The sequence below is a fragment of the Aeromonas sp. QDB17 genome, assembly GCF_027705305.1.
In the GTDB taxonomy this organism is placed as follows: Bacteria; Pseudomonadota; Gammaproteobacteria; order Enterobacterales; family Aeromonadaceae; genus Aeromonas; species Aeromonas caviae.
The window spans coordinates 57,672-114,473 of record NZ_JAPDBP010000015.1 but is presented as its reverse complement, the minus strand read 5'-3'; the positions used below and the strand labels follow the sequence as shown (position 1 = coordinate 114,473).

At 60.5% G+C, this 56,802-nt stretch carries 51 protein-coding genes (2 of these 51 running past the window's edge); 17 read left to right on the top strand and 34 right to left on the bottom strand.

Annotation, left to right across the window (positions count from 1 at the left end; all coding sequences use genetic code 11):
- Positions 1-695 carry the 5' portion of a DeoR/GlpR family DNA-binding transcription regulator gene (locus OKC41_RS13885; RefSeq protein WP_010672253.1) on the bottom strand. Its footprint begins 79 nt before the window's first position, so 695 of the gene's 774 nt are visible here — the first part of the coding sequence; the start codon lies at positions 693-695; its stop codon lies beyond the left edge, outside the window.
- A gap of 123 nt (positions 696-818) precedes the next feature.
- Here OKC41_RS13885 and blrA point away from each other — a divergent pair, with 123 nt between their 5' ends.
- The 4 genes from blrA to creD all read left to right on the top strand — a co-directional run bounded on the left by blrA (position 819) and on the right by creD (position 5,356).
- On the top strand, positions 819-1,493 hold the full coding sequence (blrA, locus tag OKC41_RS13880) for a beta-lactam response regulator transcription factor BlrA (protein ID WP_201895149.1): 675 nt from the start codon (positions 819-821) through the stop codon (positions 1,491-1,493).
- A 34-nt stretch (positions 1,494-1,527) separates the two neighbouring features.
- The gene (blrB, locus tag OKC41_RS13875; protein ID WP_270672096.1) at positions 1,528-2,949 is read left to right on the top strand and encodes a beta-lactam sensor histidine kinase BlrB; all 1,422 of its coding nucleotides are present in this window, start codon (positions 1,528-1,530) and stop codon (positions 2,947-2,949) included.
- 99 nt (positions 2,950-3,048) lie between these two features.
- A complete protein-coding gene (gene blaOXA, locus OKC41_RS13870; RefSeq protein ID WP_270672095.1) occupies positions 3,049-3,843 on the top strand; it encodes a class D beta-lactamase in 795 nt (264 codons plus the stop codon).
- 121 nt (positions 3,844-3,964) lie between these two features.
- Positions 3,965-5,356, top strand: a complete 1,392-nt coding sequence (gene creD / locus OKC41_RS13865; protein ID WP_270672094.1) for a cell envelope integrity protein CreD — start codon at positions 3,965-3,967, stop codon at positions 5,354-5,356.
- Between the two features lie 51 nt (positions 5,357-5,407).
- On the opposite strand, the gene glmU is transcribed toward creD, so the two are convergent.
- The 15 genes from glmU to mioC form a co-directional block, all read right to left on the bottom strand.
- Positions 5,408-6,769 carry a bifunctional UDP-N-acetylglucosamine diphosphorylase/glucosamine-1-phosphate N-acetyltransferase GlmU gene (gene glmU / locus OKC41_RS13860; RefSeq protein ID WP_270672093.1) on the bottom strand — a complete coding sequence of 454 codons (1,362 nt, stop codon included), beginning with the start codon at positions 6,767-6,769 and terminating at the stop codon, positions 5,408-5,410.
- Positions 6,770-6,862: 93 nt separating this feature from the next.
- Positions 6,863-7,291 carry a F0F1 ATP synthase subunit epsilon gene (locus OKC41_RS13855; protein WP_010672259.1) on the bottom strand — a complete coding sequence of 143 codons (429 nt, stop codon included), beginning with the start codon at positions 7,289-7,291 and terminating at the stop codon, positions 6,863-6,865.
- 18 nt (positions 7,292-7,309) lie between these two features.
- Positions 7,310-8,698 carry a F0F1 ATP synthase subunit beta gene (atpD, locus tag OKC41_RS13850; protein ID WP_010672260.1) on the bottom strand — a complete coding sequence of 463 codons (1,389 nt, stop codon included), beginning with the start codon at positions 8,696-8,698 and terminating at the stop codon, positions 7,310-7,312.
- Positions 8,699-8,731: 33 nt separating this feature from the next.
- A complete protein-coding gene (gene atpG, locus OKC41_RS13845) occupies positions 8,732-9,598 on the bottom strand; it encodes a F0F1 ATP synthase subunit gamma (RefSeq protein WP_010672261.1) in 867 nt (288 codons plus the stop codon).
- A 42-nt stretch (positions 9,599-9,640) separates the two neighbouring features.
- Positions 9,641-11,182 carry a F0F1 ATP synthase subunit alpha gene (gene atpA, locus OKC41_RS13840; RefSeq protein WP_010672262.1) on the bottom strand — a complete coding sequence of 514 codons (1,542 nt, stop codon included), beginning with the start codon at positions 11,180-11,182 and terminating at the stop codon, positions 9,641-9,643.
- A 15-nt stretch (positions 11,183-11,197) separates the two neighbouring features.
- Positions 11,198-11,731, bottom strand: a complete 534-nt coding sequence (atpH, locus tag OKC41_RS13835) for a F0F1 ATP synthase subunit delta (protein ID WP_010672263.1) — start codon at positions 11,729-11,731, stop codon at positions 11,198-11,200.
- Between the two features lie 13 nt (positions 11,732-11,744).
- Positions 11,745-12,215, bottom strand: a complete 471-nt coding sequence (gene atpF, locus OKC41_RS13830; protein WP_010672264.1) for a F0F1 ATP synthase subunit B — start codon at positions 12,213-12,215, stop codon at positions 11,745-11,747.
- A gap of 51 nt (positions 12,216-12,266) precedes the next feature.
- Positions 12,267-12,506 (bottom strand): F0F1 ATP synthase subunit C, encoded by a 240-nt coding sequence (gene atpE, locus OKC41_RS13825; protein ID WP_010672265.1) that lies wholly within the window; start codon positions 12,504-12,506, stop codon positions 12,267-12,269.
- A 58-nt stretch (positions 12,507-12,564) separates the two neighbouring features.
- Positions 12,565-13,347 carry a F0F1 ATP synthase subunit A gene (atpB, locus tag OKC41_RS13820; protein WP_010672266.1) on the bottom strand — a complete coding sequence of 261 codons (783 nt, stop codon included), beginning with the start codon at positions 13,345-13,347 and terminating at the stop codon, positions 12,565-12,567.
- 8 nt (positions 13,348-13,355) lie between these two features.
- Positions 13,356-13,766, bottom strand: coding sequence for an ATP synthase subunit I (locus OKC41_RS13815; RefSeq protein ID WP_010672267.1), 411 nt, complete (start codon positions 13,764-13,766; stop codon positions 13,356-13,358).
- Between the two features lie 190 nt (positions 13,767-13,956).
- The gene (locus OKC41_RS13810; protein ID WP_010672268.1) at positions 13,957-14,865 is read right to left on the bottom strand and encodes a ParB/RepB/Spo0J family partition protein; all 909 of its coding nucleotides are present in this window, start codon (positions 14,863-14,865) and stop codon (positions 13,957-13,959) included.
- Positions 14,862-15,665 carry a ParA family protein gene (locus OKC41_RS13805; protein ID WP_029313362.1) on the bottom strand — a complete coding sequence of 268 codons (804 nt, stop codon included), beginning with the start codon at positions 15,663-15,665 and terminating at the stop codon, positions 14,862-14,864. Before OKC41_RS13805 ends, OKC41_RS13810 begins: the two co-directional genes overlap by 4 nt.
- A gap of 27 nt (positions 15,666-15,692) precedes the next feature.
- Positions 15,693-16,319 carry a 16S rRNA (guanine(527)-N(7))-methyltransferase RsmG gene (gene rsmG, locus OKC41_RS13800; RefSeq protein WP_010672270.1) on the bottom strand — a complete coding sequence of 209 codons (627 nt, stop codon included), beginning with the start codon at positions 16,317-16,319 and terminating at the stop codon, positions 15,693-15,695.
- A 20-nt stretch (positions 16,320-16,339) separates the two neighbouring features.
- Entirely contained in the window at positions 16,340-18,229 is a 1,890-nt protein-coding gene (gene mnmG, locus OKC41_RS13795; RefSeq protein WP_010672271.1) for a tRNA uridine-5-carboxymethylaminomethyl(34) synthesis enzyme MnmG, read from the bottom strand.
- 491 nt (positions 18,230-18,720) lie between these two features.
- Complete coding sequence (gene mioC, locus OKC41_RS13790) at positions 18,721-19,170, bottom strand: FMN-binding protein MioC (protein WP_160836696.1); 450 nt, start codon at positions 19,168-19,170, stop codon at positions 18,721-18,723.
- A 371-nt stretch (positions 19,171-19,541) separates the two neighbouring features.
- Between mioC and OKC41_RS13785 the strand changes: the two genes are divergently transcribed.
- From OKC41_RS13785 to fhuB, 5 genes are read left to right on the top strand one after another with little or no spacing between them, the layout of a single operon-like run.
- Complete coding sequence (locus OKC41_RS13785; protein WP_201895152.1) at positions 19,542-21,650, top strand: TonB-dependent siderophore receptor; 2,109 nt, start codon at positions 19,542-19,544, stop codon at positions 21,648-21,650.
- A gap of 60 nt (positions 21,651-21,710) precedes the next feature.
- Entirely contained in the window at positions 21,711-23,357 is a 1,647-nt protein-coding gene (locus OKC41_RS13780) for a multidrug ABC transporter permease/ATP-binding protein (protein ID WP_201895153.1), read from the top strand.
- Positions 23,358-23,403: 46 nt separating this feature from the next.
- Positions 23,404-24,168 (top strand): ATP-binding cassette domain-containing protein, encoded by a 765-nt coding sequence (locus tag OKC41_RS13775; protein ID WP_010672275.1) that lies wholly within the window; start codon positions 23,404-23,406, stop codon positions 24,166-24,168.
- Positions 24,169-24,199: 31 nt separating this feature from the next.
- Positions 24,200-25,102 carry an ABC transporter substrate-binding protein gene (locus OKC41_RS13770; protein WP_201895178.1) on the top strand — a complete coding sequence of 301 codons (903 nt, stop codon included), beginning with the start codon at positions 24,200-24,202 and terminating at the stop codon, positions 25,100-25,102.
- Entirely contained in the window at positions 25,099-27,081 is a 1,983-nt protein-coding gene (gene fhuB / locus OKC41_RS13765) for a Fe(3+)-hydroxamate ABC transporter permease FhuB (protein WP_201895154.1), read from the top strand. The genes OKC41_RS13770 and fhuB overlap by 4 nt, the downstream gene beginning before the upstream one ends.
- 70 nt (positions 27,082-27,151) lie before the next feature.
- Here the strand turns inward: fhuB and mnmE are convergent, their stop codons facing one another.
- From mnmE to OKC41_RS13725, 8 genes are all read right to left on the bottom strand, one after another.
- Positions 27,152-28,513 carry a tRNA uridine-5-carboxymethylaminomethyl(34) synthesis GTPase MnmE gene (gene mnmE / locus OKC41_RS13760; protein ID WP_010672278.1) on the bottom strand — a complete coding sequence of 454 codons (1,362 nt, stop codon included), beginning with the start codon at positions 28,511-28,513 and terminating at the stop codon, positions 27,152-27,154.
- Between the two features lie 109 nt (positions 28,514-28,622).
- Entirely contained in the window at positions 28,623-30,269 is a 1,647-nt protein-coding gene (gene yidC, locus OKC41_RS13755) for a membrane protein insertase YidC (RefSeq protein ID WP_010672279.1), read from the bottom strand.
- 5 nt (positions 30,270-30,274) lie between these two features.
- The gene (gene yidD / locus OKC41_RS13750; protein WP_010672280.1) at positions 30,275-30,523 is read right to left on the bottom strand and encodes a membrane protein insertion efficiency factor YidD; all 249 of its coding nucleotides are present in this window, start codon (positions 30,521-30,523) and stop codon (positions 30,275-30,277) included.
- The gene (rnpA, locus tag OKC41_RS13745; protein ID WP_010672281.1) at positions 30,490-30,849 is read right to left on the bottom strand and encodes a ribonuclease P protein component; all 360 of its coding nucleotides are present in this window, start codon (positions 30,847-30,849) and stop codon (positions 30,490-30,492) included. Before rnpA ends, yidD begins: the two co-directional genes overlap by 34 nt.
- The gene (gene rpmH / locus OKC41_RS13740; protein ID WP_005307156.1) at positions 30,849-30,983 is read right to left on the bottom strand and encodes a 50S ribosomal protein L34; all 135 of its coding nucleotides are present in this window, start codon (positions 30,981-30,983) and stop codon (positions 30,849-30,851) included. Before rpmH ends, rnpA begins: the two co-directional genes overlap by 1 nt.
- 269 nt (positions 30,984-31,252) lie before the next feature.
- Complete coding sequence (locus tag OKC41_RS13735) at positions 31,253-31,987, bottom strand: amino acid ABC transporter ATP-binding protein (RefSeq protein ID WP_010672282.1); 735 nt, start codon at positions 31,985-31,987, stop codon at positions 31,253-31,255.
- Between the two features lie 12 nt (positions 31,988-31,999).
- Positions 32,000-32,668, bottom strand: coding sequence for an amino acid ABC transporter permease (locus OKC41_RS13730; protein ID WP_010672283.1), 669 nt, complete (start codon positions 32,666-32,668; stop codon positions 32,000-32,002).
- On the bottom strand, positions 32,669-33,427 hold the full coding sequence (locus OKC41_RS13725; protein WP_010672284.1) for an amino acid ABC transporter substrate-binding protein: 759 nt from the start codon (positions 33,425-33,427) through the stop codon (positions 32,669-32,671). It abuts the gene before it with no gap.
- 310 nt (positions 33,428-33,737) lie between these two features.
- Between OKC41_RS13725 and dnaA the strand changes: the two genes are divergently transcribed.
- The 4 genes from dnaA to gyrB all read left to right on the top strand — a co-directional run bounded on the left by dnaA (position 33,738) and on the right by gyrB (position 39,809).
- Positions 33,738-35,108 carry a chromosomal replication initiator protein DnaA gene (dnaA, locus tag OKC41_RS13720; protein WP_039040645.1) on the top strand — a complete coding sequence of 457 codons (1,371 nt, stop codon included), beginning with the start codon at positions 33,738-33,740 and terminating at the stop codon, positions 35,106-35,108.
- 83 nt (positions 35,109-35,191) lie between these two features.
- Positions 35,192-36,295 carry a DNA polymerase III subunit beta gene (gene dnaN / locus OKC41_RS13715; protein WP_039040646.1) on the top strand — a complete coding sequence of 368 codons (1,104 nt, stop codon included), beginning with the start codon at positions 35,192-35,194 and terminating at the stop codon, positions 36,293-36,295.
- Positions 36,296-36,297: 2 nt separating this feature from the next.
- On the top strand, positions 36,298-37,401 hold the full coding sequence (recF, locus tag OKC41_RS13710) for a DNA replication/repair protein RecF (protein WP_010672287.1): 1,104 nt from the start codon (positions 36,298-36,300) through the stop codon (positions 37,399-37,401).
- Positions 37,398-39,809 (top strand): DNA topoisomerase (ATP-hydrolyzing) subunit B, encoded by a 2,412-nt coding sequence (gene gyrB, locus OKC41_RS13705; RefSeq protein ID WP_042879717.1) that lies wholly within the window; start codon positions 37,398-37,400, stop codon positions 39,807-39,809. Before recF ends, gyrB begins: the two co-directional genes overlap by 4 nt.
- 99 nt (positions 39,810-39,908) lie before the next feature.
- On the opposite strand, the gene OKC41_RS13700 is transcribed toward gyrB, so the two are convergent.
- Together OKC41_RS13700 and OKC41_RS13695 are read right to left on the bottom strand one after the other, a co-directional pair.
- Complete coding sequence (locus tag OKC41_RS13700; protein WP_201895155.1) at positions 39,909-40,874, bottom strand: GlxA family transcriptional regulator; 966 nt, start codon at positions 40,872-40,874, stop codon at positions 39,909-39,911.
- A gap of 85 nt (positions 40,875-40,959) precedes the next feature.
- The gene (locus OKC41_RS13695) at positions 40,960-41,730 is read right to left on the bottom strand and encodes an MBL fold metallo-hydrolase (RefSeq protein ID WP_270672092.1); all 771 of its coding nucleotides are present in this window, start codon (positions 41,728-41,730) and stop codon (positions 40,960-40,962) included.
- 256 nt (positions 41,731-41,986) lie between these two features.
- Between OKC41_RS13695 and OKC41_RS13690 the strand changes: the two genes are divergently transcribed.
- Together OKC41_RS13690 and OKC41_RS13685 are read left to right on the top strand one after the other, a co-directional pair.
- Positions 41,987-42,400 (top strand): Hsp20 family protein, encoded by a 414-nt coding sequence (locus OKC41_RS13690; RefSeq protein ID WP_010672291.1) that lies wholly within the window; start codon positions 41,987-41,989, stop codon positions 42,398-42,400.
- Between the two features lie 92 nt (positions 42,401-42,492).
- Positions 42,493-42,933, top strand: coding sequence for an Hsp20 family protein (locus tag OKC41_RS13685; protein WP_010672292.1), 441 nt, complete (start codon positions 42,493-42,495; stop codon positions 42,931-42,933).
- Between the two features lie 73 nt (positions 42,934-43,006).
- Here OKC41_RS13685 and OKC41_RS13680 read toward each other — a convergent pair whose 3' ends face one another.
- Positions 43,007-44,257: a valine--pyruvate transaminase gene (locus OKC41_RS13680; RefSeq protein WP_182935619.1), complete on the bottom strand. Its 1,251-nt coding sequence runs from the start codon at positions 44,255-44,257 to the stop codon at positions 43,007-43,009.
- 283 nt (positions 44,258-44,540) lie between these two features.
- Between OKC41_RS13680 and OKC41_RS13675 the strand changes: the two genes are divergently transcribed.
- Positions 44,541-44,774 carry a hypothetical protein gene (locus tag OKC41_RS13675; RefSeq protein WP_041214189.1) on the top strand — a complete coding sequence of 78 codons (234 nt, stop codon included), beginning with the start codon at positions 44,541-44,543 and terminating at the stop codon, positions 44,772-44,774.
- Here OKC41_RS13675 and OKC41_RS13670 read toward each other — a convergent pair.
- Positions 44,704-45,528: a helix-turn-helix transcriptional regulator gene (locus tag OKC41_RS13670; RefSeq protein WP_103261040.1), complete on the bottom strand. Its 825-nt coding sequence runs from the start codon at positions 45,526-45,528 to the stop codon at positions 44,704-44,706. The genes OKC41_RS13675 and OKC41_RS13670 overlap by 71 nt on opposite strands.
- Positions 45,529-45,620: 92 nt before the next feature.
- Between OKC41_RS13670 and OKC41_RS13665 the strand changes: the two genes are divergently transcribed.
- Complete coding sequence (locus OKC41_RS13665) at positions 45,621-46,748, top strand: multidrug effflux MFS transporter (protein WP_270672091.1); 1,128 nt, start codon at positions 45,621-45,623, stop codon at positions 46,746-46,748.
- Positions 46,749-46,752: 4 nt separating this feature from the next.
- Here the strand turns inward: OKC41_RS13665 and OKC41_RS13660 are convergent, their stop codons facing one another.
- From OKC41_RS13660 to OKC41_RS13635, 6 genes are all read right to left on the bottom strand, one after another.
- Positions 46,753-47,436, bottom strand: coding sequence for a response regulator (locus OKC41_RS13660; protein ID WP_270672090.1), 684 nt, complete (start codon positions 47,434-47,436; stop codon positions 46,753-46,755).
- A gap of 38 nt (positions 47,437-47,474) precedes the next feature.
- Entirely contained in the window at positions 47,475-50,063 is a 2,589-nt protein-coding gene (locus OKC41_RS13655; RefSeq protein WP_266136976.1) for a sensor histidine kinase KdpD, read from the bottom strand.
- 102 nt (positions 50,064-50,165) lie between these two features.
- Positions 50,166-50,693, bottom strand: coding sequence for a potassium-transporting ATPase subunit C (locus OKC41_RS13650; protein ID WP_041212076.1), 528 nt, complete (start codon positions 50,691-50,693; stop codon positions 50,166-50,168).
- A gap of 58 nt (positions 50,694-50,751) precedes the next feature.
- Positions 50,752-52,809 (bottom strand): potassium-transporting ATPase subunit KdpB, encoded by a 2,058-nt coding sequence (gene kdpB / locus OKC41_RS13645; RefSeq protein WP_270672089.1) that lies wholly within the window; start codon positions 52,807-52,809, stop codon positions 50,752-50,754.
- Positions 52,810-52,864: 55 nt separating this feature from the next.
- On the bottom strand, positions 52,865-54,547 hold the full coding sequence (gene kdpA / locus OKC41_RS13640; RefSeq protein WP_042879739.1) for a potassium-transporting ATPase subunit KdpA: 1,683 nt from the start codon (positions 54,545-54,547) through the stop codon (positions 52,865-52,867).
- An 861-nt stretch (positions 54,548-55,408) separates the two neighbouring features.
- Positions 55,409-56,802 carry the final stretch of a hypothetical protein gene (locus tag OKC41_RS13635; protein WP_270672088.1) on the bottom strand. It continues 3,292 nt past the right edge of the window, so only the last 1,394 of its 4,686 coding nucleotides appear in the window; its start codon lies beyond the right edge, outside the window — the gene reads right to left on this strand; its stop codon occupies positions 55,409-55,411.

The window sequence follows — 56,802 nt, the reverse complement described above, 5'->3', positions numbered from 1 at the left end:
TCGGTCACCAGGGTATGGATGCCGGACCAGGGCAGCTCGAGATTGGGGATTTTTCGGCCGATCTTCTCCGACTCCACCATGACGATGACCTCCCGCGACACTTCGGCCATGACCCGGGAGAGGCCCACCAGCTCGTTGAAGGTGGTGGTGCCCCGCTCCGGGTCGATGCCATCGGCACCGATGAAGAGCTGGTCGAAGTCATAGGAGCGCAGCACCTGCTCCGCCACCTGCCCCTGGAAAGATTCGGAATGGGGATCCCAGGTCCCGCCTGTCATCAGCAGGGTGGGCTCGTTTTCCAGCTCGCGCAGGGCACCGGCCACATTGAGGGAGTTGGTCATGACGATGAGGCCGCGCTTGTTGCCCAGCATGGGGATCATGGCGCTGGTGGTGCTGCCGCTGTCGATGATGACGCGGTTGTGATCGCGGATCCGCTCGGCGGCAGCGCGGGCAATGGCAAGCTTTCGATTCGAAACTTGTTCCGGGTTGCTGTCCACCACCATCTCGCTGGGGAGGGGAACGGCACCGCCGTAGCGACGCAGCAACAGGCCACCGGTCTCCAGCACCGCCAGATCTTTGCGGATGGTCACCTCGGAGGTGGCGAAGTGTTTGGCCAGGGCATCGACGCTGACTTCCCCCTGCTCCTGCACCAGACTCACTATGGTGTGACGGCGCTGCTGTGTGTTGCGTTTGGTCATTTGTAAGTTTCGATTCGAAAGAATGGCGAAATATTAATGCCTTTTCGGGAAAAATCAAACGGCAAATAGGATCCGATTTGGTTCGATGCCAGAATGGGGCAGCTGATTTGCGACGAGGATGCCATGCAAAAACGACTCATCTGGCTGGTGGAAGATGAAGCCAGCATTGCCGATACCCTGATCTATGCCCTGCAGACCGATGGTTTCGAGGTGGAGTGGTTCCCCCTCGGTCAGCCGTTGCTGGCGCGACTGGAACAGACGCGACCGGATTTTTTGATCCTGGATGTGGGGCTGCCGGACATCAGCGGTTTCGAACTGTGCAAGCGGGTGCGGGCACTGACCGATATTCCCCTGATGTTTCTCACCGCTCGCAGCGAGGAGATAGACAGGCTGATCGGGCTGGAGATAGGGGCAGACGACTATGTGGCCAAACCCTTCTCACCCCGTGAAGTGTGCGCCCGGGTGCGGGTCATCCTGCGCCGCAGCCAGCCCGCCCCCTACCAGCCGATACAGCCACTCACCCTGGACGAGGAGCGGGCACGAATCTGCTTCCAGGGCCAGCCCCTGACGCTCACCCGCTATGAGTACCTGCTGCTCAAGACCCTGATGCTGGCGCCGGGTCGGGTCTACTCCCGCCAGCAGCTGATGGATCTGGTGTGGCAGGATGCGGAAGAGAGTCTGGATCGCACCGTCGACACCCATATCAAGACCCTGCGGGCCAAGCTGCGGGAGCGGGACCCTGACGCCAACCTGATCCTGACCCACCGCGGGCTGGGCTACAGTCTGGAGCTGGCATGAACTCAGGGTGGCCGGGCATCGGCAGGGGGATGAGATGAGAATCGGATTGCAACTGCTGTGCGGCCTGGTGCTGATCTTCGCCCTAGCTGCCTGGTTCGTGCTGGAGATCTTCGTCGAGGAGATCAAGCCCGGGGTACGCAGCGCCACCGAAGATACCCTGGTGGACATGGCGCAGATGCTGGCCCCCCTGGCCCTGGACGACATGCAGGAAGGAAAGATGGCGAATGGCCGGCTGGCCAGCGCCTTCGCCCGCCTCAACCAGAGTCCCATCAATGCCCTCATCGATGGCCACCTCAAGCAGCAGGCGGAGTACCGCATCTATGTGACCGACGCAAAAGGCAGGGTGGTCTACGACTCGGACGGGGTGGATCTGGGCAAGGACTACTCGCGCTGGAACGACGTCTACCTGACCCTGCGTGGCGAATATGGCGCCCGCAGCACCCGCACCGATCCCGACGATGCTGCCAGCTCGACCATGTATGTGGCAGCTCCGCTGCGGGAAGGGGCCGAGATCATCGGCTCCCTCACCGTCGCCAAGCCCAACAGCACCCTGCAGCCCATGATAGAGCGCAGCGAACACCAGTTGCTGAAAGGGGCGGCCCTGCTGCTCTTCATCTCGCTGCTCATCGGCGCCTTGCTGGTGTGGTGGCTCAACCGCGCCATCGGCAAGCTGGTGCACTATGCGGATGCAATCAGCCAAGGTCAGCCCGCCAGCCTGCCGCGCCTCTACAGCCCCGAACTGGACAGGCTAGGCCACTCCCTGGAGACCATGCGCCGCCAACTGGACGGCAAGGCCTATATCGAGGCCTATGTCCACAGCCTGACCCACGAGCTCAAAAGCCCGCTGGCGGCCATTCGCGGGGCGGGGGAGATCCTGGCCGAGGCGCCACCGCCGGAGGTGGCCGCACGCTTCATCGGCAACATCAATCTGGAGACGGCCCGCATGCAGCAGCTGATCGAGCGCATGCTGCAACTCGCCCGCCTCGAATCAGGGCAGGGGCTGGACAGACAATCCGTTGAGCCGGCCCGGCTGGGCAGACGGGTGCTCGATGCCCGCCAGATCCAGGCCCAGCGCCGCCAGATCGCCCTGCACGCCGAGCTGGGGGAAGGTCAGAAGCAGAAGTGGGATCCCCTGCTGGTGGAGCAGGCCCTTGGCAACCTGCTGGACAACGCCCTCGATTTCGCCCCCGTCGGCAGTACCCTGGTGCTGAGCGGCGCCATGGAGGAAGGGGGGTATTGCTTCCGGGTGCGAGATCAGGGGCCTGGCATTCCCGACTTTGCGCTGCCCAGGATTTTCGAGCGTTTCTACTCCCTGCCAAGGCCAGACAAGGGAAAAAGCAGCGGCCTCGGGCTCAGTTTTGCCATGGAGGTGGCACGCCAGCATGGCGGCCATCTTGCTCTTGCCAATCAGCCGGGCGGGGGGGTGCAGGCCACACTCTGGCTGCCCGGCAACTGAGGACACTTCACACCAAGCACACAGAGCCGGGCTAAGCTGCACCTCCTCGATGACGACCTTCCCCGTCGATGCGCATTCATATTAATCAAGGAGATAGATATGCCCCGTATGCTGTTGTCCGGTCTGCTTGCCGCTGGCCTCTTCTGTGCACTGCCTGCCAGCGCCGCTTCTGGCTGCATGCTGTTTGCCGACAGCACCGGCAAACCCGTCAGCACCCAGGGGGACTGTGCCGCCCAGTTGACCCCGGCCTCCACCTTCAAGATCCCGCTGGCACTGATGGGCTATGACAGCGGCTTTCTGGTGGATGAACAACTGCCGGCCCTGCCGTTCAAGGCCGGTGATCCTGATTTCCTGCCGGAGTGGAAACAGACCACCACCCCGAGCAGCTGGATGCAATTCTCGGTCATCTGGTACTCGCAGCGCCTCACCGAGTGGCTGGGAGAGGCTCGCTTCCAGCACTACGTGGACAGCTTCGACTACGGCAACCGGGATCTCGAAGGCAACCCAGGCAAGCACGACGGTCTGACCCAGGCCTGGCTCAGCACCAGCCTCGCCATCAGCCCCCAGGAGCAAGCCCGCTTCCTTGGCAAGATGGTGAGCGGCAAGCTGCCGGTCTCCGCCCAGACCCTGCGCCATACCGCCAACCTGATGCGTCAGCCCGACATCGACGGTTGGCAGATCCACGGCAAGACCGGCATGGGTTACCCCAAGCTGCTGGATGGCAGCCTGGACAGGGAGCAGCAGATCGGCTGGTTCGTCGGCTGGGCCAGCAAACAGGACAAGACGCTAATCTTCGTCCACACCGTTATCCAGAAGCCGGGCAAGCAGTTCGCTTCCCTCAGGGCCAGGGAGGAGGTGTTCGCCGCCCTGCCGGCCCGGTTGAAGACACTCTGATGCCAGCAACACCGGCGCCTGGCGCCGGTTTTTTTATCCCCCTTCACCACCGCTTCACACTGCCCCATCCTCCCTTCACGCGACCCCGGCACACTCCCGTTCAACAACAAGGAGACGTGTCATGGTCAAACAGATTTTCACCCACAAGATCGCCCTGCTGCTGTTGCTCTGCCTGCTGATGATGATCCCGGTTCACGCCATCATGGAGCTGAATCGGGAGCGCCAGGCCTATCGCAATCAGGCCATTCACAGCATCATGGCCAGCCACAGCGGGCCCCAACGCCTGATGGGGCCCGTACTGGTGCAGCCCTATACCCGAGCCGTCACCGTCGAGCAGGATGGCAAACATTTCGTGCGCAAGGAGCAGGTCTATCGCTACCTGCTGCCCCAGAGGCTGGACGTGCGGGCCAGCATGGAGGTGACCCCGCGCAAGCTCGGTATCTATCAGGCCCAGATTTATCACAGTCGCCTCTCCCTCTCCGGCCTGATGCCCACCAGCCTGGCTGACAAAGGGCTGGTGGCCGGCAACCCGAACCTGAGCTTCGACCCGGCGGATCCCGCCCTGGTGCCGGGCAAACCCTATCTCAGCCTGATCCTCTCCGATGCCCGGGGCATCAGCCGCGTACCCGAACTGCAATGGGGGGAGCAACGCATCCCGTTTGCCCCTGGTGCCCAGCTGGGGGACGGGCGAGTGGGGATCCATGCCCCGCTCAACGCCTTGCCAGACGAAGATGGCCGCTTTCACATCGAGCTGGATCTGCAGGGCATGAATGCGCTGGAAGTGGTGCCGCTCGGACAGGACAGCCGGTTTCACCTGAACGGCAACTGGCCCCATCCCAATTTTCTCGGCGACTTTCTGCCCGGTGAACGCACCCTTGCGGATCAAGGGTTCGAGGCAAGCTGGCAGACCAGCTGGTTCGCCACCGACATGGAGAGCCGCTTCAACCGCATGATGAAGGGAGCGGGCACCAAACTGCCGTCATTCAGCGTCAGCCTGGTGCAACCGGTGGATCACTATCAGCTGAACGAGCGGGCCGCCAAATATGCCCTGCTGTTCATCGGCCTCACCTTTATCAGCTTCTTCATGTTCGAGCTGCTCAAGGGGCTGCGGGTACACCCCATCCAGTACGCGCTGGTGGGCATGGGGCTGGCCATCTTCTATCTGGTGCTGCTGGCGCTGACCGAGCATCTCGGCTTTGCCTGGGCCTATCTCATTGCCGCCCTGGCCAGTGTGGCCCTCAACGGCTTCTACCTGAGCCATGTGCTGGGCGGCCCAAAACAGGGCATGGGATTCGCCGCCCTGCTGGGGCTGGTCTACGCCACCCTGTTCGGGCTGCTGCAGGCCGAGGAGACAGCCCTGTTGCTCGGCGCCCTGCTGCTGTTCGCCACCCTGGCGCTGGTCATGGGGCTGACTCGCAAGCTCGACTGGTATCAGGTGATGGAGAACAGTCCCTCCGCCACCGCATGGGCGGCCCCCCAGCCATCGACCAATGACACCAGCCATCAGCCATAAGCAAAAAAACCGGCGCCCTCGGGCGCCGGTTTGCATTTCATTGATCGGGCATCACTTCTTCTTGACCGGACGGGGCCAGTTCGGAATGTGGCGCTGGGGCACCCGGGTGATCACCAGCTCGTTTTCCGCCACATCCTTGGTGATGGTGGAACCCGCCCCCAGGGTCGCCCCCTTGCCGATCCGCACCGGCGCCACCAGCTGGGTATCGGAGCCGACGAAGACATCGTCCTCGATGATGGTCTGGAACTTGTTCACCCCGTCGTAATTACAGGTGATGGTGCCGGCACCGATGTTCACCTTGGCACCGATCTCCGCATCCCCCAGATAGGTCAGATGACCGCACTTCGAGCCCACACCCAGCCGGGCCTTCTTCATCTCGACGAAGTTGCCGACATGGGCATCCTGCTCCAGCACGGCACCCGGGCGCAGGCGGGTAAAGGGCCCGACCGAGCACTGGTCGGCAATTTGCGCACCTTCGATGACGGAGTAGGGTTTCACCTCGGTATGGTCGCCGATCACGCAATCCTTCAGCACGCTGCCGGCACCGATGCGCACGTGATTGCCAAGCACCACCTTGCCTTCGATGATGACGTTGACGTCGATCACCACCTCCTCCCCGATTTCCAGGGTGCCGCGCAGATCGAAACGGGCCGGGTCGATCAGGGTGGCGCCGGCGATCATCAGCTTCTCGGCTTGCATCTGCTGGTAGCTGCGCTCAAGCGCCGCCAGCTGCACCCGGTTGTTGGCCCCTTCCACTTCCATGGCGCTGTCCGGGTGGACGGCGGCGATGGCACAGCCATCCCCATGGGCCATGGCGATGACGTCGGTCAGATAGAACTCGCCCTGGGCATTCTTGTTGTCCAGGCGGGAGAGCCAGCTGCGCAGCTGACCACCGTTGGCCACCAGCACGCCGGTGTTCACTTCGCGGATGGCAAGTTGCTCGACGTTGGCATCCTTCTGCTCGACAATGCCGACCACCTGACCATGTTCCCGCACGATGCGGCCATAGCCGGTCGGGTTGTCCAGCACCACGGTCAGCAGGACCATGCCATCGCTTGCCTTGGCGGCCAGCAGCCGTTGCAGGGTCTCCGGCTGGATCAGCGGGGTATCGCCGTAGAGCACCAGCACGTCGTCTTCGTCATGCCAGAACGGGATGGCCTGGGCGACGGCATGGCCGGTCCCCAGTTGCTGGGCCTGCAGTACCCAGTTCACATCTTCCGCGACGATCCGCTCCTTGAGCAGCTCGGCACCGTGGCCATAGACCAGGTGCAACTGTTCGGCACCGATCTGGCGAGCGGTCTCGATCACATGGGAGACCATGGGCTTGTTGGCCACGGGGTGCAGCACCTTGGGGAGAACAGAACGCATACGAGTACCTTTACCCGCAGCCAGGATCACGACATTGAGAGACATAGCTAGCCTTTGAAACAGGTGGAAATGCTGGGCGGAGTCTATCCAACGGGCAAAAAAAAAGCGACCCGAAGGTCGCTTTTTGCATCACCGTGATTAACGGTAATTCTTTTTGACGATATCGATAACCCGCAACTGGGCCATCGCTTTGGCCAGCTCGGCAGACGCCTGAGCATAGTCGATATCACCATGGGAGCTGTTGATCCGCTCTTCGGCACGACGTTTGGCTTCCTGGGCTTTCGCCTCATCCAGATCGTCTGCGCGAATGGCGGTATCGGCCAGCACGGTCACGGCTTCGGGTTGTACTTCCAGCATGCCGCCGGAGATGTACAGCACCTCTTCGCTACCATTTTGCTTGATCAAGCGGACCAGGCCCGGCTTGATGGCAGTCAGCAACGGAGCATGACCGTGGCGGAGACCCAGCTCACCTTCGGAGCCTGATACCTGGGCGGATTGCACGCGACCGGAAAACAGTTTTCCTTCGGCGCTCACCACATCCAGGTGAAAGGAGATCATCTCAGCCATGGGCCCTCCTATCGAGGCTTACAGTTTCTTGGACTTCTCGACGACTTCGTCGATGCCGCCAACCATGTAGAACGCCTGCTCCGGCAGATCGTCATACTCGCCCTTCAGGATGCCCTGGAAGCCACGGATGGTTTCCTTCAGCGGCACGTATTTGCCCGGAGAACCGGTAAATACTTCGGCCACGAAGAACGGCTGGGACAGGAAACGCTCGATCTTACGGGCACGGGCTACGGTCAGTTTGTCTTCTTCTGACAGTTCATCCATACCCAGGATGGCGATGATGTCCTTCAGCTCCTTGTAGCGCTGCAGTACGGTCTGAACGCCACGAGCGGTCTCGTAGTGCTCCTTGCCAACCACCAGCGGATCCAGCTGACGGGAGGTGGAGTCCAGCGGGTCAACGGCCGGGTAGATACCCAGTGCCGCGATCTGACGGGACAGTACGACGGTCGCATCCAGGTGGGCGAAGGTGGTCGCCGGAGACGGGTCGGTCAAGTCATCCGCAGGCACGTAAACGGCCTGTACGGAGGTGATGGAACCAGTCTTGGTGGAGGTGATGCGCTCTTGCAGAACACCCATCTCCTCGGCCAGGGTCGGCTGGTAACCTACTGCGGAAGGCATACGGCCCAGCAGTGCGGATACTTCGGTACCGGCCAGGGTGTAACGGTAGATGTTGTCCACGAAGAACAGCACGTCACGACCTTCGTCACGGAACTTCTCGGCCATGGTCAGGCCGGTCAGCGCCACGCGCAGACGGTTTCCGGGCGGTTCGTTCATCTGACCGTAAACCAGAGATACTTTGTCCAGTACGTTGGACTCCATCATCTCGTGGTAGAAGTCGTTACCCTCACGGGTACGCTCACCTACACCGGCGAACACGGAGTAACCGCTGTGCTCGATCGCGATGTTACGGATCAGCTCCATCATGTTGACGGTCTTGCCTACACCGGCGCCGCCGAACAGACCAACCTTACCACCCTTGGCGAACGGACATACCAGGTCGATAACCTTGATGCCGGTCTCCAGCAGCTCGGTGCTGTTGGACTGATCTTCGTAGCTGGGGGCTTCGCGGTGGATGGACCAACGCTCTTCTTCGCCGATCGGACCCTTCTCGTCGATGGGGTCGCCCAGTACGTTCATGATACGACCCAGGGTCGAGGTACCGACCGGTACCTGGATGGCCTTGCCGCTGTTAACTACTTCCAACCCACGACGCAGACCGTCGGAGGAACCCATGGTGATGCAACGCACGACGCCGCCGCCGATCTGTTGCTGAACTTCCAGTACCAGACCCTGGCCTTGGCCTTCGCTGACAACCTTCAGTGCATCGTACACCTGGGGCACGGCATTCTGCGGGAACTCGATGTCCACCACAGCGCCGATGATTTGGACGATGAAACCGTTACTCATGTCAAATCCTCTAAACCTTTGATAACCCTTGCCTTACACCGCAGCAGCACCGGAAACGATCTCTGTGAGCTCCTGGGTAATACTGGCCTGACGGGCCTTGTTGTATACCAGTTGCAGATCGTTAATCAGGTTGCCGGCGTTGTCAGTCGCGGCTTGCATGGCAACCATTCGGGCTGCCTGTTCACTTGCCAAGTTTTCTACCACACCCTGGTAGACCTGGGATTCGACGTAGCGAATCAGCAGGGTATCCAGCAGTTGCTTGGGATCCGGCTCATAGAGGTAGTCCCAGTGGTGCTTCTTGGCGAGCTTGCTGTCTTCTGTTACGGGCAAAGGCAGCAGTTGATCGACTTTTGGTTGCTGAACCATGGTGTTGACGAACTTGTTGTACACCAGATACAGCCTGTCAATCTCACCGTTGTCGTAAGCCTTCAGCATGACCTTCACTGAACCGATCAGGTCATTGACGCTCGGGTTATCACCCAGTCCGGAGACGTGGGCTTTCACCTTGGCGCCGTGCCGTTCAAAGAAGTTGGAGGCCTTGTTACCGATCAATGCCAGGTCAACCTTGGCACCTTTCGCGCTCCATTGCTTCATATCATTGAGGGCAGCCTTGAACAGGTTGATGTTCAGACCACCACACAGGCCACGGTCGGTGGAGACGACGATGTAACCCACTCGCTTCACCTCACGTTCGATGAGGTAGGGGTGCTTGTATTCCAAGTTCCCCTGAGCGATATGGCCGATCACCTTGCGCATGGTTTCAGCGTACGGACGGCTGGCAGACATGCGTTCCTGCGCACGGCGCATCTTGCTCGCTGCCACCATTTCCATAGCGCTGGTGATCTTCTGAGTGTTCTTCACACTCCCGATCTTGTTACGTATCTCTTTTGCGCCGGCCATCTCTTCTCTCCATCAGGTGGCAGCTTGCGCTGCCACACACGCTTACCAGGTCTGGGTTGCCTTGAAGTCATCCAGCAACGCAGTCAGCTTGCCAACGATCGCGTCGTTGTAGTCGGCCTTGGCATTGATTTCAGCCATCAGCTCGGCATGCTGGGTATTGGCGTAAGAGAGCAGAGCGGCTTCGAAGTCGACGATCTTGCTCAGTTCGACATCGGCGAGATAACCCTTCTCGGCGGCGAACAGCACCAGGGATTGCTGGGCCACGCTCATCGGAGAGTACTGCTTCTGCTTCATCAGCTCGGTCACTTTCTGACCGTGATCCAGCTGCTTGCGAGTGGCATCGTCCAGGTCGGAAGAGAACTGGGCAAATGCCGCCAGTTCGCGGTACTGAGCCAGCGCGGTACGGATACCACCGGACAGCTTCTTGACGATCTTGGTCTGAGCAGCACCGCCCACACGGGATACGGAGATACCCGGGTCAACCGCCGGACGAATACCGGAGTTGAACAGCTGGGAGGTCAGGAAGATCTGGCCATCGGTGATGGAGATCACGTTGGTCGGAACGAACGCGGAGACGTCACCGGCCTGGGTTTCGATGATCGGCAGGGCGGTCAGGGAACCGGTCTGGCCTTTCACGGCACCGTTGGTGAACTTCTCTACGTACTCGGCGTTGACGCGAGCAGCACGCTCCAGCAGACGGGAGTGCAGATAGAAGACGTCGCCCGGGTAAGCTTCACGTCCAGGCGGACGGCGCAGCAGCAGGGAGATCTGGCGATAGGCAACGGCCTGCTTGGACAGGTCATCATAGATGATCAGTGCGTCTTCGCCGCGGTCACGGAAGTACTCGCCCATGGAGCAACCGGCGTAGGGAGCCAGGTACTGCAGAGCAGCCGCTTCGGAGGCAGAAGCCACGACCACGATGGTGTTGGCCAGGGCGCCGTGCTCTTCCAGCTTGCGCACCACGTTGGCGATGGTGGAGGCCTTCTGGCCGATCGCAACGTAGACGCACTTAATGCCGGAATCTTTCTGGTTGATGATGGTGTCGATGGCGATGGCGGTCTTACCAACCTGGCGGTCACCGATGATCAGCTCACGCTGGCCACGACCGATAGGGATCATGGCATCGATGGCTTTCAGACCGGTCTGGACTGGCTGGTCAACAGACTTACGCTCGATAACGCCCGGGGCGATCACTTCGATCGGCGAGAAGCCGTCGTTGTCTACCGGACCCTTACCGTCGATCGGCTGACCCAGGGTGTTGACCACCCGGCCCAACAGACCACGACCGACCGGCACTTCCAGAATGCGGCCGGTACCCTTTACCTTCATCCCTTCGGCCAGATCGGCATAGGGACCCATTACTACGGCACCAACGGAGTCACGCTCCAGGTTCAATGCCAGAGCGAAGCGGTTGCCCGGCAGCTCGATCATCTCACCCTGCATGGCATCGGCCAGACCGTGGATACGAATGATACCGTCGCTTACAGAAACGATGGTACCTTCGTTACGCGCTTCGCTTTTGACATCAAACTGCGCAATGCGCTGCTTGATCAGCTCGGCGATTTCAGTGGAATTCAGTTGCATGCTCTAATACCCCAATCAAGATTGCAGCGCATCGGCCATGCGATCCAGCTTACCGCGGACCGTGCCGTCGATAACGAGATCACCGGCCTTGATGAGCACCCCGGCCATCAAGGACGCATCTGTGCTGCAATTCAGCTTCACTTTGCGCGCGAGACGTTGTTCCAGAGAAGCCTGAATATTGGCTTTCTGCTGGTCGGTCAGTTCGATCGCCGAAATCACGTCAGCCTGAACTTCTTTGTCCAGTTCAGCCTTGAGCGCGACGAATTCGGCAACGACCGCCGGCAGCACACCCAAGCGACCATTCTCGGCCATCACCCGGATCAGGTTCTGACCGTGCTCGTTGAGCTGCTCACCACAGACACCGACAAACAGCTTTGCCAGTTCTTCGGCAGCAACGGAGCCGTTTACCAGACTGTGCATGGTCTCGTTTTCTGCCACTTGAGCGGCGAAATCGAGCATCTCCAGCCATTGGTCAACCGCCTTGTGCTCAACGGCAAACTCGAAAGCAGCCTTGGCGTAGGGGCGAGCGATTGTAGTCAGTTCAGACATAGCCCCGTTCCCGTTACAGTTCTGCTACCAGTTTGTCGACGATGTCGCTGTTGGCAGCCTGGTCGATTTGGCGTGCCAGGATCTTCTCTGCACCCGCGATGGCAAGAGCAGCAACCTGCTTGCGCAGTTCTTCTTTGGCACGATGACGTTCAGCTTCGATCTCTGCACGGCCCTGAGCCAGGATTTTCTCCCGCTCAGCTTGGGCTCCGACAGCAGCCTCATCAATGATCTGGGCCTTGCGTTTGTTGGCCTGATCGATGATTTCAGCAGCCTGAAGCTTGGCTTCTTTCAGCTGATCGGTGGCGTTGGCCTTGGCCAGCTCCAGATCTTTCTTGGCACGCTCTGCAGAAGAGAGGCCGTCAGCGATTTCTTTCTGACGGGCTTCGATGGCAGCCATCAGCGGCGGCCATACGTACTTCATGCAAAACACTACGAAGATGAAAAAAGCAACTGCTTGGCCGAGGAGGGTGGCGTTGATATTCACAGCCGATGTCCTCTTTAGTTAGTTAATGGGTTCTGCGTGAGTCGTAATGACTTAGGCAACCGCAAACATCACATACAGACCCAGACCAACGGCGATCATCGGGATCGCATCTACCAGACCCATCACGATGAAGAACTGGGTACGCAGAACAGGGATCAGGTCAGGTTGACGAGCTGCACCTTCCAGGAACTTGCCACCCAGGATACCGATACCGATGGAGGCGCCGATAGCCGCCAGACCCATCATCATTGCAGCAGCGATGTACAGCAGGTCCATGTTCAAGTTTTCCATGAGGATCTCCATTTATTTAGATGTAATTGATTGTATAAAAAGGATTATTTGAGTTGCATCAACCATGGTCTTCCTGCGCCATCGACAGATAGACGATGGTCAGAACCATGAAGATAAACGCCTGCAAAGTGATGATCAGGATGTGGAAGATTGCCCAAGGCACGGACAGGATCCACTGTGACCACCAGGGTAACAAACCCGCAATCAGGATGAAGATCAGTTCGCCAGCATACATGTTGCCGAACAGTCGCAGACCCAATGAAACAGGCTTGGAAATCAACGTGACGGTTTCAAGGATGAAGTTAACCGGGATGGCAGCAGGGTGATTGAAAGGCTGAAGCGTCAGCTCCTTCACGAACCCGCTGATACCCTTGACCTTGATGCTGTAGTACAGGATCAAGAAGAACACGCCCAAAGCCATGGACATGGTGATGTTAACGTCAGCAGAGGGAACCACACGCAGATAGGGAACACCCATCAACTGTGCAGCGTGAGGGATAAAGTCAACGGGGATCAGGTCCATGAAGTTCATCAGGAAGATCCACACGAACACCGTCAGGGCCAAAGGTGCGATGACCTTGTTGCGACCATGAAAGATGTCCTTGACGTTACCATTCACAAACTCGACCAGCATCTCCACAAAGCACTGCAGCTTACCGGGCACACCGCTGGTGGCCTTGACGGCAACCTTGCGGAACAACCAGATAAACAGGGCGCCTAGCACGACGGAAAATATCATGGAATCGATATTCACCGTCCAGAACCCGGACCCTACTTGCAGGTGGGTCAGGTGGTGGGAGATATATCCCTGAGGAGTCAGGACTTCTCCGGTTGCAGACATGAGTTTTCCTAATAGTGGTTGTTAAGCGTGAATGAAACTATCCACTGTACAACGAGGGCGAGGATATAAGTGGCGAAGAACGAGGCGGTGTCGACCTCAATCCCGGCGCCAAACAGCAGGGCGAAAAGTCCTGTTGTAGTAATGAGCTTAATCCCTGCCCCACCATAAAAGTCCCGCAAAACCAGGCCTACGCTCTCTTTCGTCACCTTGCGGCGCAGAACCCAGAGCGTGAACAGGGCTTGAGGAACCCAGTACATCCCCCCTCCGTAGAGAGAGGATTGTCCGGCGAACTCTCCCGCCTGATAAAACCAGACGGTGGCGATCGCCAGGATCAGGACCAGCTGACAAACGAGCATAGCCAAGGCCAGCGTCAAACCTTCCAAGGCTATTTTCTGCTTCACCAACCTACCCCTGAACATTACAGAACTGTAAAAAATCGGGATCCGAAGACCCCAGGTTCACAGCTCGAAAAGCCGGTCAAATTATACCCGTGAAGACGGCTATTGCAACATGGCAAAAATCCTTAATTTTTGCGGCTTTCCGCGCGAAATTAAGGTTATGTTCATATCGAAAGTAATGGATGTTTTATTACTACAAAAAGCGTAAAAATCACGATTCTGACAGGCCAAAATAGCCCAATACCCGGTCCAAATCTGCCAAGTTATCGTAACTTATTACTAACTTGCCGCTATCTTTCTTGCCCGGCTGAAGTTGCACCTGATTGCCAATTTTTTCAGAAATCTGGCGCTCGAGATAACCAAACTGCGGATCGCGGACGGGTTCAACCCTGGTTTTTGCCGGTTCCAGTGCTTTTTGCACCAGCTTCTCGGTATCTCGCACTGTCAGCCCCTTCTGGGCCACCAGTTTGGCCAGCTCTGACTGGGCCTGGCCGCTCAGGGCCAGCAGGGCACGGGCATGCCCCATGTCGAGGTCGCCGTGTTCCACGAAGCGCTTCACGTCCTCGTTGAGCTGGTTGAGACGCAGCAGGTTGGTGACCGTGGTGCGGGACTTGCCCACCGCCTCGGCAACCTGCTGGTGGGTCAGTTCGAACTCCGTCAGCAGGCGCTGGAGGGCGACGGCCTCCTCGATGGCGTTGAGATCTTCACGCTGGATGTTCTCGATGAGTGCGATGGCGACGGCCGCCTCGTCGGCGACATCCTTGACCAGGCAGGGCACCACTTCGAGACGGGCCAGCTGGGAGGCGCGCCAGCGGCGTTCACCAGCAATGATTTCGAAACGGTTTTCACCGATGGAGCGAACCACGATGGGCTGGATCACCCCTTGTGCACGGATGGAGTTGGCCAGCTCCTCCAGCGCGTCCTGGGACATATCCTTGCGCGGTTGGTATTTTCCGGACTGCAGCCACTCCACCGGCAGCTTGCGCAATTCCCCCTGATTGGTCGGGGCCATGGCCTGTTCGGTGCGCTGGTCGCTCATCACCTGTTTCTGGCGGGCGGCCGTGCTGGTGCTGAGCAGGGCGTCCAGCCCCTTGCCCAGCCCACGTTTCTTCGGCGTCATATGCTCTCTCGATCTGCGGTGAGCGGCTGGGACTCCTGCTCCTGGCGGCGCAGGATCTCGCCAGCCAGGGCCAGATAGGCCTTGGCCCCCACCGATGATTTGTCATAGTGCATGGCTGGCGCGCCAAAGCTCGGCGCCTCCGCCAGTCTTACGTTGCGGGGAATGATGGTGCGATAGACCTTGTCCCCGAAGTGCTGTTTCAGCTGATCGGACACATCATTGGCCAGCCGGTTGCGATGATCGAACATGGTGCGCAGCACCCCTTCAATCTTCAGCTCCGGATTGACCACGGCTGCCAGCTTGCTGATGGTGTCCACCAGGGCGGTCAGCCCTTCCAGCGCATAGTATTCGCACTGCATGGGCACCAGCACGGAGTCGGCGGCGGCCATGGCGTTCACCGTCAGCATGTTGAGAGAAGGCGGGCAGTCTATGAAGACGTAGTCGTACTTGTCCCTGACCGAGGCCAGGGCGTTGCGCAGGCGGATCTCGCGGGCAAAAAACTCCATCAGGCGGATTTCTGCCGCGGTCACGTCGGCATTGGCGGCGATCAGGTGATAGCCTCCCGAGGTTTCGGGGATGATCACCTCGCCGATGGGGGCATCTTCGATCAGCAGTTCATAGGCGGTGCGCTCGACATCGTACTTGTCGACGCCACTGCCCATGGTGGCATTGCCCTGCGGATCCAGATCGATCACCAGCACCTTGCGCCGGGTAGCGGCCATGGAGGCGGCCAGATTCACACAGGTGGTGGTTTTACCCACTCCACCCTTCTGGTTGGCTATGGCAATGACTTTTCCCACACTGTCCCCTAAATGAATGCGGCGGCCCTATTCGGGCTGGATGGCTTTAAACTCCAGCAGATGGCGTTCGCCTTCCAGTTCCGGCACCACCAGCTTGTGGGTGGCAACCAGACGAATGCTGTCAGGCAACTGTGCCAGCTCCTGCTCGGGGTATTGTCCCTTGAGCGCCAGGAAGCTGCCCTCGGGTGACGGCAGATGATGACACCAGCTCAGCATGTCCTCCAGGGAGGCGAAAGCCCGGCTCAGTACACCATCAAATCCGGTCTCGGGTTGATACTCCTCCACCCGGGATTTGACGGGGGTCACATTGGTCAACCCAAGCTCCAGGATCACCTGGCGGATGAAGTTGATCCGCTTGCCCAGGCTGTCGAGCAGCACGAACTGTTTGTCCGGATTGATGATGGCCAGCGGCAGTCCGGGCAGACCCGGACCCGTTCCCACATCGATGAAGCGTTCACCGTGCAGGTGAGGGCTCACCACCAGGCTGTCGAGGATATGCTTGACCAGCATGGCGTCCGGATCTCGCACCGAGGTGAGATTGTAAGCCTTGTTCCACTTGTGCAGCAACTCGACCAACTGCACCAACTGGGTCTTCTGGGTTTCGGTGATAACAATTCCGGCCTGCATGAGCAGGCCGTTCAATCTTTGCAGCATGTTGTCCAACGGGGAATTCCTCAGGCGGTTTTACGCAGCAGGCCGTGTTTCTTCAGGTGCACCAGCAAGATGGAGATGGCGGCAGGGGTGATGCCGGAGATGCGGGACGCCTGACCAATGGTCTCTGGCTTGGCATCGTTGAGCTTGGCGATCACCTCGTTGGAGAGACCGTTCACGTCGCGGTAGTTCATGTCCAGCGGCAGCAGGGTGTTTTCGTTGCGCAGCTGTTTCTCCACCTCGTCGTGCTGACGCTCGATATAACCGGCGTACTTGATCTGGATCTCCACCTGATCCGCGGCAGCCGCATCGGTCAATGCAGGCCCCACACCCTCGATGGCCATCAGGGCATCGTAGGTCACCTCGGGGCGACGCAGCAGCTCTTCCAGGCTCTGCTCCCGGGTCAGGGGAGTGTTGACCAGGGCGTTGACGGCCTCCAGAGACGGATGCTGCGGGTGGATCCAGGTCGAGCGCATGCGCTGACGTTCCTGCTCCACCTGTTCCACCTTGGCATTGAACAGGCTCCAGCGATGATCATCCACCAGACCCAGCTCGCGGCCGATGGCGGTCAGGCGCAGATCCGCATTGTCTTCCCGCAGCAGCAGGCGATATTCGGCACGGCTGGTGAACATGCGATAGGGTTCGCGGGTCCCCAGGGTGGAGAGATCGTCCATCATCACGCCCATGTAGGCTTGATCCCGGCGTGGGTGCCAGGCTTCCTTGCCCTGGGCGCGCAAGCCCGCGTTCAGACCGGCCATCAGACCCTGGGCAGCGGCCTCTTCATAGCCGGTGGTGCCGTTGATCTGGCCGGCGAAGAAGAGGTTCTCGATGCACTTGCTCTCCATGTTGGCCTTGAGATCCCGCGGATCGAAGAAATCGTACTCGATGGCGTAGCCAGGGCGAGTGATATGGGCATTCTCGAAGCCACGGATCGAGCGGACGATCTGCACCTGCACGTCGAACGGCAGGCTGGTGGAGATCCCGTTCGGGTAGAGCTCGTGGGTAGTCAGGCCTTCCGGTTCCACAAAGATCTGGTGCGCCGTCTTGTCGGCAAAGCGGGTGATCTTGTCCTCGATCGACGGACAGTAGCGCGGGCCTATCCCCTCGATCACCCCGGCGTACATGGGGCTGCGATCCAGGTTGTTGCGGATCACCTCGTGGGTCTGCTCATTGGTATGGGTCACGTAGCAAGGCATCTGGCGCGGATGTTGGCTGGCGTTGCCAATGAAGGAGAAGACCGGGCGAGGATCGTCACCATGTTGCTGCTGCATCACGGAAAAATCGACGGTGCGTGCATCGATGCGTGGTGGCGTGCCCGTTTTGAGGCGATCGATGCGCAGCGGCATTTCACGCAGGCGCTGGGCGAGGGCAATTGAGGGAGGATCCCCGGCGCGGCCCCCTTTGTAGTTCTCCATGCCGATGTGGATCAGACCATTGAGGAAGGTGCCAACGGTCAGTACGACCGTCTTGCCGCTGATGCGGATCCCGCTCTGGGTAACGACCCCAGCGACGCGATCCCCGTCCATGACCAGATCGTCGCAGGCCTGCTGGAAGATCTTCAGGTTCGGGTAGTTCTCCAGGGTCTGACGCACCACAGCCTTGTACAGCAGGCGATCCGCCTGGGCACGGGTAGCCCGCACCGCAGGGCCCTTGGAAGAGTTGAGCGTGCGGAACTGGATCCCGCCGAGATCGATGGCCTGCGCCATGATCCCGCCAAGGGCGTCGACTTCCTTGACCAGGTGTCCCTTGCCGATCCCGCCGATCGCCGGATTGCAGGACATATGCCCCAGCGTATCTATGTTGTGGGTGAGCAACAGGGTATTGAGACCCATGCGGGCTGCCGCTGTTGCTGCTTCGGTTCCTGCATGACCGCCACCGACGACGATCACATCAAATTGTTCATGGTATTGCATTGGGGATCACCTTGATCTGCACGCCTGAAGATCTTTGTTTGCCTGGTCTGAAGGGCGGATCATTCTATCTGTTTAGCATCCGGAGGGGAACGTCTACTTCAGGATCAGTTAAATAGATCTTAAGGATCTTTAGATCGATCTTTTATTGGATCTTTTATTAGGATCCGCGACTTCTGTTGATAAGGCATTTTTGATCATAAAGATCATTCGGTTAAGGTCGATCGCTGCTTGTGGAAAAGCTTGGATCCAGAGGGGGCGAACGGGGGGATAACATGGGTTTTTATACACAGATACATGGTTGGCAAGATCTAATACATGAATAACTATAGGTTTTACAGAGCTTAGCACCTAAGTTATGCACAATTATCCGAGCTAATGTGGGGAGCTCTCGGGGAAAACTTATCCGGATCCCCCTGTTAATAACCTGGTGGATAGGGATCTGGGGATAACCAGGGAGATCGGGGGTCGTGACCGGATCTCCCTAGCCCTGATCAGCCGATCAAGGTCATCCAGTCGTGGATCCAGGTTTCTGCGGCATCTTCGGGGATCTCGTGTTGGGTCACGTCTATTTCCAGGAGATCCCCCAGCCGGCTGGCACCGCACCCGGCGAGCAGCCGATCCAGCGTCTTGCCGCCCTGGCAGAAGGTGTCATAACTGCGATCCCCCAGGGCGATCACTCCGTACTTGAAGGTGGCGAGATCCGGCTGCTGCTCGGCAAGATCCCGGGCAAAGGGCTGCAGATTGTCGGGTACGTCCCCCGCTCCATGGGTGGAAGTGACCACCAGCACGATGGCTTCTGGCTCGGTCAGGATCCTGGCCAGGCTGGCGGGGTTGTGGATCTCCGCCTGGTGGCCCGCCTGTTCAAGGAGGCCGACCACATGATCTGCGACATATTCGGAGGCCCCCAGCATGGAGCCGACGACGAGGTTGAGTTTGGCCATGGAATGGATCCTGATGTCATCGAAAAAGTGAAGAGCGGGGATCTTACCGCCAAAGCATGTGGATAAATATGGATAAAGCTTGGGGATAAGGATCCTGTCCACTTTGTTGCAGCCAAAACCGGCCTCGTGGCCACTGTGCCGCCTTCTTTCCGCCTGTTGCGACCTCATCGCACCTTTCGTTGTCAAACGACACTTCAAAACATCAATTAACAATGCAGATGCAAATGATTAGCAATTATTGAATCGATTCGATCACGGCACCTGTAGTAGCATGGCGCTGCTTTATTCGCCTGAGGCGCCGGGCTGACCGGTCCAATTGGGCACCCATAATAAGAAATCAAACATAACTTATTGATATTTGAGACACTTATATGATTGCGCAAAAAAATACCCCGAATGCCGTGATGCGAAAGAGAGGCGCACAACTGCTGCCGCTCTCCTGTCTGCTGGCGTCCCTGCCCGTGTTGGCGGCGGAACAGGCGGATAAAGAGTTGCCCAAGGCGGGTGAAACCATGGTCGTGACCGGGACCGCCATGAAGGTCGAGGTCCCCATGGCAGAGACCCCCCGTGCCGTTTCCGTGGTCAATCGCGAAGAGCTGGACCAGCACGCCGTACTCAAGCTAGACGAGTCCCTGCGCTATCGCTCCGGCGTCCTGTCCCAGTCCTATGGTTCGGACACGGATGCTGACTGGTTCAAGGTGCGCGGCTTCGATGCGGCTTCTTACCTGGATGGCAACCGCCTGTTCAGCACCGGTTACTATGTCTGGACCCCGGAGCCCTTCGGCCTTGAGAGCGTGGAAGTGCTCAAAGGCCCGGCCTCCATTCTGTATGGCGAAGCCCCTCCCGGAGGCGTCATCAACGCCATCAGCAAGCGTCCGACCGCGACCCCGCAGGGACTGGTGAACCTGCAACTGGGCAACCGGGATCTGCGCCAGGTCGGGGTGGATGTCTCCGACACCCTTACCGACAACAGCCGGTATCGTCTGGTGGCCCTCTACAACGAGCGGGACGGCGTGCTGGACGGCACCTACAACGAGCGCGCCTATCTGGCGCCGAGCGTGACCCTGGATATTTCGGATCGCACCACGCTGACGCTGCTTTCCAGCTTCAAGCACGATGAAGGGGTGCCGACCAACGGCTTCTTCCCGGTCTATGGCACCCTGAATACCTCCGGCGGCCAGATCGATCCCTCCACCAACCTGAGCCAGCCGGATTACGATCGCAATCGCAATACCCAGATCTCCGCCGGGTACGAGCTGGCCCACCAGCTCAACCAGACCTGGGAGTTCAAGCAGAACGTTCGCTTCAACTACAACGATCTGCTGCTGCGCCAGACCTATATCTTCCCGACCTATGAAGGCACCACCGCCTACCGCGGCCTGGTCTACCGGGATGGGGATACCAAGAGCGCCACCATGGACAACCAGATGGTGGGCTACTGGAACACCGACAGCACGGAGCAGACCCTGCTGCTGGGGGTGGATCTGCAGCGCCATGTGAATGAAGGCCAGGAAGCCGACAACTATGGCATGGGCGCCATCAACACCATGAACCCGGATTACATCGGTTTCCCCGGTTTTGATGAATCCACCGCGACCCACCAGAAGAGCACCAAGGGCCAGAGCGGCCTCTATGCCCAGCACCAGATCCGCTGGGATGATCGCTGGCTGCTGACCGCGGGCGGTCGTTTCGACTACGTGGAAACCCACAACATCAGCGAAGCCAAGAGCAAGAACGAGAAACAGTACGACGACAACCTCTCTCTCTCCGGCAGCCTGATGTACCTGGCCGACAACGGTCTCTCCCCTTACTTCGCCTATGCGGAATCCTTCGAAGTGCTGCCGGGGATAGACCCCAACACCGGCAACTCCTACAAGCCGCTGGAAGGCAAGCTCTACGAGACCGGCGTCAAGTACGCACCCAGCTTCCTCGATGGCTACATCAACCTGGCGCTGTTCGATCTGGAGCAGACCAACTCCCTGGTCTCTACCGGCTCCGGCCAGCAGACCCAGGCCGGTGAAGTGACCTCCCAGGGGGTCGAGCTGGAGGGGAGCGTGCAGGCCACCGAGGCCTTGCGCCTGACCGCTGCCTATACCTACACCGATGCCAAGACCAACGACACCGGCAACGGCGATCGTCGTGCGAGCCTGATCCCGCGCCACCAGGCCTCCTTCTGGGGCAACTACAAGGTGCAGCAGGGCCCGATATCCGGTCTTGAGCTGGGTTCCGGCGTGCGCTATGTGGGTTCCAGCGTCGGCATCGGCGCGGTGAATGCGGACTACACCCCCATCTATGGTTCCGCCCAGGTACCGGCACACACCGTATGGGATGCGATGATCGGGTATGACTTTGCCAAGAACTGGCGTGCCCAGATCAACGTCAACAACCTGCTGAACGACACCTATGTGGCGAGCTGCGACTACTACTGCTACTACGGCGAGCCGCGCAGCATAGTCGGCACCGTCAACTACCGTTGGTAAGCGACAGGCCGGGCGGGGGCGAAGGCTCCCGCCCTCCTTCCATTCATCTACAGGCCTGTCATGGAACTCTTGTCACTGGTTTATCGCCAATACCGTTGGCCCTTCATCGCCATTACCCTGCTCAGCCTGCTGAGTGCTGTCAGCGGGATAGGCGTCATTGCCTTCATCAATCAATCACTTATCGAATCAGTCGGGGATCCGCTGCCGATCCTGGGTCAGCTTGTCGGCCTTGTCTTGCTGCTGCTGGTGATCACGCTCGGATCCCAACTGGCCCTGACCACCCTGGGTCACCATTTCGTCTACCGGTTGCGTGGCCGCCTGCTCAAGCAACTGCTGGATACCGACGTCGCCCGTCTGCGTCAAATAGGGCAGGGGCCGCTCCTGGCCTCCCTTTCCAGCGACATCGGTCAGATCACCATCGCCTTCGTGCGCCTGCCGGAGCTGGTACAGGGCCTGGTGCTCACCCTGGGCTCCATCATCTACCTTGGCCTGCTCTCTCCCGCCTTGCTCGGTGTTACCGCCCTCTGGGTCACCGTGACCATGGTGGTGGGCTGGCTGCTGGTGAACCGGGTCTATCGCCACCTGGCGCACATGCGCCAGGCCGAAGACAGGCTCTACCAGAACTACCAGTCCATCATCGCCGGGAGCAAGGAGCTGGCGCTCAACCGCGAGCGTGCCTACTTCGTCTACCACCAGCTCTATGAGCAGAATGCCCGGGACTACCGGGAGCAGATCATCCGCGCCGATACCTACCACCTGAGCGCGGTGAACTGGTCGAACATCATGATGCTGGGTGCCATCGGCCTGGTCTTCTTCCTGGCCAACGGGCTGGGCTGGGCCAACACCAATGTGGCCGCCACCTTCGCCCTGACCCTGTTGTTCCTGCGCACTCCCTTGCTGCAAGGGATCGGAGCCTTGCCGACCCTGATCGCCGCCCAGGTGGCGTTCGACAAGATAGCGGCACTCAATCTGGCGGAGCCGGACGAGGCGTTCCCGTTGCCGCCTGCGCCTCGCCCCTGGCAGCGCATCGAGCTGGATCAGGTGAGCTTTCACTACCAGGGGGAGGGCGGTTTTTCCGTGGGCCCCATCAATCTGGCGATCGAGCGGGGGGAGCAGATATTCCTCATCGGTGGCAATGGCTCCGGCAAGTCGACCCTGGCCATGCTGCTGACCGGGCTCTATCAACCGGTCTCTGGCCGGCTCCTGCTGGATGGGGAGCCGGTCACCGATCGCAACGGCTATCTGGCGCTCTTCTCCGCCATCTTCACCGACTACCACCTGTTCCAGCATTTGCTGGGGCCCGAGCCGAAAGAGGCGCTGGTTGCCGAGTGGCTTGAGCGCTTGCAGATGGGCAGCAAGCTTGCCATCGAGGATGACTTCATCGCCGATATCGACCTCTCCCAGGGCCAGCGCAAGCGGGTCGCCCTGTTGCTTGCCCTGGCAGAGCAGCGGGAGGTGATGCTGTTCGACGAGTGGGCCGCGGATCAGGATCCCCAGTTCCGCCGCATCTTCTATCAGGTGCTGTTGCCGCGTCTCAAGGAGATGGGCAAGACGGTGATCGCCATCAGCCACGACGATCACTACTTCTCACTGGCCGATCGCCTGCTGGAGATGCGCCAGGGCCGCCTCACCGAACTGACCGGCGAGCAGCGCGAGCAGGTGAGCCGGGATGCGGTCGCCCATCTGGATGGCAAGGTGCCGGCCTGATGCTGGCACCGATGAGACTGGCAGCAAGCCAGCACAGGAATTGCTTATGTTCGAGATGAAATCCGCCAGCTTCGCGGTCAATGACCGCACGCTGCTGCACCCCACCAGCCTTCGCTTCGAGCAAGGTCGGGTCTATGGCCTCATCGGCCACAACGGGTCGGGCAAATCGACCCTGATCAAGCTGCTGGCGCGCCAGCAACCCCACAGCGGCGGGGAGATCCTGTTCGATGACCAGCCGTTGTCTGCCTGGGGCAACCGGGAGTTTGCCCGTCAGGTGGCCTATCTGCCCCAGCACCTGCCGAGTGCCGAAAACCTGCTCGGCCGCGAACTGGTGGAGATGGGGCGCTACCCCTGGCGCGGCCTGCTGGGCCGGATGGGAGCGGAAGATCACCGTCAGGTGGAGCGGGCCATCGCCCTGACCCACACCGAACGCTTTGCCGATCGGCTGGTGGATACCCTCTCCGGCGGGGAGCGGGGGCGAGTCTGGCTCGCCATGCTGCTGGCTCAGGAGAGCCGTTTCATCCTGCTGGACGAGCCACTGGCCGCCCTGGACGTGGCCCATCAGGTGGAGGTGCTCACGCTCGTCAAGCAGCTCAGCCGCCAGCTCAACCTCGGAGTCATCATCGTCATTCACGACATCAACATGGCCTCCCGCTTCTGCGATCGGCTGGTGGCGCTGCACTCCGGCCGTCTGCTGACCCACGGCGAGCCCGAACAGATCATGACAGGGGAGACCCTGAACGCCATCTATGGCATCCCCATGGAGGTCATTCGCCATCCGGCCCATGACCACGCCATCGCCATCGTCTGACCGGGGGCCGCTCTTGAACCGTTTATTGAAGATGGCGCCCTGTCTGCTCAGTCTGCTGCTGCCCCTGGCAGGGGAGGCCGGGCAGCTTGTCACCGCCACCGACGCCACCAGCGCCACGCCCCGCATCGCCACCGTGGACTGGACCATAGCCGAAACCCTGCTGGCGCTCGGAGTGACACCGATGGCGGTGGGGGATGTGGCCCCCTATCGCGCCTGGGTCGGTGAACCCCAGCTTCCTGCCGGGGTGATCGATATCGGGCTGCGTGCCCAACCCAACCGGGAACTGCTGGCGGAGCTCAAACCGGATCTTATTCTCATCTCGCCGCTGGCGGCCCCCCTGGCGCCGACCCTCTCCCGCATCGCGCCGGTGCACTCCATCGCCCTGTATGAACCGGGCACCGATCTGTGGCAGCGACTGCGGGAAGTGACCCTGACCATAGCCGCCCTGGTCAACAAAGAGACCGAGGCCGAACGCCAGCTCGCCGCGCTGGAGCTGGATCTGGCACAGATGCAGGCGGCGCAGCCCGCCGATCTGCCCCCCTTGCTGGTGGTGCAATTCATCGATGAGCGCCATGTGCGGGTGTTTGGCCATGGCAGCCTGTTCGAGGCAGTGATGCAGCGCCTCGGCCTTCGCAACGCCTGGCAGGGAGAGACCAATGCCTGGGGATTCTCGGTCGCGAGCCTGGAGCAGTTTCTCGGGATGCCGGAGGCCAGGCTGGTGGTGGTGGACCCCGTGCCCGTAGGAGTTGGTGAAAAACTTCAGGAGCCTGGATTGTGGCAGCATCTCCCGCTGGTACAGAACAATCCGGTGATCCATCTGCCTGCGACATGGAGTTTTGGTGGCATATTGGCGGCCCGCCGCTTCGCCACCCTGCTGGACGGTGCCCTGCGGGAGCAGGCTGTCCACAGTGCAACCGGGGGATCAAATCAATGAGCTCTTCTCTTTCTTCGCCCCTGCTGCGCCCGGGTCTCTGCCTGTTGGTGCTGACACTGGGGCTGGCTTGCGCCGAGCTGGCACGTCAACTGCCGGGGGCGCTCTGGTGGCAGGCCCTGTTCTCCCCCGAGCTGGACGATGCCCGCCAGGCGGTGGTTCATTTCAGCTGGCTGCCGCGCCTAGCCATCTGCCTGCTGGCCGGTGCCGCCCTCGGGCTCGCCGGTACCCTGATGCAGCAGGTGCTGCGCAATCCCCTGGCCTCGCCCACCACCCTGGGGGTGGCTTCCGGCGCCCAGTTGGCGCTGATGATGGTGACCCTGCTCGCCCCCTCCTGGCTGCTGATCGGGCGGGAGTGGATCGCCATGGCCGGGGGAAGCCTGGCCATGGGGCTGGTCTTCGCCCTGGCCTGGCGCCGCCAGCTCAATCCCGTGGTCATCGTCTTTGCTGGGCTGGTGATCAACCTCTATCTGGCCGCCATCAGCATGGGATTGCTGCTGTTCTTCCAGGAGGAGCTCAAAGGGTTGCTGGTGTGGGGGAGCGGATCTCTGGCCCAGAACAGCTGGAGCGGCGTCGGCTATCTGCTGCCACGGTTGCTGCTGGCCGCGATGCTGGCGGTGGTGCTGGTGCGCCCGCTGGCAGTGCTGGAGCTGGACGATGCCAGCGCACGCAGCCTGGGGGTCTCCCTCAAGCATCTGCGCCTGGCTGGTCTTGGTCTCGCCGTGTTCGTCACCGCCTGCGTGGTGAGCGTGGTGGGGCTGATCGGTTTTATCGGGCTGGCGGCGCCCGCCATGGTGCGGCTGCTGGGAGTCAGAAAACTGGCCCAGCGGCTGCTGTGGGCACCCATCCTCGGCGCCCTGTTGCTGGCGGCCACCGATCTGCTGCTGCAGACCCTGAGCCGGTTCTGGCCTGTGCTGATCCCGACCGGCGCCATGACGGCCCTGTTGGGGGCGCCGCTGCTGCTCTGGCTTATCCCGCGTCTTGGTATCAAGCAGAGTGCGCCTAAGGCAAACTCCTCCCTGCAGTTGGCCCGCCATCCGGCGCCGACTCGCCTTGTCGGCCTGATGGTGTTGGGGCTGGCTGCGGCGGTGATCGCCTCCCTGTTGTTTGGGCAGGGGATGGGCGGCTGGGGCTGGCCGAGCTGGCTGCGGTGGCAGGCCCAGCTGGAGTGGCGCTTGCCGCGCACGCTGGCAGCGGGTGCCGCAGGCGTGTTGCTGGCGCTGGCTGGCACCCTGTTGCAGCGAGTCAGCAACAACCCCATGGCGAGCCCCGAACTGCTGGGGGTAAGCGGTGGCACCTTCATGGGGGTGATTGCGGCGGCCCTGTTGCTGCCCGCCTTGCCGCTGCCCATGATGCTGCTGGGGGGGCTGGTGGGCGCCTTCGCCTGCCTGTTGCTGCTGGTGCTTATCAACCGGCGCAACGGCTTCCAGCCGGAGCGGATACTGCTGTCTGGCATCGCCATCACGGCGCTGTTCGAGCCGTTGCAGGCCATCGCCCTGGCCAATGGCGACCTGCGGGTGCAGCAACTGCTCTCCTGGATGTCCGGCTCCACCTATTACGTCACCCAGCCGGTGGCCCTTGCCCTGGTGGTGCTGGCGCTGCTGATGCTGGCAGCCTGCCTGCTGGTGAGCCGCTGGCTCGATCTCATGCCCATGGGGTCGGCGGTAGCGACGGCTCTGGGGATCCATCTCGGCCGTGCCCAGCTCACCATCCTGCTGCTGGTGGCCGTGCTCACCGCCAGTGCCACCATGGTGATAGGCCCGCTCTCCTTTGCCGGTCTGCTGGCGCCGCACCTGGCCAGATTGATGGGGCTGGTGAGGGCGCGCTGGCACCTGCTCGGCGCCGCAGGCTGTGGCGCTTTGCTGATGGTGTCGGCGGACTGGATCGGCCAGCAGATCCTTTTTCCCCAGGAGGTGCCCGTCGGTCTGGTCTCCACCCTGTTAGGGGGCGCTTACTTCATGTGGTGCCTGCGCCGCCTCTAGGTTGGTGGATGAAAAGCGCACAAAAAAAGCCCGGGATGAACCCGGGCTTTTCATTGCCTGCTCTGCGGACTTACTTGCCGATGCAGAAGCTGGAGAAGATGCGGCCCAGCAGATCGTCGGAGCTGAACTCGCCCGTGATCTCGGACAGGGACTCCTGGGCCAGGCGCAGCTCCTCGGCTACCAGTTCGCCAGCCACATAGACCTCAAGCTGCTCCCTGGCTACCAGCAGCCGCTCGGCGGCACGCTCCAGTGCGTCCAGGTGGCGGCGGCGGGCCATGAAGCCCCCCTCGGTGTTGCCCTGGAAGCCCATGCAGGCCTTGAGGTGCTCGCGCAGTGCGGGCAGCCCTAGCTCGGTCTTGGCGGAGATGCGATAGACGGCGTGGCCCTGCTCCTGGCTCGGTGCCAGGTCCTCGCCGGTCAGGTCCGCCTTGTTGCGCACCACGGTGAGGCCGATGTTTTTTGGCAACCGATCAACGAATTCCGGCCAGATGTCGTGGGGATCGACGGCATCCGTGGTGGTGCCGTCCACCATGAACAGCACCCGGTCGGCCTGTTCGATCTCGGCCCAGGCGCGCTCGATGCCGATCTGTTCCACCTTGTCCTGGGTATCGCGCAGGCCCGCGGTGTCGATGATGTGCAGCGGCATGCCATCCAGATGGATGTGCTCGCGCAGCACGTCGCGGGTGGTACCGGCGATCTCGGTGACGATGGCGGACTCGCGGCCTGCGAGGGCGTTGAGCAGGCTCGATTTGCCGGCGTTGGGGCGACCGGCGATCACCACCTTCATCCCCTCTCGCAGCAGGGCTCCCTGCTTGGCCTCGCCGCGCACGTCGTCCAGCTCGGACATGATGGCGTAGAGGTCACCCGCCACCTTGCCGTCGGAGAGAAAGTCGATCTCTTCATCCGGGAAGTCGATGGCCGCTTCCACATAGATGCGCAGCCGGGTGAGGCTCTCCACCAGCTGTTGCACCTTGCCGGAGAACTGCCCCTGGAGGGAGTGCATGGCACTGCGGGCGGCCTGCTCGCTGGAGGCTTCGATGAGATCGGCGATGGCCTCGGCCTGGGCCAGATCCAGCTTGTCGTTGAGGAAGGCGCGCTCGCTGAACTCGCCCGGGCGGGCGGGGCGGATGCCGTCGATCTGCAGGATGCGGCGGATCAGCATGTCGAGAATGACGGGGCCGCCATGGCCTTGCAGCTCCAGCACGTCTTCGCCGGTGAAGCTGTTGGGGGCCTTGAACAGCAGGGCGATGCCCTGATCCAGCGCCTGGCCCTGCTCGTCCCTGAACGGCAGATATTCGGCATAACGCACCCTGGGGAGCTTGCCGAGCACTATCTCGGCGACCCGCTCGGCGGCAGGGCCGGAGACGCGGACTATGCCGACGCCGCCACGGCCGGGGGCGGTGGCCTGGGCCACGATGGTATCTGTTGTCATCTTGCTTGACTCGCTGGTTGGCTGAATGAGTAAGAGGGTGGGGGACATTGTAATAAAAAAGGCGGCCCGAAGGCCGCCTCTTTTGTCATCAGGAAAGATGGGCTGCGCATCAGTTGCGTGAGTGCAGGCCTTTCTTCTCCAGCTGACGATAGATGATGGTCTGCTGGATGATGGAGATGACGTTGCTCACCAGCCAGTACAGAGTCAGACCTGCCGGGAACCAGAGGAACATGAAGGTGAAGATGATCGGCATGAACTGCATCACCTTCTGCTGCATCGGGTCCGTGATGGTGGTCGGGCTCATCTTCTGCAGATACCACATGGAGGCACCCATGAGGATTGGCAGCACGAAGAAGGGGTCCTTCACCGACAGGTCGGTGATCCACAGGGCGAACGGCGCGTGGCGCAGCTCGACAGACTCCATCAGTGCCCAGTAGAGGGCGATGAAGATGGGCATCTGTACCAAGATGGGCAGGCAGCCGCCCAGCGGGTTGACCTTCTCCTTCTTGTACAGCTCCATCATGCCCTGGGACATCTTCTGGCGATCGTCACCGAAGCGTTCCTTGAGCGCAGCCAGCTTGGGCTGGAGCATGCGCATCTTGGCCATGGAGGTGTACTGTGCCTTGGTCAGCGGGAACATGATGCCGCGCACCAGCAGGGTCAGCATGATGATGGCCAGACCCCAGTTCTGGACGAAACCGTGGAACACGGTCAGCAGCCAGTGCAGCGGTTGGGCGATGAACCAGAGCCAGCCGTAGTCGACGGTCAGATCCAGGTGGTTTGCCACCTTGGCCATCTGATCCTGCAGCTTGGGACCGATCCACAGCTTGCCGCTCACTTCGGCCTGCTGGCCGGCAGCGACGTCAACCAGCGGCGCCTTGTAGCCGATGATGGCCTGGTCCTTGCCCGGGATCACGCGGCTGTAGAAGCTGTTGGTGTCGTTGGCATTCGGGGCCCAGGCAGAGACGAAGTAGTGCTGCAGCATGGCGACCCAACCACCCTGGGTGGTCTTGTTCAGGTCGGCATCCTTCATCTCGTCGAAGGTGTACTTCTTGTAGCGGGAGTCTTCGCTGGAGAAGGCACCACCACGGTAGGCACTGGCCACCATGGCATGACCTTCCTGATCCTTCGGCGTGGTCATGGTCTGCTTCAGCTGACCGTAGAACTGTACCTGGACCGGCTCGGCAGACTTGTTGTCGATCTTGTAGTCGACGCCCACGGCGTAATCACCGCGCTTGAGCACGAACTCCTTGGTGAAGACCACACCCTTGCTGTCGGTCCAGGTCATCGGAACGACGACTTGATCCTGACCATCGGCCAGCTGATAGCTGGTCTGGGCGGCTTCATAGGTGGGACGACCCTGGGCCTGGCTGTCCGGACCATTGCGACCGACCAGACCGCTCTGGGCCACATAGAGGTGGGCAGGCTGGCTGGTCAGCAGGGTGAACGGCTGTTCCTTGCCTTCTTCCAGCTTGTGGGCCAGCAGTTCGGCAGAGACGATGTCACCGCCCTGGGTGTCCAGGGTCAATTTGAGCACGTCGGAGGAGACGGTGATCAGCTTGCGCGCGGCGTTACCATTTGCTTGCTCGGAAACCTGAGGAATATCACCGGTCTGACCGGCTTCAGGTACGAAATGTTCGGTTTGGGCCACGGTAGTCGGGGCCGGCTTCGGAGCCTTGTCGGACTCCCACTGTTGCCAGAGCAAGAAGCTCACGAACAGCAAACCGATCAGGAGTAAATTGCGTTGTGATTCCATAGTCTTCAGTTTCTTCGCTTTGGTTGCGGAACCGGGTCATAACCACCCTCGGATAAGGGATGGCATTTTAATAGACGTTTGCTGGCTAACCAAACGCCTTTTATGAAACCGTGAAGTCGGATTGCTTCTATCGCAAATTGGGAACAAGTCGGGGTGAAACGGCAGCGCGGCCCGAGCAGGGGACTAATGATTAGCTGATACAGGCGTATCAGTTTGATTGCTACCCATTGCAACGGCGTGACAGAGTGCGCCATAGCTTTTCCAGTAACTTGAACAGCGCTTCGTTGTCCATCTCCTTCACGCCACCCTTGGCGATCACGACGATGTCGATAGCGGGCAGATTGGCTTGATTGAGGCGAAAACTTTCCCGAACCACTCGTTTTACACGGTTGCGCCAGACGGCACGCTTGAGCGCCTTTTTGGGCACGGCGAGGCCAAGACGGGGGTGTTCGAGGGAGTTGGGGCAAGCAAGAAGCGTAATTTGCGGAGAAGCGGCCCGGACAGGCTCGGCGAAAACGCGTTTGAAGTGTTCGGGAGTTAACAGACGTAACTCCCGAGAGAAGGTGTGCTGGGTAGGCATTAGACTACCAGGCGGGCACGACCCTTGGCACGACGAGCGGCCAGAACTTTGCGGCCGTTGGCAGTAGCCATGCGAGCGCGGAAACCGTGAGAGCGCTTGCGCTTCAGGTTGGACGGTTGAAAAGTACGTTTCATGATTCGATTCCGTATTTCTGTACAGTTTTGATTGTCACACTTAGCCGACGCGCCAGCTATAGCGTGTGACGACTAGCAAAAGAGGCCGAATTCTAAACAGAGTTCAGCTTCTCGTCAATCCGCCGTTCCTTTCCATCTCGCCCCGTTCGTCGACCGAGTGGGATAATCTGGCAGGATCCGGAGGATCAAGGGCCCCGAATTATACTGGCAACCCGGGGTTAAACAAGGATCCCTCAAGAAAAAAGGCGGCCAGGCCGCCAAAGAGAGAGCTATTTAAGTACTTTGCGCAGGAACTCCCGGGTACGGGGATCCTGCGGATCGACCAATATCTGATCCGGCGGGCCCTGCTCCACGATCCGCCCTCCTTCCATGAAGATCACCCGATCGGCGACATCACGGGCAAACTCGATCTCGTGGGTCACCACGACCATGGTCTGGTGCTGGCGGGCGAGCTGCTTCATCAGGCCCAGTACCTCGTCGACCCACTCGGGATCGAGGGCGGAGGTGGGCTCGTCAAACAGGATCACCTTGGAGTGGGCCGCCATGGCCCGGCCGATGCCGACGCGCTGTTGCTGGCCGCCGGAGAGGGAGGCCGGGTAGGCATCCTGTTTCTCGGCGAGGCCGATGTCCTTGAGGATGCCCAGGGCAGTGGCACGAGCCTCCGCTTTCGGCTGTTTCCAGACGGTGATCAGCCCCTCGGCGATGTTGTCCAGCGCCGTCTTGTTGGCGAACAGGGCGTAGTTCTGGAACACGAAAGAGGCGCGTTTGCGCAGTTCGATGGCCTGCTGGTCGCTGGCCTTGGCCAGATCCACGGCGAGGTCATCGATGACGAGCCGCCCTGCATCCGGGGTTTCCAGCAGGTTGAGGCAGCGCAGCAGAGTCGACTTGCCGGTACCGGAGGGGCCGATGATGACGACAATCTCCCCCTTCTTTACCTCAAGATCGATGCCGTTGAGCACCTGATTTCCGTCATAGGCCTTGGAGAGACCCGTTAGGTTGATCATGACAGGCCTCCTTTAATAAGCACGGTTCAGCCGCACTTCCAGCAGATGCTGCAAGCGGGTGAAGAAGATGACCACTACCCAGTAGATCAGCGCCACCGCCATGAAGCTCTCGAAGAACTTGAAGGAGGAGGCCGCTTCCATCTGGGCCTTGCCCATGATCTCCGCCACTCCCAGGGTAAACGCCAGAGAGGTGCTCTTGATCATGTCGATGAAGTAGTTCATCAGCGATGGTGTCGCGATGCGGGCCGCCTGGGGCAGGATGATCCGCTGCATCGCCTGCAGCCGGCTCATGCCGATGCTGAGGGCGGCTTCCATCTGGCTCTTGTGGATGCCGAGAATGGCTGCCCGGATCGACTCGGCCATGTAGGCGGCAAAGTGCAGGGTCAGGCCGATGATGGCGGCGGTAAAGGCATCCATCCCCACGAAGATGGGGAAGAGCTGCGGCAGCCCGTAATAGAGCAGGAACAGCTGGACGAGCAGCGGTGTACCCCGGAAGAACGAGATATACAGCATCGCCAGCCAGTGAAGTGCGGGAACGCGAAACACCCGTACTATCGCCAGGATCAGCGACAGTACGAGTGCCAATACGAATCCCCACAGGGCCATTTCCATCGTGGTGCCCAGGTATTTGAGCAGGATGGGAAACAGCCCTAGCGTGTACTCGAGGTCAAATTCCATCATTTATTTGCTGGTGATGTCCGCTGCGAACCATTTTTCGGAGATTTTGGTCAGGGTGCCGTCTTTGCGCATGGCGGTGAGGGCATCGTCAACCTTCTTCAGCACGGCCTGCTTTTCCGGGGTCTTCAGGAAGGGCAGGGCGTTCTCGATGGTTTCGAACGGTGCACCGGCCTGTTGCAGCGGCAGCTTGGATTCCTTGATCAGCTGGGCGGTGGAGACGCGGTCCATCACGAAGGCGTCGATGCGGCCCAGGGCGACATCCTGCTCGAAGGCGGAGTCATAGGTGCGGATGTCGATCTTCTTGTTGGGGTCGTTCTTGCGCAGCAGCTCTTCGAAGTTGGAGCCCAGGTTGACGGCGACCTTCTTGCCTTCCAGGTCCTTGATGCCGTGGATGGTGTTGTTGCCCTTGCGGACCACGATCTGGGCACCGTCATAGACATAGGGCTGGGAGAAGGCGTACTTGGCCTTGCGCTCGTCGGTGATGGTGATCTGGTTGGAGATGGTGTCAACGCGGCCGGTTTCCAGCATGCCGAACAGGCCGGAGAAGCTGGCGGTCACGAACTCGACCTTGTAGCCGGTGCGCTCACCGATCTGGTTCCACATGTCCACCTCGAAGCCCTGCAGCTTGTCCTGCTTGACGAAGGTGAACGGGAAATATTTGCCGGACATGCCGACCTTGATGGTTTCCTGGGCGATGGCCTGGCCGGACAGGCTGGCCAGCAGAATGGCGGCGCCGGAAATCAGTTTGATGGTGGTTTTCATGGGGATTCCTCTCTCTGTAGTGCTGTATTTTTAGTTGTAATCACGGGTTGGCGCTGATGTTATTGGAATAAAATATAAAAAATAAATGATATTTGGTTATATAAAATAACTATGGTCGCAGCGCGCCATTCTGTCCACATTGACGATATCCGGCTGTGGGTAACTTTGGGGATGAAATGGGATCCTGGGGCGTTGGATCCTTGAAAGTCAAGGATCTTATTTGCTGGATCCGTGCGGCAGCAACTGGAGATCCGGCCACTAAAAACGTAGAATAGCCGGTCTTTACTTAATCAATTGACGGGAGTCTAGAGTGACTGCTTCGCTATGGCAGCAGTGCCTTAACCGGCTGCAAGATGAGTTGCCCTCGGCAGAATTCAGCATGTGGATCCGGCCGCTTCAAGCGGAGTTGAGTGACAATACTCTGACCCTGTATGCACCGAACCGCTTCGTTCTGGACTGGGTACGCGACAAGTACCTGCTCCGGGTCAACGGCATCATCAACGAGCTGTGCGGAGCCGACGCTCCCACCCTGCGTTTTGATATCGGCAATCGCCCTCATCCCGTCGCGGTCGCCAGGGCGCCGGCCCGTGGTGTCGATCCTGTGAATAACTCTCCCAAGAGCTGGGAAAACAAGGCCGAAAACAAGCCCGAGCCAAACCACAAGAGCAACACCAACGTGAACTATACCTTCGAGAATTTCGTCGAGGGTAAGTCCAACCAGCTGGCCCGTGCGGCCGCCCGTCAGGTGGCCGACAATCCGGGTGGTGCCTACAACCCGCTGTTCCTCTATGGCGGCACCGGCCTTGGCAAGACCCACCTGCTGCACGCCGTTGGCAATGCCATCAAGGATCGCAAGAAAGACGCCAAAGTCATCTACATGCACTCCGAACGGTTCGTGCAGGACATGGTGAAGGCGCTGCAGAATAACGCCATTGAAGAGTTCAAGCGTTATTACCGTAGCGTCGATGCCCTGCTCATCGATGACATCCAGTTCTTCGCCAACAAGGAGCGCTCCCAGGAGGAGTTCTTCCACACCTTCAATGCCCTGCTTGAAGGCAACCAGCAGATCATCCTGACCTCGGACCGTTATCCGAAAGAGATCAACGGGGTGGAAGATCGTCTCAAGTCCCGCTTCGGCTGGGGACTCACGGTGGCGATCGAGCCGCCGGAGCTGGAGACCCGGGTTGCCATCCTGATGCGCAAGGCGGACGAGAACCAGATCCACCTGCCGGACGAAGTGGCCTTCTTCATCGCCAAACGGCTGCGCTCCAACGTCCGTGAACTGGAAGGTGCCCTCAACCGGGTGATCGCCAATGCCAACTTCACCGGCCGCGCCATCAACATCGACTTCGTGCGCGAGGCGCTGCGCGATCTCCTGGCCCTGCAGGAGAAGCTGGTCACCATCGACAACATCCAGAAGACGGTGGCGGAGTACTACAAGATCAAGCTGGCGGATCTGCTCTCCAAGCGTCGCTCCCGCTCCGTTGCCCGCCCGCGCCAGCTGGCGATGGCGCTGGCCAAGGAGCTGACCAACCACAGCTTGCCTGAGATAGGGGATGCCTTTGGTGGCCGTGACCACACCACGGTTCTTCATGCCTGCCGCAAGATCGAGCAGCTGAAGGAAGAGAGTCACGACATCAAGGAAGATTATTCCAACCTGATCCGTACCCTTTCTTCCTGATAACGGAACGGAGTGCACAGATGCAGATTGCATGTTCCAGCCTGATCCGAATCCTTTCCTCCCAATAACAACGGAGAGCACAGATGCAGCTCGAAATTAGCCGTGAGGCCCTGTTACGTCCCCTGCAACTGGTGTCCGGTGCCCTGGGTGGCCGGCCGACCCTGCCCATCCTCGGCAACGTCCTGCTCGATGTCAGCAATGGCCTGCTGTCGCTGACCGGGACCGATCTCGAGGTGGAGATGATCGGACAGGTCTATCTCAACAGCGACAGCCAGGATGGCCGCACCACAGTGCCGGCGCGCAAGCTGCTGGACATCTGTCGCGGTCTGCCGGAGGGGGCGGAGATCCGTCTCAGCACCGAGGGAGAGCGCCTTATCATCCGGTCCGGCCGCTCCCGCTTCAACCTGTCGACCCTGCCGGCCACCGAATACCCGAACATCGAGGATTGGGAATCTGTACTCGAGTTCGACATCAGCCAGCTGGAGCTGAAAAAACTCATCGACGCGACCCAGTTCTCCATGGCGAGCCAGGACGTGCGCTACTACCTGAACGGCATGCTGTTCGAGAGCGAAGGACACGGCCTGCGTACCGTGGCGACGGACGGTCACCGGCTGGCCACCTGCCGCCGCGAGGTGGTGGGGGAATCGTTGCCCGATCATCAGGTCATCCTGCCGCGCAAAGGGGTGCTGGAGCTTGTGCGCCTGCTGGAAGCGGAAGACAAGCCGGTACGGCTGCAAGTGGGTCGCAGCAACCTGCGCGCCGCTCTGGATGGCTTCATCTTCACCTCCAAGCTGGTGGATGGCCGTTTCCCGGACTGGCGCCGCGTCATCCCGAGAGGGAGCGACAAGGCCCTGATCGCCGGTCGCGAGGATCTGCGCCAGGCCTTTGCCCGTGCCGCCATCCTCTCCAACGAGAAATTCCGTGGGGTGCGTCTCAATCTGCAGGAAAACCTGCTGCGCATCACCGCCAACAACCCGGAACAGGAAGAAGCCGAAGAGCTGCTTGACGTACAATACGCCGCTGGCGAGATGGAGATCGGCTTCAACGTCTCCTATGTGCTGGACGTGTTGAATACGTTAAAATGTGACCAAATCCGGATCAGCCTGAGCGATTCCATCAGCAGCGCCATTATTGAGGATTTTGAGAACCAAGATGCCCAGTACGTGGTGATGCCGATGCGGATCTAGTCGTGTCCCTGGTCAAACTCCAGCTCAGCGACTTTCGCAACATTCAGCACGCCAGTCTCGCGCTGTCTCCCGGCCTCAATATCCTGGTCGGGAGCAACGGCAGCGGCAAGACCAGCGTGCTGGAAGCCATTCATTACCTTGGTCTCGGCCGCTCGTTTCGTACCCATTTGACCGGGCGGGTCATCCGCCAGGGCGAGCGGGCCTTTACCCTGTTTGCCCAGTGCGAGCTGGAGGGGCGTCAGGTGCCCATCGGGCTTGCCAAGGACAAGGGGGGCGAAACCCAGCTCAAGATCGCCGGTGCCCAGGCCCAGCGCCTGGCCGATCTGGCGGAGCTGTTGCCGGTACAGTTGATCCACCCCGATGGTTTCAGCCTGCTGACCGGTGGGCCCCAGGCTCGCCGGGCCTGGCTCGACTGGGGTGTTTTCCATCAGGAGCCGACCTTCTTCTCCCTCTGGGGGCGGGTGCGTCGGCTGTTGAAGCAGCGCAATGCCTTGCTGCGTCAGAGCACCCAGTATCGTCAACTGGCATTCTGGGATCAGGAGCTGGTGCGACTGGGTGGCGAGCTGGCGGGGTTTCGCGCCAGTTATTGTCAGGCCATTACGCCCCTGATCAAGGAGATGACGGCAGATTTTCTGCCGGAGTTCGATATCAGTCTTGGATTCTATCGAGGCTGGGAAAAAGACACTCCCCTCGATGCATTGCTGGAGGCGGGGTTCGAACGGGATCGTTCGCTGGGGTACACTGGGGTCGGTCCGCAGAAGGCGGACGTGCGGCTCAAGGCGAACGGCGTGCCCGCGCAGGATATTTTGTCCAGGGGTCAGCTGAAGTTGCTGGTCTGTGCCATGCGGCTGGCCCAAGGGCTCTATTTGAATCAACATAGCAGCCGCGGCTGTATTTTTTTAATTGATGATTTTGCCTCTGAACTGGATGTCGACAAACGTCGTCTGCTGGCCGCAAGGCTGAAGCAGTGCGCGTCCCAGGTGTTCATCACCGCCATCGATACCGGTCAGCTCGCAGACATGATGGATGCGAGTGACTGCAAGCTGTTCCACGTGGAACAAGGCAAGATCTCCGAAACGTTAGAGAAGGCAGAGAGTAAGCTATGAGTGAAAATACTTACGACTCCTCGAATATCAAGGTGCTCAAGGGTCTGGATGCGGTCCGCAAGCGCCCGGGGATGTATATCGGCGATACGGACGATGGATCGGGCCTGCACCACATGGTGTTCGAGGTCGTCGACAACTCCATCGACGAGGCTCTGGCTGGCTACTGCTCCGATATCCAGGTCAAGATCCATTCCGACGGCTCCGTCTCCGTGCGCGACAACGGTCGCGGCATTCCGGTGGACATCCACCCGGAAGAGGGCCGCTCCGCCGCCGAAGTCATCATGACCGTGCTGCACGCCGGCGGCAAATTCGATGACAACTCCTACAAGGTGTCCGGCGGTCTGCACGGTGTGGGCGTTTCCGTGGTGAACGCGCTTTCCGACAAGCTGCTGCTGACCATCCGCCGCAACGGTCATGTCTACGAGCAGACCTATCACCTGGGCGAGCCGCAGGCACCCCTCAAGCAGATTGGTGACAGCACCGGCACCGGGACCGAAGTTCGCTTCTGGCCGAGCCCGACCATCTTCAGCGACACCCTGTTCCACTACGAGATCCTGGCCAAGCGTCTGCGCGAGCTCTCCTTCCTCAACTCCGGCGTCTCCATCCGTCTGATGGACGAGCGTGATGGCCGCGAGGCGCACTTCTGCTACGAGGGGGGCATCAAGGCCTTCGTCGAGTACCTGAACCAGAACAAGACCCCGATCCATCCCAAGGTGTTCCACTTCACCACAGAGCAGGACGGCATCGGTGTCGAAGTCGCCATGCAGTGGAACGACGCCTATCAGGAAGGGGTCTACTGCTTCACCAACAACATTCCGCAGCGGGATGGCGGTACCCACCTGGTGGGCTTCCGTACCGCGCTGACCCGGACGCTGAACAACTACATGGACAAGGAGGACTACAGCAAGAAGGCCAAGTCCGCCGCCAGTGGTGACGACGTCCGTGAAGGTCTGATTGCCGTTATCTCCGTCAAGGTGCCTGATCCCAAGTTCTCCTCCCAGACCAAGGACAAGCTGGTCTCTTCCGAAGTGAAGACCGCCGTGGAACAGGCCATGGGTGAGAAGCTGGCCGACTTCCTGCTGGAAAACCCGGGCGACGCCAAAATCGTGGTCAACAAGATCATCGATGCGGCCCGTGCCCGTGAAGCGGCCCGCAAGGCCCGCGAACTGACCCGCCGCAAGGGCGCGCTGGATATCGCCGGTCTGCCCGGCAAGCTGGCGGACTGTCAGGAGAAAGACCCGGCGCTCTCCGAACTCTACATCGTGGAAGGGGACTCTGCTGGCGGCTCCGCCAAGCAGGGTCGCAACCGGAAGAACCAGGCCATCCTGCCCCTCAAGGGCAAGATCCTGAACGTGGAGAAGGCCCGTTTCGACAAGATGATCTCCTCCCAGGAGGTGGGTACCCTGATCACAGCTTTGGGCTGTGGCATCGGTCGCGACGAGTACAACCCGGACAAGCTGCGCTATCACAACATCATCATCATGACGGATGCGGACGTCGATGGTGCGCACATCCGTACCCTGCTGCTGACCTTCTTCTATCGTCAGATGCCGGAAATCATCGAGCGTGGCTATGTCTTCATCGCCCAGCCGCCGCTCTACAAGGTGAAGAAGGGCAAGCAGGAGCAGTACCTGAAAGACGAAGACGCATTGTTGCAGTACCAGACCGCCATGGCGCTGGACGGTGCGACCCTGCACGTCAACGAGTCTGCCCCGGCCATCGGTGGCGAGGCGCTGGAGCGTCTGGTCAACCAGCATCGCGCCGTGACTCACCTCATCACCCGCATGTCCCGTCGCGCCCCGGAAGCCGTGCTGACCCAGCTGATCTATCAGCCTGAGTTGAACGAAACCTTGCTGGCCAGCGAGAGCGATCTGCAGACCTGGTGCCAGAGCATGGAAGCCGTGCTCAACGAGAGCAACCACGGTATCCAGTACCAGATGCAGGTACGCCGCGACGAGGAGCGCAGCCTGTTCGTGCCCCACGCCGTGGTACGCCAGCACGGGGTCGACCGTGAATATCCGCTGAGCTATGACTTCCTGCAATCCTCCGAGTACCGTCAGCTGGTCTCCCTGGGCAAGGAGATCGCCAACCTGATCGAGGAAGGCGGTTACATCAAGCGTGGCGAGAAGGTGAAGCCGGTCGCCAGCTTCGTGGAAGCGGTCGAGTGGCTGATGGGCGAAGGCAAGCGTGGCATCTACATCCAGCGCTATAAAGGGTTGGGGGAGATGAACCCGGAGCAGCTGTGGGAAACCACCATGGATCCGGAAGCCCGTCGCATGCTGCGCGTCACCATCGACGACGCAGTCGGCGCCGACCAGCTCTTCTCCACCCTGATGGGTGACGCCGTAGAGCCCCGTCGCGACTTCATCGAGACCAACGCCCTGCGGGTTGCCAACCTCGACGTCTAATCAGACGGTCCGACAACCATCAAAAGCCGCTCCTCGTGAGCGGCTTTTTGTTTATTGGGCGGAAGGGAGAGGGCGCGTTCCACGTGAAACATGAGGGACCTAGACTCTGTCACCACGAAAGGTGCGGCGCCACTCCCGCGGCGACACCCCGAAGCGGGTGCGAAAGTGCTTGCGCAAGATGGTGGCAGACCCGATCCCCACTAGTTCGGCGATGCGTTCCACGGTGTGGGAGCTGGACTCCAGCAGCGTCTGGCTGCGGCGCAGACGCTCCGCCATCAGCCACTCCCCGAGGGAGAGACCGGTGGCGAGCTGGAAGCGGCGGCTAAAGGTGCGTCGGCTCATCATGCAATGTTCCGCCAGGCTGTCCAGGGTGTGGGGCGCGGCCAGGTGCAGGCGCAGGTGATCGAACAGCTGGTTGATCCTGGCATCCCGGGTGGTGGCGGGTACCGGCTGCTCGATGAACTGGGCCTGGCCACCCTCCCGGTGGGGAGGCACCACCAGCCGCCTGGCCAGCTTGTTGGCAATCTGGCTGCCGTGATGCTGGCGAACCAGATAGAGGCAGCAGTCCAGGCTGGCGGCGGTGCCAGCCGAGGTGATGAGTCCGTCGTCGTCGACGTAGAGGGCATTGGTATCGAGCCGCACCCGGGGGAAGCGCTGGACGAACTCCTGTTCAAATTCCCAATGGGTGGCGGCACCGCGCCCGTCCAGCAGGCCGGCATAGGCCAGCACATAGGTGCCGAGACAGAGCCCCACGATCTGGGCTCCCCTGATCCGGGCGGCAACCAGGGCATCGAGCAAGGGTTGGGCGGGGCGCTCGGCCGGATCGCGCCAGAAGGGGATGATGATGATATCCGCCTCCAGCAGGCCCTCCAGGCCATAGTCGGCCTCCATGCGAAAGCCCTGGGAGGAGGCGGGTTGCCGCGTGTCATCCCCGGCGCAGAGTCTCAGCTCGAACAACGACTGGCCCGGCATCATCTTGTCGCCAAAGATGAGGCAGGGCACCGAGCAGTGAAAGGGGCTGAAGCGATCGAAGGTGATGACGGCGACGATGAGGGGACGGGGCATGGTGGCAAACTCCTTTGCACTCGGATCCCCATCATACGGGGCAGCAACAGAAAGCCGAAGAGCCATGTGGTGCCCGGCCCCTCGCTCAGAGCACCATGATGTCGCCATCCTCGGGCACCCGTACCCGGGCGGCCATCCCCTGGCTGTCCAGGTAGTCGCGCAGCTCCCGCCGGGACAGCAGGGCATGATTGACCGCCTCCATGTGGCTGGCGATCAGGGTGGCCTGCGGGGCGGCCTGATAGACGGCGGCCACATCCTCCTTGCCCATGATGATGGCGCCCAGACCCGTCACCTGGGCATCACCGCAGTTGAGGACGACGACCTCGGGTTGGTGCCGGTGCAGCGCTTGTTCAACCTGGGCATTCCAGACGGTGTCGCCGGCCAGATAGAGGGTCTTTTCGGCGGGATGGGAGAAGACCACTCCGCTGACCTCGCCAAGGCGATCCCCCAGCAGGGCCATGATGGTATCGCTGCCGTGTCGGCCTTCCGTCTGTTGCAGGCGGATGCCGGCGAACTCGCCGACCTCGCCCAGCAGGCGCACATCCTCGAAGCCGCATCCCCTCATGGTGTCGGCATCTTTTTGATGCTGCACGAACAGGGGAAGGTGCTTGGGGATCTTCGCTTTCGCGACATCGTCCCAGTGATCCAGATGGTCATGGGTGACAATCACCGCATCCACCTCCAGCAGGGTCGCCATGGGCAGCGGCAGCTCGACCAGGGGGTTGCGAAGATGGCTGTTGGCCATGCCTTCGAAGCCGGGGTAGCTCCCCTTGGGGGCCAGCATGGGGTCGATGAGGAAGCGGGTTCCTGCGTAGTGGATGAGCAGGGTGGCGTTGCGAACCTGGGTAATCTTCATGGCGTGCTCCGGTTTCTCGTTGGGGACACGGCCAGTATGGAGGGATGAGGGACGGATCATGAGTGGCCCGCAGGCCTATTATCGATCTAATCGGGCCATTCTTGATGGCCTGCATTTCTTTTGTTTTTACCCCTTGAAAGCCAAATGCTGGCCCCTATATAGATAACAAGGCCGGAACGCTCGACAGAGGTTTCGACCAGGCGCCCGTCCATCAGGAGGGCAAACAATCCGTTATCGCTCACAAGAGGGTAATACTATGCGTTCTATCGACTTTTCTCCGCTCTATCGTTCTGCCATCGGTTTCGATCGTCTGGCCACTCTCATCGAATCTGCCGCCAGCAATGGCAATGCCGGCTATCCCCCCTACAACATCGAGCAGCTGGGTGACAGCGACTACCGCATCAGCATGGCGGTGGCGGGCTTTACCCAGGAAGAGCTGGAGCTGAGCTTCCAGGAAAATCTGCTGACGGTGAAGGGCAGCAAGCAGGCCGACACCGAGCGCAACTACCTCTACCAAGGCATTGCCGAACGCGGCTTCGAGCGTCGCTTCCAGCTGGCCGACTATGTGCGGGTGAAGGGGGCCGACCTGAAGAACGGTCTGCTGCACATCGACCTGGTGCGCGAAGTGCCCGAGGCGATGAAGCCCCGCAAGATCGAGATCAACGGCTGACAGCCTGACCTCGTTGCATTGCTGATGTTTCCCGGGTGCCGATGGCGGGCCCGTGGAGAGTAAACCCTGTTGCTTTATAGAAGGATAGGATCATGCGTAACCTCGACTTTTCTCATCTCTATTCCAATGCCGTCGGCTTCGAGCGGATGGCCCGCGAGCTGGAAGGCCTGTTCGATCAGAAGACCTCGGCCTACCCCCCGTACAACATCGAAAAGCGGGATCACGACAGCTACCTCATCACGGTTGCCGTGGCCGGTTTCGATCGCAATGAGCTGGAGCTGGAGACCGAAAACGGTACCCTCAAGGTGAAGGGGCGCAAGGTCGCCACCATGGGCGAGCGCCAGTTCCTCCATCAGGGGATCGCCGAGCGGGACTTCGAGCTCGCCTTCAAGCTGAGCCAGCACGTGGAAGTGCAGGGGGCCAGGCTGGAGCACGGTCTGCTGACCATAGAGCTGGCCCGGGAGCTGCCGGAAGCGCTCAAGCCCCGTGCCATCCCCATCGGCAAACCCGATCAGCTGGCACTGCCCGGTTAAACAACATCGCTGACCACCTGATAGAAAAGAGGCCTGCATCTGCAGGCCTCTTTTTTTCATGCCGAAGGGGGAATCAACCGGCGTAGAGGGCGTTGATCTCGTCGGCCAGGATGGCGATGCCGCGACGCACCAGATCTTCGCTCTGGGCATAGTTGAGACGGATGCACTCCTGGCTGTGGCGCCACTCGGGGTCGTCGATGCCGGGGAAGAAGTAGTGGCCGGGCACGATCAGCAGGTTCTTCGCCTTCAGTCGCTCATACAGCTCCTGGCAGTGGATCGGCAGGTTTTCGAACCAGAGCCAGAGGAAGAGGGCTCCCTCCGGCTTGTGGATGTGGAAGCGCGGATCCGGAATGGCCTCGCGCAGCAGCTGGACCGCGAAGGTGGCTTTCTGCTGGTAGAAGGGTTTCACCACCTGTTCGCTCAGGGTGATGATGTCACCGCTCTCGATCATCGGAATGGTGATGGCCGGACCCAGGCTGCCCGGCGCCAGATTGATGATGCCGCTCAGGTTGGTGATGGCCCGGATGATCTTCTCGTCGGCGATGACGATGCCGCAACGGGTGCCCGGCAGGCCGAGCTTGGAGAGGCTCATGCAGAGGATGGTGTTGGCGTTCCAGAACGGCTTGGCGTCGCTGAAGATGATGCCGGGGAAGGGCACGCCGTAGGCATTGTCGATGAGCAGCGGGATCCCCTTGTCACGGGCGATCTGATCGAGGTGCTCGATCTCCTCGTCGGTGAGCACGTTGCCGGTGGGGTTGGTCGGCCGGGAGACACAGATCACCCCGATGTCGTCGCCCACCTGCAGGCTCTCGAAATCCACGTGGTATTTGAACTGGCCGTCGGGCAGCTTCTCGATGGTGGGCTTGTAGGCGACGAAATGATCGTCCGAGAGGGCCGAGTCGGCATAGCCGATGTATTCGGGGGCCAGGGGGAACAGCACCTTCTTCTTGCGACCGTCGGCGAACTCGCCGGCCAGCAGGTTGAACAGATAGAAGAAGGCGTTCTGGCTGCCATTGGTCAGGGCGATGTTGCGGGCGGAGATTTCCCAGCCCAGCTCCTTGCTGAGCAGGGCGGCCAGCGCCTTGGTGAACCTGTCTTTGCCCTGGGGGCCATCGTAGTTGGCCATGGCCTTGATCAGTTCGCCGTTGTCGAGCAGGGTGTTGGCCTCGGCCTGAAAGCGTTCCAGCATGGCGGGGATGGGGGCCGGATTGCCGCCTCCCAGCATGATGGCGTCGGGATTCAGCAGCCCTTGATTGAGGTCGTCCATGAGTTGGGTAATACCGGCGTGGCGAGTGAACTTCTCGCCGAACAAGGAGAATTCCATTCGGTGGCAAATCCAGAGTCAGTTAAGGGGGGAGCTAGCACCATAGCTCACTTCAAAAGCGGGTGTCGATCAAAAAAACGGGGCGTTTCACGTGGAACAGGGTTGCCATGATGGAGGTGGTAAAAAAAACCATTTATAGGTTTTAAAATAACCAACATTCGATTCAGGAAGGGGAATGACAGCATCAAAAAATTATTTATATCAATAAAATCATGCTGTTATAAATCTGGCACAACTATTGGAATAGCTATCTGGTCATCTCAACCACACCGGAGCACGCCAGATGAAGATCCTGATCGCTACCCTGATTGCCAGCAGCCTGAGCCTGAATGCCATGGCCGCCGAGAACCCCAGACCCGAGCTGGACAGCGCCGCCCTGCAGCAGGAGATGCTGGCCTTGCAGCAGCAGGCCTCCCATGACGTGGTGGCAGAGGCCATCCACAACCTCAAGCCGCTGGCCCTGGAGACCCTGGTGGTGGAGGCGAGCTCGGCCGATGCGACTCATCCCGAGAGCTGAGGTAGCGCAAGGGGGTCTGCCCCGTGTGCTGCCTGAAGAAGGCGATGAAGGCGCTGTCGCTGGCGAACTCCAGGGCTGCGGCTACCCGGCTGATGGGCTCGGCTTCGGCCAGCAGTTCCATGGCCCGCAGCAGTCGCCACTGCTGGCGCCAGGCCTGGTAGCTCATGCCGGTCTCCCGCATGAAGATGCGGCCTATGGTCTTGTCACTGGCACCCACCCGTTCGGCCAGCCGGTTGAGCCGATCGGGCAGGGTGTCACCCCGCTTTATCTCCTGCAGCCAGCCGGTCAGACGTCCGTCTGACGGCAGCGGCAACTGCCAGGATTCCCGCGGCGCTTGCGCCAGCTCTTCTTTCAATAATGCCAGTGTGCAGGTTTGCTCTGCTTCCGGCTTGTCCCAGGGCCAGAGCGCCATCCGCTCGATGATCTCCCGCAGCAGCGGGTTGACCGCCAGCACCGCCATCTCGTTTGGCAACGCGGGCTCCGGCTGGAAGTAGAGGGAGCGATAGGCCACAACTCCGCGCATCAACACCCGGTGGGGCAGACCCGCTGGCAACCAGGCCGCTCGCGTCGGCGGCAGCAGGCAGACCTGATCGTCCAGCTCTATGGTCATGCAGCCTGCCTGGGCGAACAGCAGCTGGTGGCGCTGGTGCTGATGGCGGCCGGAGTCGTGCCAGCCGAGGGCGGCGGCAATACCGATGGCGCTGCCGTCGTGCTGGTCCGGATCAAAGGGGTGATCGGGAAGAATAAAGGCCATGTGTCCGATTCTTGCTGTTTATAGTCCGCCTTATTGTAATCGGACAAGTTATCCCTCTCTAGAATGGCGACCTCTTGTGAAGGAGGTGTGTCATGAACAACAGGTTGCCACCGCGCTGGCTGGTGGTCGGATTGATGATGTTTCCCCAGATAGTGGAGACCATCTACAGCCCGGTGCTGACCCATATCGCCACGGAGTTTCGGGTGAGCGAGGGGCAGGCGTCCCAGACCCTGTCGGTCTATTTTCTGGCGTTTGCGGCGGGCGTGGTCTGCTGGGGCAGGTTGTGCGATCTCATCGGGCGGCGTCCCGCCATGCTGGCGGGGCTGCTGACCTATGGCGCCGGCACCCTGCTGGCGTTGCTGGCCACTCAATTTGAAACCCTGCTGCTGGCCCGGGTCATCGCGGCCTTCGGCGCCGCCGTGGGTTCCGTGGTGACCCAGACCATGCTGCGCGACAGCTATCAGGGCAGCGATCTGGCGCGGGTCTTTTCGGTGATGGGCATCGCGCTCTCCCTGAGCCCGGTGCTGGGGCTGGTGAGCGGTGGCCTGCTGGCTGATGGCTTGGGTTATCTCGGGGTATTCGGCGCCCTGCTGGTATTGGCAGTTGGATTGCTGCTGGTCACTTGCTGGCAACTGCCGGAAACCCGCCCGGCCATCACCCAGAGGGTCGCACTCTGGCCGCTGGCCTGCCGGATGGTGCGTGATACCGGCCTGTGGCGCAGCGCCGCCCTGGTGGCGCTGTTCAACACCATGCTGTTCGGCTACTACAGCCTGGCGCCGTTTCTGTTTGCCAGTCTGGGGCTGAGCGCGGGGGAATTTGGTTACTCCGGCATCGTGCTGGCGCTGGCAACCCTGGTGGGCAGCCTGCTCAACAAGCGTCTGCTGGGCCGTGGCTGGACGCCTGCCTCGTTAATACGGCTCGCCGCCGTGCTGGCGTCGGGTTCGAGTTGGCTGGTGTGGGCAAGTCAGGCATCGCTCTGGTTTCTGCTGCCCATGACGGGAGTGGTGGTGGCGTTCGGGCTGGCTATCCCCAATGTGCTGAGCCAGGCGCTGCTGGCCTATCGGGAGGTGGCGGGCAGTGCCGGGGCCCTGTTCGGGCTCGGTTACTACCTGCTGCTCAGCCTGGGGTTGGCGGTTGCAGCCAGCTTGCAGGATCTCGGGCTGCTGCTCGGGGGATGCGGTCTGCTGGCCCTGTGCTGCGGTTGGCGTCGTTCCACGTGAAACATCAGCTGCCGATAAAACGGTAGCCGATGCCGGCTTCGGTCTCGATCAGCGTGGGTTGCTGGGGGTTATCTCCCAGCTTCTTGCGCAGACTGGCGATGACGATGCGCAGGTAGTGGGTATCTTCCTTGTGGCTCGGTCCCCAGATGTCGATGAGCAGCTGGGTCTGTTGCACCAGCTTGCCGGGGTGGCACACCAGGGCCTGCAACAGGGCGTACTCCTTGCGGGAGAGGGGGATCTCCTCGCCCTGCAGGGTCACCTTGTGGCTGCTGCTGTCCAGGGTCAGGCCACAGTGGGGGAAGTGTCGACACTCGCCGCTGGTGGCACCGACTCGCTGGCGCAGCAGCACCCGGATACGGGCCATCATCTCCCCGACGCCGAACGGCTTGCTCATGTAGTCGTTGGCCCCCGCATCCAGCAGCCGCACCTTCTCCTGCTCGGAGTCCCGCGCCGAGAGCACCAGCACGGGATTGGCGTGGTGTTCGCGGATGGCGTGCAGGATTTGGATGCCATCACCGTCCGGCAGGCCCAGATCCAGGATCACCAGGTCGGGGTTGAGGTGGCGATACTGCGCCATCCCCTCGGTGACGCCGACCGCCTCACTCACCTGATGTCCTTCGGCGATCAGGCTGATCCGCAAAAAACGGCGGATGGCCGCCTCGTCGTCGATGACCAGTATGTGAGCCATTCAGCCTCCCGTTTGCTGATTGAAAAGGGCGGCGACCATCAGGCCGCCGGTGCGTTGAGGGCCAGCGGCAGGGAGATGCGCATGCAGGTGCCGTTGCCGTTGGGGCCTGCGAATGCCCAGATGCGGCCGCCGTGGACCTCTATCATAGCGCGGGAAATGGCGAGGCCAAGCCCGGTGCCGCGGCTGCCGCAGTCGCCGACCGGCTGGGTGTAGAACAGATTGAAGATCTTGTCCCGATCCGACTCGGCGATGCCGACCCCGATATCGATGATGTCGATGATGAGGTCGGGGTCCGCCAGCATCACCTTGAACTCGATGGGGGTGCCGGCCGGCGAGTAGCGGGAGGCGTTGTCGAGGATGTTGACCAGCACCTGCTCGATCAGGGCGCCGTGCACATAGAGCCGGGGGATCTGCTGATCGAAGTGCACCAGCAGCTTGTGCTGGCGCCAGGAGGAGTCGAGCCGGCGGCGGGCGCTCTCCACCAGGTCCGCCAGGTCGACCCAGTCCCGTTTCAGCTGGAAATCCGGTGAACCGATGCGGGTCATGTCCAGCAGGTTTTGCACATAGCCGTGCAGGCGGCGCGCCTCGTCCTGCACCGAGTGCAGCAGTTCGATGCGGTCCTCCGCACTTATCCGGTCCCCGTATTCCAGCAGGGTGCTGCCGGCCCCCATGATGGTGGCCAGCGGCGTCTTCAGGTCGTGGGAGACCGAGGAGAGCAGGGCGGCGCGCATCCGGTCGGTCTCCGCCTGCAACTGGCTGTCCGCCAGCCGCTCGTTGAGATCGATCCGCGCCAGGGCGGCGCGGATATCGGTGAGCAGGGCCTGCAGCTGGTGCTCGGCGGCGGAGGTGAGCGGGCTGGCCAGCCGGATGCCCAGCACCAGGTCATCGCCGAGGTGATGGTACTGGGCCTCGGCGGCGTTGAGGGTGGCGGTATGGGCACCGGCGCTCTGCTTCTGGGCCAGGCACCAGTCAATGGCGGCCTTGTCGGTCTGGCCCGGCCCGGTCTGGGTGTCACCGGCCCGGTACTGGTAATCCCCATCGAGCGCGAACACGGGCTGCCCAAGGGCGAGGGCGATGGCCTGGGTTCCCTGTCTCAGCACGTCCACCGGGCTGCTGGCGGTGGCCAGTCCCTGGCTCAGGGAGAGCAGGGCGTTGCCCAGTTGCTGGGTCTCGCGCAGACTGACCAGTTGCTGACGCTGGCGGGAGGCGAGGCGCCCGGCCGCGATGCCGACGATGAGCAGCACGAACAGGGTGAGCAGGTCGCTGTGGCTGGCCACGCTCAGGGAGAAGTAGGGGAAGGTGAACAGCAGATTGTGGCCGACGAATCCCAGCACGGCGGCCAGGATGGCGGGGACCAGGCTGGTGGTGAGCGCGGTGGCCAGCACCCCCAGCACGAACAGCATGGGCAGGGAGGCGGGGGGCAGCCAGTGGGAGAGGGCCCAGACCGCGGCCGAGGTCCCCCCCATGATGGCCACCGCGAGCAGGCTCTGGCGAAGCTCACCCGGGCCTGCCGTTGGCAGGGTCAGGCCGGGCTTGCGCTTCTCGGTATCCACCAGCGTGATCTCGAATCCCTGCGCCTGTTTGAGCAGGTGCTGTACCAGGGATCGGCGCCAGGGCGGGTTGCGGGATTTGCCGAGCAGCAATTGGGAAACCTGCTGCTGTTCGGCGGTCTCCAGCAGGGCATCGGCCACGGCCGGGCTGGAGAGGGTCAGCACCCTGGCCCCCAGCTGGGAGGCGAGGGCCAGCGCCTGCTCCAGCTCGGGGGAGCGCTGCCCCTTGCTGTCGATGTGCACCACCAGCCAGGGCAGTTGCCTGCGCTGGGCGAAGCGGTGGCCGTAACGCACCAGGGCGGCGCCGTGCTCATCCCCGATGCAGACCATCAGCTTGCCCCGCAGCGGCAGTGTGGTCTTGCCGGCGGCCTGCCACTGCAACTGCAGATCCCCCTCCACGTGGCTGGCGGCGGTCTGCATCGCCAGCTCCCGCAGGGCGGTCAGGTTGTTGAGGGAGAAGAAGGATTGCAGGGCGGCCTTGGCCTGGTGGGGCACATAGACCTTGCCCTCCTTGAGGCGGCCGAGCAGCTCCTTGGGGGGCAGGTCGATCAGCACCAGGCTGTCGGCCTCCAGCAGCACCTGGTCCGGCAGGGTCTCCTTGACCCTGACCCCGGTCAGCTGCCACACCAGATCGTTGAGGCTCTCCAGGTGCTGCACGTTGAGGGTGGTGTAGACGTCGATGCCGGCACCGAGCAGCTCCTCCACATCCTGCCAGCGCTTCTCGTGGCGACTGCCGGGGGCGTTGCTGTGGGCCAGCTCGTCCACCACGGCAATGGCGGGCCTGCGGGCCAGCAGGCCGTCCAAGTCCATCTCCTCCAGCCGCTGCTGGCGATGCAGGTGCAGTGTGCGCGGCAGGATGGCGAGCTTGTCGAGCAGGGCCAGGGTCTCCTGGCGGCCGTGGGTCTCCACCACCCCGATCAGGATGTCGACTCCCTCCCTGGCCTGCTCCCGCACCGCCTGCAGCATGGCGTAGGTCTTGCCGACGCCGGGGGCCGCGCCGAGAAACACCTTCAGCTTGCCCCTGTGCTCCTGCTCCAGGCTCGCCAGCAGGGCGTCTGCCCTCACTTCATCACGCATCCCCGTGCTCCCGTTGCATCGGCCGAACTGCGGCCGTGACCTCATTGCTCATGCTTGTCCCCGTTGTCGAAAGGGAGCCTTCCCGAACGGCAAGGAGCGCCCTCAGGCGCCCTTTTGATGATCGAGTTGCAGGTTCAACTGGAGAATGTTGACCACCTGCGGGCCAAGGATACCAGCTTGTGCCGCCGACTTGACCTGCTCCGTCAACTGAACGGGATCCAGCCCCCGTTGCCCGGCGACCCTATCCACCTGGGCCAGCGCTGCATCGAGGGGCAGATGGGGATCGAGGCCGGAGGCGGAGCGGGTCAGCAGGGCGGGGACCCTGGCTTCCGGCTGCGCCCTGGCCGCAGCTGCGGCAAACTCGGCCCGTAGCGGCGAGCTCATCCCCAGGTTGCTTCCGCCGCCACCTATGGTGGCGAAATCGCTGGCGGAGGGGCGGGAGTGGAAGTAGTCGGCCCGCTCGAATTTCTGGGCTAGCAGGGCGCTGCCGACCACTTGCTGCTTGGCGTTGGTGAGCAGGCTGCCGTTGGCCTGCCAGGGGAAGAGCAGCTGAGCCAGCCCGGTGACGGCCAGCGGATATGCCACCCCCAGCAGCAGGGTCAGGGTCAGCAGGGTTCTGATTGCTATCATGATTTTTTGCTCCAAAAGATTGATGGGGTACAAGCCAGGCCTGCACCCCGCTATGTAGTCACACTAGGCCCAGGCCGGTGATGACCAGGTCGATCAACTTGATGCCGATGAAGGGCACTATCAGGCCGCCGACGCCGTAGATCAGCAGGTTGCGGCGCAGCAGGCTGGCCGCCGTTCCCTTCAGGCTGACCCCGCGCAGGGCCAGCGGCACCAGCGCGACGATGATCAGGGCGTTGAAGATGATGGCCGACAGGATGGCGCTCTCCGGACTGCCCAGCTGCATCAGGTTCAGCGCCCCCAGCTGCGGATAGGCGGCGATAAACAGGGCTGGCAGGATGGCGAAGTACTTGGCCACGTCGTTGGCGATGGAGAAGGTGGTCAGGGCGCCGCGGGTCACCAGCAGCTGCTTGCCCACCAGCACCACGTCCAGCAGCTTGGTGGGGTTGGAGTCGAGATCCACCAGGTTGCCCGCCTCCTTGGCGGCCTGGGTCCCCTCGTTCATGGCCAGGCCCACGTCGGCCTGGGCCAGCGCTGGTGCGTCGTTGGCGCCGTCCCCGCACATGGCGACCAGCCGGCCGTCAGCCTGCTCCTGACGGATGTAGGCCAGCTTCTTTTCCGGCGTCGCCTCGGCGATGAAGTCATCTACCCCGGCTTCGGCGGCGATGGCGGCGGCGGTCAGCGGGTTGTCACCGGTGATCATCACGGTGCGGATCCCCATGTGGCGCAGGATCTGGAAGCGGGCCTTGATGCCCGGCTTGATGATGTCCTTGAGGAACACTACCCCCAGCAGCTTCTCGTGGGTGCAGACCAGCAGCGGGGTACCCCCCTGGCGGGCAATGTTGTCCACCGATTTGAGAATGAGCTCGGGCACCGCCTTGCGATCGAGGGAGAGGTAGCGCAGCACAGCGTCCACCGCCCCCTTGCGATAGTGATGGCCGTTGCGATCCAGCCCGCTCAGCCGGGTCTCGGCGCTGAAGGGGATGAGGATGTCGCTCTCCAGTTGGCTCGGTCTGGTGTGGCTCTTGCCCGCCAGGGTCAGGATGGATTTGCCTTCCGGCGTGTTGTCACCGAGCGAGGCCAGCATGGCGGCCTGAGCCAGCAGGGAGGGATCCACGCCGGGGGCCGGGATCAGCTCGTCCGCCATCCGGTTGCCGAAGGTGATGGTGCCGGTCTTGTCCAGCAGCAGGGTACGCACGTCGCCGGCGGCTTCCACCGCGCGGCCCGACTTGGCGATCACGTTGAGCTTCACCAGCCGGTCCATGCCGGCGATACCGATGGCGGAGAGCAGACCGCCGATGGTGGTCGGGATCAGGGTGATGAACAGCGCCAGCAGATAGAGCCGGGGCACCTGGGTGCCGTTGTAGTCGAGGAACCAGGGCAGGGTGGCCACCACCAGCAGGAAGATCAGGGTCAGCCCCACCAGCAGGGCATCCAGCGCCATCTCGTTGGGGGTCTTCTGCCGCTTGGCCCCTTCCACCAGGGCAATCATGCGATCCAGGGTACTTTCGCCCGGGTTGTTGGTGATGCGCACCCAGATCTCGTCGGAAACGACAGTGGTGTTGCCGGTCACGCCGCTGCGGTCGGTGCCGGACTCGCGGATGACGGGGGCGGATTCGCCGGTGATGGCTGCCTCGTTGACCGAGGCGATGCCGGCGACCACTTCGCCGTCGGCCGGGATCATCTCGCCGCTGCGCACCAGCACCAGATCGCCCTTGAGCAGACTGGTGGCGGGGATCCACTCGCCCTTGTCATCCTGCGGGGTGGTGACCCGGCGTGCCTTGAGCTGGCTCATGCCGGCCTTCAGGCTGTCGGCCCGTGCCTTGCCGCGCCCCTCGGCCAGGGTTTCGGCGAAGTTGGCAAACCAGAGGGTGAGCCAGAGCCAGGCGGTCAGCTGCCAGGCCAGCGAAGGAGCGACGCCGGAGAGCGGTTGCCCCAGCAGCGACTCCAGGGTCGCCATCACGGCAGCCAGCCAGAGGGTGAACAGGATGGGGCTGCCAAACAGCGCCCTCGGGTTGAAGCGATAGAGGGCTTCCACCATGGCCTGCAGGATCTGTGATTTCTGTTTCTTGCCCTTCACCTGAATGGTGTCGGTGCTCATTGAAGCGGACTTGCTCATTGGAAAGCTCCCTGCATCGAATAGTTGGTCACGCAGATCAATCGGGTGTGCAGCATCAGAAGGCACCTCCCAGCAGGCTCAGGTGTTCCGCCACCGGGCCCAACGCCAGCACCGGCAGGAAGGAGAGCCCCCCCATCAGCAGCACGGTGACGATCAGCAGAGTGATGAAGAGCGGGCCGCTGACGGGGAAGTCCCCTTCGCTCGTCTCCTGGCGCGGGGCACGGGCCAGCTGGCCGGCGATGGCCAGTACCGGAATGATGTAGCCGAAGCGGCCGAGCAGCATGGCCAGCCCGATGGCGATGCACTGCCAGCTGTCGGCTGCGGCAAAGCCGGCGAAGGCGGAGCCGTTGTTGCCGGCGGCCGAGGCGTAGGCATAGATCAGTCGTGACAGGCCATGGGGGCCATCGTGACCGATGACGGTGGCGGAGTTCGGCATCAGCAGGGTAATGCCGCCGATCACCAATACCCCGATGGGCATCACCAGCATGCTGGCGACCACCCACTTCATCTCGGTGATACCGAGCCGTTTGCCCAGATAGGTGGGGGTGCGCCCCACCATCAGGCCGCACAGGAACACGGTCAGCAGAACGAACAGCATCATGCCGTAGATGCCGGCACCGACGCCGCCGAACACCACTTCACCCAGCAGCATGTTGATCATGCCGACCATGCCGGCGAGCGGGGCAAAGCTGTCGTGCATGGCGTTGACCGAGCCGTTGGAGGCGGCGGTGGTCGCCACTTCCCAGATGCTGGAGAGTACGGGGCCGAAGCGACTCTCCTTGCCTTCCCAGTTGCCGGCTTCGCTGGTGAGGTGGGCGAGGGCGGGATCCGGCTTCAGCTCCTGGCCGATGGCGAGGCAGAGCCCCAGCACCAGCATGATGGTCATGGCGATGAGGATGGCGCGGCTGTGGGCCAGATCCTTCACGTAGCGCCCCAGGGTGCAGACCATGGCGGCGGCCAGGGTCAGCAGGGCGACCATTTCCAGCCAGTTGGAGAGGGCGGTCGGGTTCTCGAACGGATGGGCCGAGTTGATGCCGAAGAAGCCGCCGCCGTTGGAGCCGAGCTGCTTGATGGCGATCTGGGAGGCGGCCGGGCCGAGCGGCAGCAGCTGCTCCTGACCTTCCAGGGCGTGGAACGGCAGGTAGGCCGACAGGCTCTGGGGCACCCCCTGCCATACCAGCAGCAGCGCCAGGATCAGCGCCATCGGCAGCAGCACGTAGAGGCAGAAGCGCACCAGATCCTGCCAGAAGTTGCCAAGGTGGGTGGTCTGCTGGCGGGCGATGCCGCGAAACAGGGCGATGGCGACCGCGGCGCCTGTGGCGGCGGAGACGAAGTTCTGGGTGGTGAGCCCCACCATCTGGCTGAAGTAGGAGAGGCTGGCTTCGCCGGAGTAGGCCTGCCAGTTGGTGTTGGTCATGAAGCTGACCGCGGTGTTGAAGGCGAGTTGCCAGTTCAGCCCGGGCAGTTGCTGCGGGTTGAGGGGCAGCAGCCCCTGCGCCATCAGGATCAGGAACAGCAGGCCGAAACCGGCGCCGTTGAAAGCCAGCAGGCTGAGGGCGTAGGACTTCCAGTCCTGCTCGCGCCCGTCCGTGCCGCAGCAGGCCAGGGTGGCGCGCTCAAGCGGGGCCAGCCAGCGACTCTTGCCTTCAAACACCCGATACAGGTAGTTGCCAAGCAGAGGCGCCGGCAGCAGCACCAGCAGCACGAACGCGACGGGATAGATGATCTCTTGCCACATATCCGGTTCCTCACTCATGAGTGCGCGCGAGGGCGCGCAGCAGATAGCCCGCGAGGGCGAGGACCAGCAGCAGATATAGCCAATTCATAACGACTCCGTTGAGGTAATTAGCGTCAGGGATCGATGCATATCCGTGTCGATCCCATGGGTCTCATTGACGCTGAAAGGGTATGTAGAACGGGCGTAAAGGCGCCATAAAGCCCGATTTGGCTGGCGTAAAATCGGCGTAAAGAAGGCAGGTTTTGTTGGCTGGTGGACAGGCAAGGCACAAAAAACCCGGCCTGAGCCGGGTTTTGGTAGCAAGTGGTGGAAGCTGACCCGATGGTGATGAGGTCAGCTTCAACCCCGCTTATCGCATGGTCACAAACTCTTCCGCGCTGGTGGGATGAAGAGGGAGAACGCTGTTGTCGGTTTGGCCTCTACCTCCCTGTTCCTCAGCCTTAACGCATGGTTCTGGCTTACTGCCACGTGTTTGGTTAGGAAAGTTGGGGGGATTCAATCCTAAGGCCTGTAATGTACCAATTTGGGCAGTTTGAGCACTTTCATTGAATAGTAAAAGTTGCTAGCACTTTCACATGTGAAAGTTTTTTGGAATATATGTAGGAAAGAAATATAGGTTCACACTGGCCGTAGACATCCTATCTGAGCCTGGCCACAGCAGAGTATTAAAGTATCATTCTAGCTGTAGCTCAGGTTTGGACATTTCCAAGTTGGCGATTTCTATAAATTAGCTGTATAAGGATAACTTCAAGTATCAAAAGCAGATTTAACGTGTTCCAACTTTAATCCTCGTTATTAACCAGGCTAGGTCTCATTTCGAGACGGAACTTAAATGCTTTGAGCTCATTTATCTAAGCATTTTTAACCAAGCATGCCTGTGCTTAGTTTAGTTGTTGCGTTAATTGCTGAGTAAACTTGACCTTTTAGCAAAATGTCCCAAATATCTAGACATTGGTTAATAACCTCATCATCTTCATCATCTCCTGCTTCTTCATACAATCGCTGGAGAACTTTGATTAAATCTGAATCCCTAATATTCATAGCGCGCTGGTTTTTATCAACAGCATCAGAACTTACGATATTTTTGACAAGCTGCAATAACTCGTTAGAGATACCAACAAGGTTGACCTTGTTTTCATCTAGATAGTGGAATATTTGCCAAAGGTTATATAACGCAGCTTTTGAATTTGCTAACACTGAGAAGAATGATGCAGTATCAGTTCTTGACCAATAATTTTTGTTATTAACACTTCTACCAATTTTTTCCAATATAAGCTTATCATCATCATTCGACAAAACATCATACAGTGGAAGTAATTTTTTTATTTTTGCATTATAACGAGATTCTGTTAAAAATTGTGAGATTACGCTTGTTGCACCACTTTTTAATGGAGTATCCCACTTTTTAAGTGTATGAATTTCTTCACTAAATAGTTCATAGAAAAACCAACGAGCAGCAATTTGACGACCCGCTTCCTTCTTCACTTCATCAAAAGGCGAGTACTTCATTCTTAAAGTTAAATTTAGATACTGTTCACGAAACGAGCTATCTTCTGTGAAGCCATCGTTAAAAAAGTAATGATTACCATTGATACAGGACATTCTCAAATCTTTATTACATAACGCTAAGAATTTTTGGTGCGCCAACTGTCGGTTGTAATTGTATATTGGTAATAGAAGTTCAGAAGCTGAATAATTCACTGCTGGATGAGGGTCATTAATTACGTCATCCAAAGAGTTAATTAATTCACTTGCCAGCTTGTCACTTTTCCAATATAAGTGACCAATTGCACCAAAAGCAATGCCTCTGCAACAATTTATTGCATTGGAAGCTAAGGTTCTAACAAGAACATCTTCAACTACATTAGGTTCGTTATTCACTATTACATTTAGCTTTTCTGGTTCAGGATCCTTAGCTGTTTTTGAAAGCTTTAATAATAGATCAGTCATTTTTTTTGACCAGCCATCTTCAGCTATTCGTCTATCAAAAACTCTAACTATTTGATATTCATATCCTTCATATCCAAAGTGATTTATAACTTTTTCTATAAGCTCTACAGGGCAAAGTTGCCATCCACTTCTATATTGTTCACTAACTCTGTTTTGATCTGTATTAGATAAGCCATAATAAATCCACTCAATATAATCTGAATCTATATTGGAAGGCAGTGTTAATGCTAAACTAGCAAACCTTTCTGGCTCATTAATTACGGCAGTTTCTAGGCTTCTAGCAAATTGTTCTACGCTTGATTCAT

What these genes read in the sequence shown, in the direction of transcription:
- blrA (WP_201895149.1), top strand. Translation starts at nt 819, where the DNA reads ATGCAAAAACGACTCATCTGGCTGGTGGAAGATGAAGCCAGCATTGCC.
- OKC41_RS13780 (WP_201895153.1), top strand. Translation starts at nt 21,711, where the DNA reads ATGGAACTCTTGTCACTGGTTTATCGCCAATACCGTTGGCCCTTCATC.
- blrB (WP_270672096.1), top strand. Translation starts at nt 1,528, where the DNA reads ATGAGAATCGGATTGCAACTGCTGTGCGGCCTGGTGCTGATCTTCGCC.
- OKC41_RS13685 (WP_010672292.1), top strand. Translation starts at nt 42,493, where the DNA reads ATGCGTAACCTCGACTTTTCTCATCTCTATTCCAATGCCGTCGGCTTC.
- OKC41_RS13810 (WP_010672268.1), bottom strand. Translation starts at nt 14,865, where the DNA reads ATGACGCCGAAGAAACGTGGGCTGGGCAAGGGGCTGGACGCCCTGCTC.
- OKC41_RS13695 (WP_270672092.1), bottom strand. Translation starts at nt 41,730, where the DNA reads ATGAAGATTACCCAGGTTCGCAACGCCACCCTGCTCATCCACTACGCA.
- OKC41_RS13725 (WP_010672284.1), bottom strand. Translation starts at nt 33,427, where the DNA reads ATGAAAACCACCATCAAACTGATTTCCGGCGCCGCCATTCTGCTGGCC.
- OKC41_RS13675 (WP_041214189.1), top strand. Translation starts at nt 44,541, where the DNA reads ATGAAGATCCTGATCGCTACCCTGATTGCCAGCAGCCTGAGCCTGAAT.
- OKC41_RS13730 (WP_010672283.1), bottom strand. Translation starts at nt 32,668, where the DNA reads ATGATGGAATTTGACCTCGAGTACACGCTAGGGCTGTTTCCCATCCTG.
- OKC41_RS13775 (WP_010672275.1), top strand. Translation starts at nt 23,404, where the DNA reads ATGTTCGAGATGAAATCCGCCAGCTTCGCGGTCAATGACCGCACGCTG.
- atpA (WP_010672262.1), bottom strand. Translation starts at nt 11,182, where the DNA reads ATGCAACTGAATTCCACTGAAATCGCCGAGCTGATCAAGCAGCGCATT.
- atpE (WP_010672265.1), bottom strand. Translation starts at nt 12,506, where the DNA reads ATGGAAAACTTGAACATGGACCTGCTGTACATCGCTGCTGCAATGATG.
- yidD (WP_010672280.1), bottom strand. Translation starts at nt 30,523, where the DNA reads ATGGCGCACTCTGTCACGCCGTTGCAATGGGTAGCAATCAAACTGATA.
- atpD (WP_010672260.1), bottom strand. Translation starts at nt 8,698, where the DNA reads ATGAGTAACGGTTTCATCGTCCAAATCATCGGCGCTGTGGTGGACATC.
- OKC41_RS13680 (WP_182935619.1), bottom strand. Translation starts at nt 44,257, where the DNA reads ATGGAATTCTCCTTGTTCGGCGAGAAGTTCACTCGCCACGCCGGTATT.
- gyrB (WP_042879717.1), top strand. Translation starts at nt 37,398, where the DNA reads ATGAGTGAAAATACTTACGACTCCTCGAATATCAAGGTGCTCAAGGGT.
- atpB (WP_010672266.1), bottom strand. Translation starts at nt 13,347, where the DNA reads ATGTCTGCAACCGGAGAAGTCCTGACTCCTCAGGGATATATCTCCCAC.
- OKC41_RS13655 (WP_266136976.1), bottom strand. Translation starts at nt 50,063, where the DNA reads ATGCGTGATGAAGTGAGGGCAGACGCCCTGCTGGCGAGCCTGGAGCAG.
- OKC41_RS13650 (WP_041212076.1), bottom strand. Translation starts at nt 50,693, where the DNA reads ATGATAGCAATCAGAACCCTGCTGACCCTGACCCTGCTGCTGGGGGTG.
- fhuB (WP_201895154.1), top strand. Translation starts at nt 25,099, where the DNA reads ATGAGCTCTTCTCTTTCTTCGCCCCTGCTGCGCCCGGGTCTCTGCCTG.
- rpmH (WP_005307156.1), bottom strand. Translation starts at nt 30,983, where the DNA reads ATGAAACGTACTTTTCAACCGTCCAACCTGAAGCGCAAGCGCTCTCAC.
- atpH (WP_010672263.1), bottom strand. Translation starts at nt 11,731, where the DNA reads ATGTCTGAACTGACTACAATCGCTCGCCCCTACGCCAAGGCTGCTTTC.
- glmU (WP_270672093.1), bottom strand. Translation starts at nt 6,769, where the DNA reads ATGTCTCTCAATGTCGTGATCCTGGCTGCGGGTAAAGGTACTCGTATG.
- rsmG (WP_010672270.1), bottom strand. Translation starts at nt 16,319, where the DNA reads ATGCTGCAAAGATTGAACGGCCTGCTCATGCAGGCCGGAATTGTTATC.
- OKC41_RS13665 (WP_270672091.1), top strand. Translation starts at nt 45,621, where the DNA reads ATGAACAACAGGTTGCCACCGCGCTGGCTGGTGGTCGGATTGATGATG.
- kdpA (WP_042879739.1), bottom strand. Translation starts at nt 54,547, where the DNA reads ATGTGGCAAGAGATCATCTATCCCGTCGCGTTCGTGCTGCTGGTGCTG.
- kdpB (WP_270672089.1), bottom strand. Translation starts at nt 52,809, where the DNA reads ATGAGCAAGTCCGCTTCAATGAGCACCGACACCATTCAGGTGAAGGGC.
- OKC41_RS13700 (WP_201895155.1), bottom strand. Translation starts at nt 40,874, where the DNA reads ATGCCCCGTCCCCTCATCGTCGCCGTCATCACCTTCGATCGCTTCAGC.
- OKC41_RS13735 (WP_010672282.1), bottom strand. Translation starts at nt 31,987, where the DNA reads ATGATCAACCTAACGGGTCTCTCCAAGGCCTATGACGGAAATCAGGTG.
- mioC (WP_160836696.1), bottom strand. Translation starts at nt 19,170, where the DNA reads ATGGCCAAACTCAACCTCGTCGTCGGCTCCATGCTGGGGGCCTCCGAA.
- OKC41_RS13690 (WP_010672291.1), top strand. Translation starts at nt 41,987, where the DNA reads ATGCGTTCTATCGACTTTTCTCCGCTCTATCGTTCTGCCATCGGTTTC.
- creD (WP_270672094.1), top strand. Translation starts at nt 3,965, where the DNA reads ATGGTCAAACAGATTTTCACCCACAAGATCGCCCTGCTGCTGTTGCTC.
- OKC41_RS13770 (WP_201895178.1), top strand. Translation starts at nt 24,200, where the DNA reads ATGGCGCCCTGTCTGCTCAGTCTGCTGCTGCCCCTGGCAGGGGAGGCC.
- OKC41_RS13660 (WP_270672090.1), bottom strand. Translation starts at nt 47,436, where the DNA reads ATGGCTCACATACTGGTCATCGACGACGAGGCGGCCATCCGCCGTTTT.
- mnmE (WP_010672278.1), bottom strand. Translation starts at nt 28,513, where the DNA reads ATGACAACAGATACCATCGTGGCCCAGGCCACCGCCCCCGGCCGTGGC.
- OKC41_RS13785 (WP_201895152.1), top strand. Translation starts at nt 19,542, where the DNA reads ATGATTGCGCAAAAAAATACCCCGAATGCCGTGATGCGAAAGAGAGGC.
- blaOXA (WP_270672095.1), top strand. Translation starts at nt 3,049, where the DNA reads ATGCCCCGTATGCTGTTGTCCGGTCTGCTTGCCGCTGGCCTCTTCTGT.
- rnpA (WP_010672281.1), bottom strand. Translation starts at nt 30,849, where the DNA reads ATGCCTACCCAGCACACCTTCTCTCGGGAGTTACGTCTGTTAACTCCC.
- mnmG (WP_010672271.1), bottom strand. Translation starts at nt 18,229, where the DNA reads ATGCAATACCATGAACAATTTGATGTGATCGTCGTCGGTGGCGGTCAT.
- OKC41_RS13670 (WP_103261040.1), bottom strand. Translation starts at nt 45,528, where the DNA reads ATGGCCTTTATTCTTCCCGATCACCCCTTTGATCCGGACCAGCACGAC.
- OKC41_RS13855 (WP_010672259.1), bottom strand. Translation starts at nt 7,291, where the DNA reads ATGGCTGAGATGATCTCCTTTCACCTGGATGTGGTGAGCGCCGAAGGA.
- dnaN (WP_039040646.1), top strand. Translation starts at nt 35,192, where the DNA reads ATGCAGCTCGAAATTAGCCGTGAGGCCCTGTTACGTCCCCTGCAACTG.
- atpG (WP_010672261.1), bottom strand. Translation starts at nt 9,598, where the DNA reads ATGGCCGGCGCAAAAGAGATACGTAACAAGATCGGGAGTGTGAAGAAC.
- yidC (WP_010672279.1), bottom strand. Translation starts at nt 30,269, where the DNA reads ATGGAATCACAACGCAATTTACTCCTGATCGGTTTGCTGTTCGTGAGC.
- OKC41_RS13815 (WP_010672267.1), bottom strand. Translation starts at nt 13,766, where the DNA reads ATGTTCAGGGGTAGGTTGGTGAAGCAGAAAATAGCCTTGGAAGGTTTG.